Raw genomic sequence first — 50,844 nt, 5'->3', positions numbered from 1 at the left:
ACCTTTGTCACCTTTTTCGCCTTTAGCGCCGGTAGCACCGTCTTTACCATTTTTACCGTCTTTAACGATGGTAGTAGTCACTGAGCCATCATCTAAATTAGTAATAGTAATAGTGTGAGTACCGTTTTCGTTATTATCTTCAACTCCAACAGCTAAGCCGCGAGCGCTATCACCTTTTTCGCCGGTATCGCCTTTAGGGCCAGCAGGACCAGTATCGCCTTTTTCGCCTTTAGGGCCAGCAGGACCAGCATCACCTTTTTCGCCTTTAGCACCACCACCTACTACGCTCAGGGTGTATTCGTTAGTGCCGTTTGAAGTCATTTTCAGACCTTCACCAGCGATCAGTTTCAGGGTGTTACTGGCATTTGATTTAGGATCGTATGTGTATGTACCTGCAGCTGGTGAGCTACCGCTCTCATTGTGGCCTGAGAATACAAACGGATTCAGATTTTCGATGCGGTTTGCTACGGCAAACAATTGAGAGCCGTTGATTGCATCGGTAGAAGTTGCAGAGATACGGCCTGCGGCAACGTTTTGAATTTGACGTTCTTTACCTGCAGAACCTACAGACAATACTGCGCCATTGCCCAAACCGCTGGTTGCACCTGCGAAGCCGCTGTAAGTGTAGCTGCCAACAGTAGCAGTGTTAGTAGGTACGAAGTTGCTGGTTGTAGAACCGTTACCCAGAGCTACGCTGTTTTCGATAGTAGATTTAGCTTCAGTACCCAAAGCCAGAGTGTTTTTAGCTGTTGCTTGAGCACCGTTACCCAGAGCAGTTGCATATTCACCGCCATTAGCTTGAGCACCACGGCCCAATGCAATTGCTTGTTTAGAAGCAGCGTTACTTTGTACGCCCAAAGCTACTGAGTATTTACCAGTTGCTGTAGCAGCAGGACCGAATGCTGCAGCAGAAGTACCATCAGCTACGGAACCACGACCGATTGCTACGTCAGAACCTTGTTTGGCTTGAGCGTCGCCACCCAATGCTACCGCGCCGTTTGCCAGAGCTTTAGAGCGCTCACCGATGGCTGTTGCTACGATACCGGTTGCTTGAGCTTCTGTACCGATTGCCATTGCCGAACCGGCATTATTTACTACGCCGTCGCCATCAGCGCCAGTAGAAGTACCGTCAGCTGTAGCAGCATGACCTACGGCAACGTCAGCAGCTTGCTTAGCAGTTGCACCGTTACCTTGAGCGATAGAGTTATTGCCAGCAGCTTTAGATTGAGTACCCAAAGCGATAGAGTTGTTACCGATTGCTTTAGCAGCAGAACCTGCTTTATTACCCAGAGTACCATCTTTCGCACCGCCAATAGCTACAGAATTTTCACCTGTTGCTTGAGCAGATGCACCACCGGCAAATGAGCCTTCACCATTCGCTTGAGACAATACGCCGATAGCGGTACCACGTGCAGCAGTTGATTCAGCATAAGCACCGATACCAATTGCGTTATCACCTCTAGAAACTGTTTTAGTACCGACAGCAATGGAGTTATTATTAGCCGCAGTAGCAGTTTGACCCACAGCAATAGCATTAGACTCAGCAGCAGTAGCGTTAGAACCTACGGCAATTGCAGCTTCTTTATTGGCTTGTGCATATGGACCAACCGCAACTGTCAGATTACCTTCTGCTTTTGTATACGAACCAACGCCGACAGCTTGAATACCTGACGCATTTGCGCTAGTACCTGCTGCAATCGCGTGGTCTTGTTTTGCTACGCTATCTTTACCGACAGCAATCGCATTTGTCCAAGCACCCGAAGCATTATTACCAATCGCGATAGAATCTTGATGTGAAGCATTTGCGTGAGTACCCACTGCAACAGCCGCAGCACTTGCATGAGAATTATCACCGACAGCGGTTGCAAATTGCGCTGATGCATTTGCACGGTTACCGTATGCACTTGCGGAGTCTTGAGTAGCAGTCGCACGGTTACCTACTGCAGTCGCACGAATTTGCGTTGCTTGGGCTACGTTACCGATTGCAACAGAAGCTTCACCACTTGCAACAGAGCTTACACCCATTGCAGTCGATGCACCGCCGGTTGCGATATTGTTATTACCCACAGCCAATGCTGCGTTTGCGGTCGCAGTATTGTTAGCACCGTAAGCGATAGTGCCATCTTGACTGCTGGCAGTATTTTGATAACCCACTACAACAGAGTTCACACCAACGTTTCTGTTAGAACCGTTGTAAGTACCATTTGGAGTAATGTTTACTGCACTACCACCCAAATCCACACCTGCTTGAGCAGCACTAGAAGCCATCAAAGCACCTGCCGCCGCAACTGCAGCAGCTACGGCTTTACGCTTGTCAGAAGCGGATTTTTTGCCGTGTGCATGGCTGATTTCGGAAACCGCGGTCCATGTCTGGGTCGCGTGGTTCCAAATGACTTTAAAGACTTTATTCATATCGATTTTCCTGTAAGGGGTTTGATTTCTTTTGGGACGTGTTGCTCGGCTGTAAACCGCCTGTCCACACATTTGCCGCATTTCAGAGTCTCCCCTTTATGCGGTTTCATGCCGTAATCTCCTGTATGCAATTCCCGTGCCAAAAGTCTCCACTCGGCCGAATAGCAGCTAAAAGCCTGTTTTATGGGATTTTATGCTGATACATTTTGGGAAGCTTGTGAAGTTTGGGAAACGATGTGCCGTTTTTTGTCAGCTTGTTTCTTAACAAGTCACTTTTTGTCAGCTTCTATCAATGCATTCGGAATCCTTGTCCAAATTTTATATGCGTTTGGTTTCGTAAATCAACTCTTCCGATAAAGTGTTACTTTTTCGGCCTCAACGGTCATGCCCGTTAAATTTACTTGTTGCTTTTTTTAAACGGTTTTTCTAGCTATTTGATTTTACTTTTTTATTCTCAAACAATAATGATTGCTAAATAATATATGATTTGAATAGTTTCTTTAGTGATAGATTTAAATATGGGCTTTTATTTAGAGAATTAATGAAATTTGTATTGAAGATCGGCTTGAAACGTGTAACGGGTTTGTATCGCCTGTTTCAGACGGCCTTTGACGTTTCCTAACATATAAATAGTGAACAAATGATACGAATTTATGCGCTATTAAGCCGATGGACAGCGTTAAAAAGGCAAGTGTAAAACTTGCCTTTACGTTTGGGATTTGTTTGTTTTCTATTGTAGAAAACTGTGTTGTTTTTCAGACGGCCTTACCAACGGAATGTCTGGGTCACGCCTGCGGAAGCGCCGTTATTGCCGGCATAGCCGTAGCCGCCGGTATGGCTGGAGGCGCAGGCGGTGAGTGTGGCGAGGGTAAGGATGAGGAGGATGTGTTTCATGGTTCTTTCTCTGAGTGGGTTGGTTTGAGACTTGGGCGGCGTTGTGTTGCTGCATGAATCGGACGGGCTAGGGCTTGGTTGCTTTGTCTTGATTTACAGTTAGACCACTAAATTGTTTGATGATTGAAAAAGGCCGTCTGAAAACGGGTTTCATGATATTGAAACTTTGTTTTCAGACGGCCTTTATTTTATATCAGCTTATTAGTGGCGGAAATGGCGGATGCCGGTTACGACCATGGCGATACCGTGTTCGTCCGCTGCGTCAAAGACTTCTTGGTCGCGCATGGAGCCTGCCGGATGAATGATGGCTTTGATGCCCTGCTCGGCAATGACATCTACGCCGTCGCGGAATGGGAAGAAGGCATCGGAAGCGGCACATGCGCCGTTGAGGTCGAGATTGGCATCTTGCGCTTTGCGGGCGGCGATGCGGGTGCTGTCCACGCGGCTCATTTGGCCTGCGCCGATGCCGTAGGTTTGACCGCCTTTGCCGAAGACAATGGCGTTGGATTTGACGTATTTTGCGACGTTCCATACAAACATCAGGTCGTTCCATTCTTGCTCGGTCGGTTGGCGCTTGGAGACAACTTTCAAATCGGCACGGCTGAGGCGGTGGATGTCGGGGGTTTGTACCAATAGTCCGCCGCCGACGCGTTTGAGTTCAAAGCGGTTGGCACCTGCCTCAAGCGGTACTTCCAATACGCGCACGTTTTTCTTGGCGGCGGCGATTTCGAGGGCTTCGGCGGTAAACTTCGGCGCCATGAGGACTTCCATAAATTGGTTGTCGGTAATTTGTTTGACGGTTTTGCCGTCCACTTCGCGGTTGAAGGCGATGATGCCGCCGAATGCGCTGGTGGTGTCGGTAGCGTAGGCGAGTTTGTAGGCATCCAAGGTATTGGAGGCGATGGCTACGCCGCACGGATTGGCGTGTTTCACGATCACACAGGCCGGCGCGTCAAAGGATTTGACGGCTTCCCATGCGGCATCGGCATCGGCGATGTTGTTGTAGGACAATTCTTTGCCTTGCAGCTGTTTGTAGGCGGAAAGGCTGCCTGCGGCGGGATAAATATCGCGGTAGAATGCGGCGCGTTGGTGCGGATTTTCGCCGTAGCGCATGTCTTGCACTTTAATCCAGCTTTGGTTGAACTGGCTTGGGAATTCGCCGATTTGGGGCTGTCCGCTCAAGACGTCGTCTGAAAGCGAGGTCAGGTAGTTGGAAATCATGCCGTCGTATTGGGCGGTATGGCTGAATGCTTTGCGTGAGAGGTTGAAACGGGTTTTGTCGCTCAATGCGCCGTTGTTGGCTTCGAGTTCGGCGGCGATGGCCGGGAAATCGGCGGTATCGGTAACGATGGCGACGTGTTTCCAGTTTTTCGCGGCAGAGCGCACCATGGTCGGGCCGCCGATGTCGATGTTTTCAATCGCGTCTTCCAGTGTGCAGTTTGGCTTGGCGATGGTGGCGGCGAAGGGATAAAGATTGACGCACACTAAATCGATATTGCCGATGCCGTGCTCTTCCATCTTAGCGACGTGTTCGTCCAAATCGCGACGGCCGAGGATGCCGCCGTGGATTTTTGGATGCAGGGTTTTCACGCGGCCGTCAAGCATTTCGGGAAAACCGGTATAGTCGGCAACTTCGATAACGGGAACGCCTGCATCAGCCAAGAGCTTTGCTGTACCGCCGGTAGAGAGGATTTCAACACCGAGCTTAGTCAGGGTTTGGGCAAATTCGACTGCGCCTGTCTTTTCGGATAGGCTGATCAGGGCGCGTTTGATGGAAGACATGGGATTTCCTTTGTTGAAGGTTTAATCGATATGGGATGAATTTTCAGGGCGGTATTATCCGCTATTTTCGCCTTTTTGGCAGTAGGTTTTTGCAAATATTGTTAACAATTTTATTGTAAAAGGCCGTCTGAAACTTGGTTTCAGACGGCCTGATGTTTTTGCCTATTTAAATCCCATTTTCTTCGCTACGCATACTGCGCCTGCCATGCCTGCGCATAAGGGCATGAGTAAGGCAACGGGGGCGTAGGTTAGCTCCAAAATAAAGGCTATGGCTGTCAGGGGCATTTTGAGGGAAACGCCGAGGAAAACGGCGGCGCCGACAACGGCTGCGCTTTCGGACGACATTTCTGGGGAAACGCTGTTCCACGCGGCGGCAGCTGCAAAGGCAATAGTACTGCCGAGCATCATGGACGGGGTAATCAGGCCGCCGTATGCGCCTGCCGCCAGCGCCATCAAGACGACCAGCCATTTGACGGCGGTCAGCTCAAGGCTGTGTTGCCAGTCGGTCAATCCGCCAAAGGTCAGTTGGTTGCCTGCTTTGCCATTGCCCAAAATTTCGGGAAACCAAACGGAAATCGCGCCAATGAGTGCAAACATACAGACGGCCAAGGGAATGATTTTGATGTTGTCGCGCTTGATGAAGGGGAACTTTTGGGCTGTACGCTGGAAAAAGACGGCGGTTGCGCCCAGTATCGGGCCGATGATGGCAGAAAACCAAAGTAATGAGGTGTTGATGGAAAGGTTGGTCGGATGATATTGCTGCACGTCTCCCAAGCCGATGCGCGCGACGGCAGTGGCGATGACGGAAGTCAGCAATGCGGCGGCGACGGCTTGCTGCGTCCATAAGCCAAGCATGGCTTCGAGGATGAAAAGTGTGGAGGCGAGCGGCACGTTATACACGGCCGCCAAACCTGCACCCGAGGCGCAAGCAATGACCAGCCTTGCGTCGTCTTCGCTCAACCCGAAACGGTTGACGCCTACTGAAGCAAAGGCGGCGGTCATTTCGCGTGGTGCAACTTCGCGGCCGAGCGGCGAGCCAAGCCCGACGGTAATGATTTGCAACAGAGCATGGCTGACGGTTTCAAAAAACGGAAAACCGGCGAGCGGATTTTTAACCACGGCTTTAATACTCGGTTGCGGCCTGCCGTAGCGTTTGAGCAACCACCACCCCAAACCAACCACCACGCCGCAAAAGGCCATTACGCCGATACGCCGCGCAGGACTTGCCTGCGATACGCCCTCGCGGAAAGAAACGTATAGGCCGTCTGAACCGTAACCATAGGCAAGATGTTGAATTGTGTGCATGATTTCGGTTAATACAATGCCGACCATGCCGCCGATAATGCCGGTAATGATGAGGGCGGCCCAGATTTTATGAGTGTCTTTCACGGGATTTGACTTGAGGTAGTAATGGTTTGATCAAAGCGTTTTTTAAGGGAACTATTGTCCGCCCAAGGGGTAGTTTTTGGGGGCGACGTGGGTTTGGCCGTTATAAGGGAAAATATATTTCTGATTTTTATAATTTTTCTTTCTTGATACGCCGCTGAGTTTTGCAGTCAGCGCCCATACGCCGGATACGGCAGGACGGCTTTTGTCAAAAGCAATTTTGGCTTCTAGGCTGACAAACGTGTCTTCGCAGAGGCGTTTTTCGCGCCCTTTATATTCATCGCAATTGCCGTAATATGCGCCGTTATCGTTACCGCTGATCATGACGCTGTTGCGGATTCGGTTGCTATCATCGGTAAACAGGAAGTTTTGCGAAGTCGTCGTGTCGCCTTGGCCTGTATAACTTGACTCGACAGTGTAGCCCCAGTTTTGCGCGCCTACCTGAACAAACTTCCACGCCTTATTCTCCGGCGGCTCGCCCCATGCGCCGATTTTATCTTTTCCGTGCTGTTTGATTGCCCACTTGCCGTCTGCTTTCTCCAAAACAAACAATTCTGCCAGACCCGAAGAAGCATGGGCGTCCTGTTTTACTTTTTGTTCCATATCGTAGGCAAAACCTGTGTACAACACATAGCGCGCGGCTTTGCCGTTGCGCGTTACGGTATGGTCGGCAACGGGTTTCATGCAATACATAATATTGTCAGATGCTGTCTCACTGTCTTTCGGCGGCTCGGTAAGCTGGCATTTGTGCGCGGCAAGCGGTCGGTTGTAATACTTGGCAATGACGGCCTGTACGGCGGCTTTGTCGTTATCGGGTGCTGCCGACGCCAAAACGGGGCAGGCAAGCAAAAGCAGGGAGATAATACGTTTCATAGAAATTTTCCCAAAATGTTTATTGAAAAAAGATACTGCTTACTTCAGGCCGTCTGAAACCGTTTTCAGACGGCCTTTTTGTGTTTGTTGCTGACACGCGCCAACATACCGGCGACAAAAGTGGACGCAATAACAACGGTAATGCCCATCGCAGACATAGCACTTAAATGTTCGCCCAAAATTAGCACCGCCATGATAACGCCAATGACAGGCTCAAGCGAAATCAGCAGGCCGGAGACGTTGGCTGGGACTTTGTTCATGCCTTTGTTCCACAACAGATAGGCAAGCCAACTGCAACCGATCCCCATATACAAAATCGACAGCGTACCGCCCCATGACCAGTTGATTTGATAACTGTCTGCCAACACCAGCGAAAACGGCAGACACAACACCGCCGCCACAGCCATGGAAGCCGCGGTAAATGCAGGCGCACCGATGCGGGCAATCATCTGCTGGCTCGGTCGTATCACGCCTGCAAAACCCAATCCCGCAAGCAAAATCAGCAAACAGCCGAACCAATCAATCGTACCGCCTTCTTCTGCACCGCCCATTACCATCATGCCCACGCCGGCAAACGCCGCCGCCCCGCAAATCCAGTGGTAAATTTTCGCTTTGTCGTTGAAAAAGAAATGACCGACAAAAACCACCAGCAAAGGCTCCAACCCTACCATGGTAACCGCGCTGGCGGCAGACGTGTATTTCAAACCGATAAACTGGAGCATTAAAACGACAACGTAGTTGACAAAGGAAATCCACAACAACGGCTTCCACTCGCTCCGCGGAATCCTTCCCAAATGACGGCGGCACGACGGCAGTACCATCAACGCGGCAATCAACAACCGTGCCTCAACCATCAGCGCAGGGTCGATCATCTCGTAAGAATACTTGGCAGCGATAAACGAGCTGCCCCAAATCAGCAGGGCAAGTATTTGATAGAACATGGTCCGACCTTTTAAAAAGGGTTAATCGTTTCTTCTCTATATTTATTATTCAGACGGCCTGTAGGGTTAGCCTTTTTTATTTTGTCTGCGTCAGCGAATCCAAAAAGTCGAAGAGTTTGGCATTCATTTCACTGAAATCCGCCGCTTCGATTTTATCCGGATGCTGGACATAAGTTTGGGCTTGGCTTTGTTCGGCCACATTGTCGCGTCCGTCCGCTGCAATCAGCAGCCCAACGGCTTCACGGTCAAACTCCAAATGGGCCTGGAAGGCATAATGTTTGGGCGCAAAACGGATAATCTGGCGCGGACAACCTTTACTGGTTGCCAACACAACCGCCTCATCCGTCAAACCGGGCATATCGCCGTGCCAATGGCCGGTATTCAGGGTTTTGCCCAACAGGGAAACATGGGCATCCGCCAAACCTTCCGCCGTCAGCTCAATCGGATAAATGCCGATTTCACGCTCAGGGCTGCGTGTGTGGCGCGCGCCGTAGGCAACGGATAAAAGCTGCGCACCCAAACACACGCCGACAATATATTTATCCGCCGCCATCGCCTGACGCATCAGGCGCAGCTCGGATTCGGGGTCGTAATACGGGAATGCCTGCCTGTCTTCATCAGGCGATTGCGGCCCACCCATCACAATCAAAAAATCTATATCGTCCACATTGTCAGGCAGGGCTTCACATTCGTACACTTTGGTTGCACTGATGTTATGTCCGCGCCATTGCGCCCATTTCAAATATGCTCCCGGCACTTCAAATGCCTCGTGCAAGATGAAATGGATATTTAATTTATTCGGATTTTGCATTGTTATTTCTCCTTCGACCGTCAGGACGGATTGCCCTGCCGTATTACAGCATACCGTGCTGTTGTAATTTTTTACGCAGGGTATTGCGGTTCAAACCCAAAATAACGGCCGCTTTAGATTGGTTGCCGCCGCATTGTTCCATCACGCAAATCAGCATTGGTTTTTCAACTTGGTGCAACACCATATCGTACACGCCGCAAGGTTCCGTACCATCCAAGTCTTTGAAGTATTGTCGTAAGTTTTGTTCAATACATTGCGCAATGTCAGTCGTCGTTTGATTCATCGTCATGTCTTTCTTTGGATTTGTTTTTAAATGGATTTATTTTTAAATGATGAGGCCGTCTGAAACCCTTTAGCCTTCCCGATAGTGGCATACCCAACGGTCGATTTTTTCTAAAAGCGTCTCAAGATAGGCGGCAAGGGTGTCGTATTGTGCTGAGGCGCTGTCCAAGCGGTTGATTTCTCGGCGTATCTGTTCGCCGTCGGGCATTTCGTCGATGTACCAGCCGATGTGTTTGCGGGCGATGCGTACGCCGGCCACTTCGCCATAAAATTCATGCATAGCGCGGATGTGGTTCAAAATGGTGGCGTTGCATTCTGCCAAGCTTAAGGCCGGCGGCAAAACGCCGTGTTCGGCGTAATGTTTCAAATCGCGGAAGAGCCACGGCCTGCCTTGTGCGCCGCGCCCTATCATGATGCCGTCGGCAGCAGTTTGCTTGAGGACGGCGGCGGCTTTTTGCGGCGAAGTAATATCGCCGTTGACCCAAACGGGAATGTTCAGACGGCCTTTGGTTTCGGCAATCAGTTCGTAACGCGCTTCGCCTTTGTACATCTGCGTACGGGTGCGGCCGTGGATGGCAAGGGCTGCGATGCCTGATTCTTCGGCGATTTTGGCAATGGTCGGCAAATTTTGATGTTCGTCATGCCAGCCCAAACGGGTTTTGAGGGTAACGGGTACGTCTACCGCGTTGACAACGGCTGCCAAGATTTCGGCAACCAAAGGCTCGTTTTGCATCAATGCGCTGCCTGCCTGCACATTACAGACTTTTTTGGCCGGACAGCCCATGTTTATATCAATCACCTGAGCGCCCAAGCCGACGTTATACCGCGCGGCTTCCGCCATCTGCTGCGGATCGCTGCCGGCAATCTGCACGGCCACCACTCCGCCCTCGCCTTCAAAATCGCTGCGGCGCAAGGTTTTTTTGGTATGGCGCAAGCTCGGATCGCTGGTCAGCATTTCGCATACCGCCCACCCTGCGCCAAACTCGCGGCAAATCCGGCGGAACGGTTTGTCCGTAATGCCTGCCATGGGGGCAAGTGCGATGGGGTTGTCAATGAAATAGCCGCCGATGTGCATGATGTTTGCGCCAAATTGAAAGGGCTGAGATTGTACAATTTTTAAGCAACTTTTCCAATTGTATTTACATGTTGCACAATGAAAAAGGCCGTCTGAAACTGAGTTTCAGACGGCCTTTTCAGCCACAACATTTAAATAAACAGCATGACAACCATCTGTACTGCGGCCTGAATCATGGCAATAATCGGCCAAATCAGTTTGGCCAGCAGGCCGGTAAACAACAGGATCAGGATAATCCATGTGCCGTATGGCTCGATTTTACGGAACTGCATGGACTGCTTGGCGTTAAGGAAGGTATCGATAAAAATACCGCCGTCCCAAGGCAAAATCGGAATCAGGCTGAATGCGACCCAAATCGAGTTCACCATCACGCCGTAACCGGCCATCTGCGCCAAGGGCGCTTGATAAGACTCAGGCACATACGCAGCAAGTACGACGACAAAACCCCAAAAGAACGCCAAAATCAGATTGGCAATCGGGCCTGAAATCGACACCCAACGCCACGCGCGGCGTGGATCACGGAAATTACGCGAATCGATGGGCATAGGACGCGCCCAACCAAACAGAAAACTGCCTATCATCAGACACACCAACGGCACGACAATCGTACCGACAGGGTCGATGTGCGGCAGCGGATTGAGCGTCAAACGTCCAAGCTGCTCGCCGGTATGGTCGCCCCAATACCGCGCCGTATAACCGCGTGCTACTTCGCGCACGGTAATGGCCAACAACACGGGTAATACTGCCAGCAGAAATACGCCTAAATCAAAATTTGCAAACATGTTTTTCCTTATCAAACACGCCGTCTGAAAACAGAAAATATCCTTTCAGACGGCCTGAGGTTTTAATCTTCTTCTGTCTTATCCGAATCGAAAGACTCTTTCAGCTCTCGCCAAGTAATGCCTTTACCTTGCGGATTAAATTTGAAGACTGGTTCACTATAAAATAATGGCGAATATCTTTAATAAAAGGCCTGTCATGCTGAAATTTAACACGCAGTACCGATTCCATAAAGGTTTTCAAACAGCATGATTCATTGCTTCTCGCTATCATACCCAATTCGAGCACCCCCATTTATTTCAAGCCTAAAGGCCGTCTGAAACTTCAAATCCAGTTTCAGACGGCCTTTGATTTCCTATTTAAAATGTTTCAGCTGTTTTACAGGCTGTAATACATTTCAAATTCCAGCGGATGCGGCGCCATGCGGATACGGCGTACGTCTTCCTCTTTGAAGGCGATGTAGCTGTCGATCCAGTCTTTGCTGAACACGCCGCCGCGCAGAAGGAATTCGTGGTCGGCTTTGAGGGCGGCCAGTGCTTCTTCCAAAGAAGCGCAAACGGTTGGCACCAATGCATCTTCTTCCGGAGGCAGGTCGTACAGGTTTTTATCGGCAGGGTCGCCCGGGTGGGTTTTGTTTTGAATACCGTCTAAACCGGCCATCAACAAAGCGGCGAACGCCAAGTATGGGTTGGCAGTCGGGTCAGGGAAACGCGCTTCGATGCGGCGTGCTTTGCTACTGTTCACGGACGGAATGCGGATGGAAGCGGAACGGTTTTTGGCAGAATATGCCAGTTTGGTCGGTGCTTCAAAGTGCGGCACGAGGCGTTTGTAGGAGTTGGTGGACGGATTGGTAATCGCGTTCAGGGCTTTGGCGTGTTTGATGATGCCGCCAATGTAATAAAGGGCGGTATCGGACAAACCGGCATAGCCGTCGCCTGAGAACAGGTTTTGACCGTCTTTCCAGATGGATTGGTGAACGTGCATACCGCTGCCGTTGTCGCCCATAATCGGTTTAGGCATGAATGTAGCGGTTTTGCCGAAGTTGTGGGCAACGTTTTGAATCACGTATTTCATGTCTTGGGTTTGGTCGGCGCGTTTAACCAAAGTGGCAAAGCGGGTGCCGATTTCCATTTGGCTGCCGGTACCGACTTCGGCGTGATGCACTTCTACTTCGATGCCGAGTTCTTCCAAAACATTGACCATGGCAGAACGAAGGTCTTGACCGCAGTCAATCGGCGCAACAGGTGCGTAACCGCCTTTAACGGTCGGGCGGTGGCCAGTGTTTTGGCCGTCCAAATGCAGGCCGCTTGACCATGCGCCGCTTTCGGAAGTGATTTCGTAACGGGTTTTGTGCATGTCGGTTTCAAATTCTACGCCGTCGAAGACGAAGAATTCAGGCTCTGGGCCGAAATAGGCGGTGTCGCCGATACCGGAAGATTTCAAGTAAGCTTCGGCGCGGCGTGCGATAGAACGGGGATCGCGGTCATAGCCTTGGCCGTCGGCCGGATCGATAACGTCGCAGGTAAAGACAACGGTGGTATCGTCATAGAAAGGATCGACGAAGGCTGTAGACGCATCGGGACGCAACTGCATATCGGAAGCCTGAATACCTTTCCAACCGCCGATGGACGAGCCGTCAAACGCTTGACCGTTTTCGAACCATTCTTCGGGATCGTCGAGGACGATGCGGGCGGGGATGGTAAAGTGGTGCTGCTTGCCTTTGGTATCGGTAAAGCGCAAATCTACGAAGCGGGCTTCGCTTTCTTCAATCAGTTTTACAGCGTCTTTGATGGACATCTTCAGCTCCTGAGGGATTGGGTTTAAGTTGTTATTCTACCACGGTAAGGCCGTCTGAAACCGCTTACCCGCCAAAATTTTGACCTGTTGAATATAGTTTCAGACAACTTGATTGTCAACAATCCTTCTCTTGCTGTATTCTTGAAAACCGAAATCTAATCTGTATTACCGTCTTTTGTCCGAGTTTATAGTGGCTTAAAATAGAAAAGCCAATCATTCATCCTGTGCCGATAAAACAGTTATCGCGGCTCATGGTTGCAGACGAAGTTGTACATATACTCCCCAGATGTTTCAGGAAAAACATATTCCCATTTGCTTCCATAAGGAGGAGTATAAGAGTCAACCAACTTTGCTGATTTTGAATACACTGCAAAAGTTAATATCCGATATCTCCTATTACTGCAATCCATTTCTCTTAGTGATTTCATTTGAATAATAAACTTATTATTAAGATATTTTTGGGGTTTCTTATACCTATCCTCAAACCAAGCCCGATTATGGGTGCGGCTATCCACATCGCCATAGGTAACACCATCATCATTAAAGCTTAATCCTACCCAATCTGTCGCTACAGCCTGAGTTGCTAATCCCACCGTTAATAATGCTAAAAGTAACATCTTTTTCATGCCAAACCTCTGTAATTTTTATCAAAAAATAAAGTTGTATTATAAAAAATGGATTTTTCAGGTAGCAAAAAATTATATCATGCCGTTGTAAAGCGCATTTACCCTCCAGCGTTCCCATCTTCCCTCCGTCGTTATAAAATAGCTGTCCTATTTTTGGAATACAACCATGACAACTATCTCCCGTTACGCCGTTTTCGGCAATCCTGTTGCACACAGTAAATCGCCGCAAATCCATCAGCAATTCGCACTTCAAGAAGGCGCGGCCATCGAATATGGGCGCATTTGTGCCGAAATTGGCGGTTTTGCTGAGGCTGTTGCGGCGTTTCGTGCCGAGGGCGGGCAAGGTGCGAATGTAACTGTCCCGTTCAAGCAGGAAGCTTTTGCGCTGGCGGACGAGCATTCCGACCGCGCTTTGGCTGCCGGCGCGGTCAATACGCTGGTGTGGTTGGAAGACGGCAAAATACGTGGCGACAATACCGACGGTATCGGTTTGGCCAACGACATCACGCAGGTTAAAAATATTGCCATCAAGGGCAAAACCATTTTGCTTTTGGGCGCAGGCGGCGCTGTGCGCGGCGTGATTCCGGTATTGAAAGAACACCGCCCTGCCCGTATCGTCATTGCCAACCGTACCCACGCCAAAGCCGAGGAATTAGCGCAGCTTTTCGGCATTGAAGCCGTCCCGATGGCGGATTTGAACGGCGGTTTTGATATCATCATCAACGGCACGTCCGGCGGCTTGAGCGGCCAGCTTCCTGCCGTCAGCCCTGAAATTTTCCGCGGCTGCCGCCTTGCCTACGATATGGTTTACGGCAAAGCGGCGCAGGCGTTTTTGAACTTTGCCCAAAGCAGCGGCGCGGCCGAAGTTTCAGACGGCCTGGGCATGCTGGTCGGTCAGGCTGCCGCCTCTTACCATATTTGGCGCGGATTTACGCCCGATATCCGCCCTGTTATCGAATACATGAAAGCCCTGTAACCATGTTCCGCATCATCAAATGGCTGATTGCCCTGCCCATCGGCATCTTCATTTTCTTCAACGCTTATGTGTACGGCAACATCATTACCTACCGCGCCGTCGCACCTAGCAAAACCGCTTTCATGTCCATGCGCATGAGCCAGTTTGCAAAAGAAGGCCGCGATGTCGAGCTGGATTACCGCTGGGTGCCTTACGACCAAATCTCCGTCAACCTCAAAAAAGCCCTGATTGCTTCCGAAGACGCCAACTTTGCCGAACACAGCGGCTTTGACTGGAACGGCATCAAATACGCCATGAAACGCAATAAGCAAAGCGGCGAAGTCAAAGCCGGCGGTTCGACCATCAGCCAGCAACTGGCAAAAAACCTGTTTCTTAACGAAAGCCGCAGCTACATCCGCAAAGGCGAAGAAGCGGCGATTACGGCGATGATGGAAGCCGTTACCGACAAAGACCGCATTTTTGAGCTGTATTTAAACTCAATCGAATGGCACTACGGCGTATTCGGCGCGGAAGCTGCATCCCAGTATTTCTACAAGAAACCTGCCTCCGCCCTCACCCGCCAACAAGCCGCCAAACTCACGGCGCGCGTTCCGGCTCCGCTGTTTTACGCAGACCATCCTAAGAGCAAACGGATGCACAACAAAACCAATATCATCCTGCGCCGCATGGGTTCGGCAGAATTGCCCGAAAGCGATATGGATTAATTAAAAAGGCCGTCTGAACATTTCAGACGGCCTTTGTTTTTAGGCTTTCTCTTCCGGCTCAGGTACGTCAAACACTTGGCGCAGGTAAGCGAGGAAGGTGTTGTTAGTGGTCATGGTTTTGCCCGGGGAGTCGGAGAGCTTGGCGACGGATTGGCCGTTACACTCGACGAGCTTCAAGACAATGTTCAAAGGCGTGTGTCCCAAGTCGTTGGTCAGATTGGTACCGATACCGAAACTGGTTTTGAAACGGTCTTTGAAGTATTGGTGCAACGCCCATGAACGCTCAATATCGAGGCCGTCTGAAAAGGTCAGCATTTTAGTGCGGCTGTCGATTTTGAGTTTTTTGTAATGCTCGTAGGCTTTGTCGCCCCAAACATAAGGATCGCCGCTGTCGTGGCGCAGGCCGTCGAAGAGTTTGGCGAAGTACAGGTCGAAATCACGCAAGAAGGCATCCATGCCGACCACGTCGGTCAGAGCGATGCCGAGGTCGCCGCGGTATTCATGCACCCAGCGTTCCAGCGCGGCTTTTTGGAAATTGCGCAAACGTACGTCCAAGGCCTGGAAGGCTTGGAGGAACTCGTGCGCCATGGTGCCGATGGGTGTGATACCGAGTTTTTTGGCCAGATAAACGTTGCTGGTACCGCGCACGATGTCGGGAGCAGCTTCCAGCAAGGTGCGGATAACGTGTTCCTGCCATGCAAGGGTGTAGCGGCGGCGTGTGCCGAAATCGGAAATAAGGAACGGCGGATCATTCGGATTTTGAGTGGCCGCGATTTCCTTCAGCTGTTGCGCTTTGGCCTGCAAACGGCGCTCGCCTTCTTCGATGACGGCAGGCGTTTCCAAGCGGCGGAAATAGAGTTCGTTGACGATGGCAAGAATGAAAATCTCGAAGAACATCGCCTGTATCATCGGGCCTTCGATGCGGATGTTCAGACGGCCTTGATCGTCAGGGCTGACTTGGACGAAGCGGCGTTGGAGTTGGAAAAGTTCGAGATAATCGACAAAGTCACTTTTGATAAAGCGCAGGCTGCGCAGATAGTCGAGTTCGTCATGGGTAAAGCGCAGCTGACACAGGGCATCGAGTTCGCGTTCCAAGTCTTCTTGAATATCGGCCAGCGGATACACCATCTCTTTGTTGCGGCAGCGGAATTCGTAGAGGCTGTGGGTTTGCGGGAATTGGTGCAACACGACTTGCAGCATGGTGAATTTGTACAGGTCGGTATCAAGCAGGGATTGGATAATGGGCTGATGAGCAGACATAAGCTTTCTCTGAGTAAACGTGGGCGTTGAGGTATCGATTTTAATGGAAAAGGCCGTCTGAAAGAAACCTTATTCAGACGGCCTTTATCTTATTAATCCAGCTGCGCTACGGAAACCGGCAAAGAGCGGATGGTAGACAACATCGTGCTGGCATCTTTTTGCTGTTTGCGGAACGCGGCCATATTGGTCGGAGTCAATTTCGGCGTCGGCAGGGCAACGGTAGTCGGGTTAACCGGCTGGCCGTTGACGCGTGCTTCGTAGTGCAGGTGCGGACCGGTAGAACGGCCGGTTGTACCGACAAAACCAATCACTTCGCCGGCGCGGACTCTGCCATCGGCAGGGCTGAACGCGCTCATGTGGCCGTACAGGGTTTCCACACCGTTGGCATGGCGAATCATCACGGTATTACCGTAGCCGCCTTTCCAACCTTTAAAAATCACTTCACCGTCGGCAGCGGCCTTAATCGGCGTACCGGTCGGCGCGGCATAGTCGATACCGGTGTGCATACGGACGGTATGCAGAACCGGGTGGACACGGTAGCCGAACGGGGAGGAAATGCGCGTATATGCAACAGGCTCGGTATTAAAGCCTTCTTTTTGTTGCAGGGACTTACCGTTTTGGTCGTAGTAGCTACCGCTTTCTTCGTCGCCTTTGCCTTGGCTGTAATAATAGGCTTGGTAGGTTTTGCCGTCTTTAACCACTTCAGCCGCCAAAATATCGCCGACCGCCATTTGCTGGCCGCGGAAATACATGCTGTTGTACAAAAGACGCACGGTATCGCCTTCGCCCAAATCGCTCATATTGAACGAGTCGGCAAAGATTTCTTTGAGCTGGATATACACTTCGGAAGGAATTTCGGCACGGAGCATATCGCCGATAGCGGAAGTGCGAATTTGTACGGAGCGCAGGGTCGGCATGGTTTTCATGTCGATTTCGGCATTGGAGATGCGCCATTTGCCTTTGACTTTTTCCAAAGCCACCAAGTTGCGTTCCAATTCTTCATCGGTAAAGAATTGAACGTCGGTCACTTGGCCTGAAGAATCGATGCGGATGTTGACGGATTGGTTGGTCCGTAGGTTTTTCATGTCGAGGTTGGCATTGTTTTTCGCCATGATTTGCTTGATGTCTTCTTGGTTGACACCCATGCGCGTCAAAACGTCTGCCAAAGAGTCGCCGGCTTGGACGGCTTCTTGCGCCCAATAGCTGGATTGATAGGTATTGGTTTCCACATAAACGGCAGGCAGCTCTTCGGAAATACGCTCGACTTTGAAATCGGTTTGTGCAGGTTGAGGGTCGGTAATGGCGTATGCGGTCATGATGCCTGAAGCCGGCAGCAGAAACGCTAAGAGGGTTGCTTTGAATCGAGTGGAATATTTGTTTTTAATCACGCGTTATCCTTAATGGGGCGGTCTGTTTTTGAAGTTTGCAGAATGCCGGCACATCCGGCCTGCCGCGACCGCCTGCTGGTTTAAACAGTTTTGGGGATAAAGGACTTTGAGTCTTTTTTCCGATCTGAAAATCAGGTTTTCACTCGGAATGAATGAGGTCGTGTTTGAGATTGACGTTATTATCAGGGCTATTGTGTTGATTTACACCCTGTTTTTCTGAAATTTACGCCACGCATTTTAGCATGACAGCCCGTTTTTTCCAAACCGGCCGTCTGAACGGCTCTTTTTGAGTACGTGAATGCAAGGTTCCGAAACGCATCATTTGTCGCGTAAAATAACGGTTTTCCTATCTATTTGCGCTTATGAAGCTGACCCTCGCCCTCCCCTCGCTCAATCGTTTTGCCGACGAATCCGTGCCTGCGCTTGCCTTACCTGCTTTTAACCGTCTTTTGCGTTACGGCATATTACGCAAAGAAACACTCAGGCCGTCTGAATTTTACGGCCGCCATTTGTGGAGCGGCAGCCTCATTACCCAAGTGCAACGTTTACGCCACACAAGCCAAAAACGCACAGCCGCTTTTGCCTCTCCGGTTTGGCAACAGATGGGCATGCACCATGTCAACATTATCAGCGGCGAATTTATCGGCATCCAAAAAGAAGAGGCGCAGCAGTTATGTGCGGATTTGTCGGCGTTTTATCAAGATAAAGATTGGCAATTCGAGCCGCTTTGCGAAAGTATGTGGCTGCTCAGTATGCCGAAGACTGAAGATTGGGGCGCGGAATGTGTTTTGGATGTGTGCGGACAGCCGGAAATGGACGGTCAGGCACACGGCAAAGATGCGGTGTCTTGGTTGGCCATGCAGACGGAAATCCAAATGTTTCTCCACACGCATCTGATTAACCAAGCGCGTGAACAACAAGGATTGCCGGAAATCAACGGTTTGTGGCTGTGGAATGATGCAGACGGTACACAGTCTGCGGATATTGTCGCTTCAGACAGCGCATGGGCGCGTTTTTCGGATACGCCCAAACTCGATGCGCCATATGATTTGAAGGCTTGGTTTGAGATGGTTCAAGAAACAGGCAACACGGTTTCAGACGGCCTTATCTTTTTGGACGACTTAGTTTCCACCTTACAAACAGGCGATGTTTGGGCATACAAAGATATTTTGGAAAGCTGGGAAACTCGTTGGTTTGCACCTTTATGGGACGCACTCGCTTCAGGCCGTCTGAAAACCGTATGCATTGCCACAGACGGCGAAAACGGCGGCACGCTGGAAATCGGCCGCCGTTCCAAATGGGCATTTTGGCGCAAAGCTAAAACGTTTAACGGATCGTGGTAAACGGTTTTAAGCCTCCAACGCTTCCAATTTGGCAGAAATTCTATCCCACACATCCTGCAACGGAATCGCTTTCAACAGACGTGTCGGATCGTTGGTGTCGATACTGTCGGGGTTGGGTAATTCGGCATAATCGCCGGCATAAATGACTTCCGCCTGCTCGGAATACGGACGCCATTTATCCACCCATGACGCGCCAAACAAGGCGATTTGCGGTTTATCCAAAGCAGCGGCGATGTGCATCGGTGCGGAATCGACACCGACAAACAGCTTGGCGCCCTCAATAGCCGCCGCCAATTCACGCAGGCTCAAGCATCCGGACAACACATATACTTTTCTGCCCTCCGGAATATTCAGACGACCTATAATTTCCTGAAGCATGTATTGTTCGACAGTGTCGGGAGAAGCAGTCAACACGACATTCTGCCCGCTGTTGAGCAGAAGCTGTACGATGGCGGCATTCTTGCCGTCTTCCCAACATTTGAAATGCCAACGCGCACCCGGGTGCAACAACACATAATCTTCGCCGCTCCAACCCTGCTCACGCAATTTCTGCCGCATGCTTTCCCTTGCATCTTGCGCCACCCAAAGGCGTACTTTCGCATCGGCCACGTCTTCCGGCTGGATAAGCGGCGCAAGGATATTCAATTGGTTCTCAACGATATGATGGCTAGTATCAAGCTCATGGTTGATAAAATCATGACAGAAACGCCACCAGAAACCGTCGCGCTTGATGCAGTCCAAACCCACGCTGCAACGGGCGCACAGTTTGGCAATGACAGCCGCGCGCCATTGGTCGGACAGATTGAAAGCCCAGTCGTAATCGCGTGCCTTCAGCTTTGAAAAAAGATTTTTCTCACACGCCAACTGCTTGAATACGCCCAGCTTCTTCCAATTTCGATCAATGGTAAAAATCTGCGCAATCTGCGGATTATCGGCAATCAGCTGCTCCGTACCGGCGTATACCAGCATATCGATTTCGCAATCGGGGAAACGGGTTTTCAGCGCATCGACCACCGGCGTGCTCAAAAGCACATCGCCATGATGACGCAATTTGATGATCAGAATACGTTTGGGTTGGGCTAAAGACATACAAATACTTTCAGACGGCCTGTTGATTGGCTGCTATTGTAAAGCGGAAAACAGGTTTCATAAAATACAAAACACGCTGCCTGAAACCTATCCTGCTGATTCATCGCTATAAAATCCGCACAAGCCATGTAATTTATATTACAATCCGCACCCCGTGGTTCGAAAACCTCCCACATTAAAAAACTAAGGAAACCTCATGTCCCGCAACAACGAAGAGCTGCAAGGCATCTCCCTTTTGGGCAACCAAAAAACCCAATACCCGAGCGAATACGCGCCTGAAATTTTGGAAGCGTTCGACAACAAACATCCCGACAACGACTATTTCGTCAAATTCGTCTGCCCCGAGTTCACCAGCCTCTGCCCGATGACCGGCCAGCCCGACTTTGCCACCATCTACATCCGCTACATCCCCCATATCAAAATGGTGGAAAGCAAATCACTGAAACTCTATCTCTTCAGCTTCCGCAACCACGGCGACTTCCATGAAGACTGCGTCAACATCATCATGAAAGACCTCATCGCCCTGATGGATCCGAAATACATCGAAGTATTCGGCGAATTCACACCGCGCGGCGGCATCGCCATTCATCCGTTTGCCAACTACGGCAAAGCAGGCACAGAGTTTGAAGCTTTGGCACGTAAACGCCTGTTTGAGCACGATGCACAATAATCCCGTTCAGACGGCCTAACGCCCTTTTTATTGCGAGACTTTATTTATTGCACAGTCTCGCAAGGCTTCATGCCGTCTGAAAAACTTCCGAAAGATTTCCATGTACGAATTTACCGCCGCACAGCAGAAGAAAGCGCTCTTCTGGCTGGTGCTTTTCCATATTTTTATTATTGCCGCCAGCAACTATCTGGTGCAGTTCCCCTTTCAAATTTTCGGTATCTTTACCACTTGGGGCGCATTTTCCTTCCCCTTTATCTTCCTCGCTACCGACCTGACCGTGCGCATTTTCGGCGCACCATTGGCGAGACGGATTATTTTTTGGGTTATGCTCCCGGCCCTGCTGCTCTCTTACGTCTTCTCCGTCCTCTTTCATGACGGCAACTGGACAGGCTGGGCATCTTTGGCCGAATTTAACACCTTCGTCGGCCGTATCGCATTGGCCAGCTTTTCCGCCTATGCGCTCGGGCAAATCCTCGATATTTTTGTGTTCAACAGATTACGCCGTCTGAAATCATGGTGGATTGCCCCCACAGCTTCCACCGTTGTCGGCAATGCTTTGGACACGCTGGTGTTTTTCGCCGTTGCCTTTTATGCGAGCAACGATGAATTTATGGCGGCAAACTGGCAGGGCATCGCATTTGTCGATTATCTATTCAAACTCGCCATCTGCACACTCTTCTTTCTGCCCGCCTACGGCATCGTATTGAGCATCTTGACCAAAAAACTGACTTCCTTAAATGTCCGTCAAGAAATGCCCGAATCGGTTTTAGCCAAATAAGCTGCAGATAAAAAATAAGGCCGTCTGAAACTTTAATCGTTCAGACGGCCTTTTATGTTTTAAACAATTAACCGGTCAATTGTTTGGTAATCAGTTTTTTCAGCGGCGGGAAGTTATTGCTTGCACGCAATACCAAACCGCGCAGCAGTTTTGCCGGAGCAGTTTCATTGGTAAAGAGTTTCAGCAACATATTGGTGCCGTGGTAAATCGGATGGGCGTGGAACATATGCTTGGTGCTGTATTTTTCCAGCAGGCTCTTCGCACCAATATCCTGACCACGTTGCTCGGCTTCGAGAACCAATTTAGCCAAAAGATCGGCACTTGCCAGACCCAAGTTGAAACCGTGCGCAGTCACCGGATGCATACCGACTGCGGCATCGCCGATCAACGCGCTGCGTTTGCCGTAGAAACGTTGGGCAATCATGCCGACCAAAGGATAATTGTGAATGGTGCTGACCAATTCCATATCGCCCAAACGGCCTTTGAGTTGCTCTTTCACGCTGGCCGCCAATTCTTCCGGCGACATGTTTTTAATCGTTTCGGCCTTATCGCTGTCCACCGTAATCACTGTATTGGTCAAATGCTCTTCCAAAGGCAGCAACGCAATGGTGCGACCGTAGTGGAAGCATTCATATGCGGTATGCAGGTTGGACAGAGTATGCTTCATGCGGCACACAAACATGGTGCGGCTGTAATCGTGCATATCGGAAGAAATGCCCAATTGGCGGCGCGTTTGCGAGAAGCGGCTATCGGCGGCCAACAACAGACGGCCGGTCAATACTTCGCCGCTTTCCAAAATGACTTGCGCCTCATCGTCAGAAGTTTTGACTTCTTTAACATTGGTGCCGGTCAGAATTTTGACGTTGTCCAATTTGGACACGACTTCATAAGCGGCTTTACGGATATTGTGATTGGAAATCAAATAGCCCAAGCAGTCCGCAGGCTCGCCGCGCGCCTGAGTCGGTTGCGGGAAGTGGAGCTGGTAATCGGAATGGCCATTCAACACTTTGGCATCGCGCAAAGGATAAATTTCGTCTTTTGGAATCAAATCCCACATACCCAATCGCTGCATGATTTCACGCGACAAGTGCGTCAATGCGATTTCACGGCCGTCATACGGCGGATTTTGCAACACTTCTAAAGGACTTCTTTCAATCAGGGTTATGTTCAAACCACTTCCGGCCAACTCTGCGGCAAAACTTAATCCGGCAGGGCCTGCGCCGACGACGAGAATATCACTGTGTAAGCTCATGGGAGGAATTCCTTGTATTCAACTGATACGGATTTTTTCAGACGGCCTTAAGTTTACTGTGTTTAGCTACATGAGGGTAAATCAAAGGCATTTGATAGATTATATAGAAAGAGTCAATAGAATAAAACAAAGGCCATCGATTGTAAGCACGTTTTTACTTTGGCCTTAATATAAATCAAGCTTCACGACATACGGATTTTATCAAACAGACAAAACAGTCTGACAAACAAAAACCGCATTCCGAAAAGGAATGCGGTTTCAATCGTAAAACGATTATTCTTCAGAACCGGTGTAAGGACGGATGCTGACAGTTTTACGGTTCAGCGCGCCTTTGGTTTTGAATTCAACGTAACCGTCGACTTTAGCAAACAAAGTGTGGTCTTTGCCCATGCCTACGTTGTCACCTGCGTGGAATTTAGTACCACGTTGACGAACGATGATAGAGCCTGCCGGAATCAGCTCGTTGCCGTAGGCTTTAACGCCCAAGCGTTTGGCTTCTGAATCGCGACCGTTGCGGGTGCTACCGCCTGCTTTTTTACTTGCCATTTGTAATACTCCTGAACTTACTTGAAATTAGGCGATTGCCACGATTTCGATTTGGGTGAAATTTTGGCGATGGCCTTGGCGTTTTTGGTAGTGTTTGCGACGACGCATTTTGAAAATGCGTACTTTCTCGCCACGACCATGAGCAACGACTTTAGCTGTTACTTTTGCGCCTTCGATAAAAGGTGCGCCTACTTTTACAGATTCGCCGTCAGCAATCATCAAAACTTCAGTCAGTTCGATTTGGCTGTCGAGTTCGGCTGGTATCTGTTCTACTTTCAATTTTTCGCCAACGGAAACTTTGTATTGTTTACCGCCGGTTTTTACGACCGCGTACATACTCAACTCCATGAGAATTAGGTTAACATTCCGCACACCATGTGCGAAACGAGCTATTCTATTTCTATTTACCTGTTTTGTCAAAATTTATTTTATTTACAAGTGAAAAGGCCGTCTGAAAGATATGTTGCATGCTTTTTAACTGATATAATCACGCGCTGGATTGCTGATATCTTTATGCAACGTTATTCCCCGACCGAATGTACGGGTTTAAACAGATTCATTGGAGCCCCCGCTCCGTTTTATCAACAGAGAATGTTTTATGCTCGAAAACCTGCCTTACTTCCAACGCCACCTGCCCGATGACCTTGCCAAAGTTAATGCGGTCATCAATCAAGCTGTTCAATCCGATGTCGCGCTGATTTCGCAAATCGGCACATACATCATCAGCGCGGGCGGCAAGCGCCTGCGTCCGATTATTACCATTTTGGCAGGCAAAGCAGTCGGGCATGACGATGAAAAACTGTACTCGCTGGCAGCGATGGTGGAATTCATCCACACCTCCACCCTCCTGCACGACGATGTCGTCGATGAAAGCGATTTGCGCCGTGGCCGTAAAACGGCAAACAACCTCTTCGGCAACGCGGCGGCTGTTTTGGTCGGCGACTTCCTATATACACGCGCCTTCCAACTGATGGTTGGCTCAGGCAGTATGCGTATCTTGGAAGTGATGGCAGACGCGACCAACATCATCGCCGAAGGCGAAGTCATGCAGCTGATGAACATCGGCAATACGGATATTACCGAGGAGCAATACGTCCAAGTTATTCAATACAAAACAGCAAAACTGTTTGAAGCTGCCGCGCAAGTCGGCGCAATTTTGGGCAAGGCTTCCCCCGAACACGAGCAAGCTTTAAAAGACTACGGCATGTACGTCGGTACGGCTTTCCAAATCATTGACGATGTATTGGACTATTCAGGCGAAACCGAAGAAATCGGCAAAAACGTCGGCGACGATTTGGCAGAAGGCAAACCTACCCTGCCATTGATTTACCTGATGCGAAACGGCTCCGAGCAGGCTGCAAACGATGTGCGCCACGCTTTGGAAAATGCCGACCGCAGCTATTTTGAAAAAATCCACGACTATGTCGTCAACTCCGACGCTTTGCCGTATTCGATTTCCGAGGCGAACAAAGCCGTCGACAAAGCCATCGCTTCATTGGACGTGTTGCCTGACAGCGAAGTCAAAGAAGCCATGATCCAACTGGCAAAAGAATCTTTGGCCCGAGTATCTTAATCCGATGAATTTCAGCTTTGTCCCTTTGTTTCTGGTTACGCTGATTTTTTTGGGCGTCGTCAGCAATAACAACTCGATTACGATTTCGGCAGCGGTATTGCTGCTCATGCAGCAGACGGCCTTGTCGCAATATCTTCCCTTGGTGGAAAAACACGGTTTGTATCTGGGCATCATCCTGCTGACCATCGGTGTATTGAGCCCGCTGGTTTCCGGTAAAATCCAGATTCCGCTGCTGTCCGAGTTTATCAATTTCAAAATGATTGCCGCCGTCCTTATCGGCATTTTGGTTGCCTGGCTTGCCGGACGCGGCGTTCCATTGATGAGCGAACAGCCTGTTTTGGTAACCGGATTATTAATCGGCACGGTCATCGGTGTTGCTTTTGTCGGCGGCATTCCGGTCGGCCCTTTGATTGCCGCCGGCTTATTGTCTTTTTTTGCCGGAAAGGTTTAAAATCCCCTCCTTTACCGCCTCGCCATAGTTCAACGGATAGAACGTATGCCTCCTAAGCGTAAAATACAGGTTCGATTCCTGTTGGCGAGGCCACAGTTTCAATAAAAGCCTTTCATACTCTGAAAGGCTTTTTTGTTATCAATAAATAAAGGCCGTCTGAAACTTTTCAGACGGCCTTCTCATTTCGCCAAACCGTTAACCCGGACGACCATCCGAACGCGGACGGATCAACCAAGGAATATATTTCCATGCGTACAACAGCAAAGAGGCGGCAAACAAAGCGGCGGAGCAACGGATACTGTGCGTATATGCTGTACCGCTCACAAAGGTTGCCAAAACACGGACAACCGTTGCGGCTATCATCAACCAAAAGGCGACAGGAACCACTTTAGGCGGCGGATAAATGGAGTTGCCGGTATGGCCAAGCGCGGTTCGTGCCATCATGCCCAAAGTCAGCACGCCGATACCGCCAACGCCGATAAGGTGCACGCCCAAATTCAGGAAGTTTGAAATCCAATAGGAAAGACCGACCGCAATCAAACCCAAGCCGGTAAACAGATAGCCGGCAAACAAAATCCAAAGCATAGGCTCTTTCAGCACGGCTTTATACCACCAGCGGTACACCTGCACGGTAAAAATCACACCGGCAGCCAGAGCAAACAACGCAGCCAGTCCCGGCAAAATGTTATGCGCCATCAGCATGGCAGTCAGCATAGGCAGCCAAAGTGAAGCGTGCGCTACCCATTGAGGGCTGGGAATTTGCGGCACATTCAGGCGCTTGGACGTAAAGAACGAGATAATCCGCATACCGATCAAACCGATAAATCCGGCCACCATAATTAAACCGGATTGCAAACCGGTCATCAGCGCAATGGCATCAAACGGCTGCACTTTCAGATGGAAGGCGAAATGGGTGCCGCCCAAAACAAAAATAGCGAACACGGCAACATAGTTGCGCTTGTTTTGAGAACGAATTACCGGCAAAGCCATGCATACCGCGCCATACCAGAAAAAGATCGTACCGAATATGCCGCTTGCCGTTACCCCCCAACCAGGAATAAACATACAAATGCGGGCCAACAGCCAAAATGCGGTCAAACCGGCCAACGCCTTACCGCGTGTCGGCGGCTGGCCTGTCCAAGTCGCCACGGCCGTCAATAAGAATGCAATGACAACCAATCCGGCGTAGCCCCAAATCATTTCATGGGCATGCCAATATAAACCCGGCAACTCAGGCGTACCCTGATAGCCGAAGCCCCAAAGCAATATAGACAATGCGCCATACAAAGCCGCCAACGAATAAAACGGGCGGAAGGCCATTGCCCAAACCGGGTGTTTGAACAAATCGGTCATGGTGGTTCCTTCAATTTTTATATCATCATAAAACAGCAACAGAGGCCGTCTGAAACTTTTCAGACGGCCATCGACTCCTTTCCCTGTTACACATTTTCAGGCAAAGGCAAAAAAGGTTCAATCGCAGGGAAAAGCTCGCGCTCCTCAAAGCGCGCATGATCGCGCAAAGTAACAGCAAACTCCTCATTCCATGATTCATTCATATATTCAGGATGCGCCATCATCGCGCGCAATTTGGCATGATCGCCTTCAAAACGCTGCCGCAACGCAGGGGCAATTTTATCCCAATACGGCGCAAACATGGTTTCCTCTTCCAAAAAATGTGGCTCAAGCTCAATAAAATGAGGCTCCAGCTCCGCCTGATGGCTTTGCTCTGGCGTACGCAGGAGACGGACGCACAACGACAGCGAGCCATGATGTTCGCGGGAAAGTTCTATTAAGGCAGGATGGCGTTTCAAGGGCTTCATAAGTTCGTTATAATGGTAACAGTTTGTCAAACTGGATTAATTCAAATGTTTCAGATATTATGAAACCCAATCCCACATAAAGTCAAACAGCCCCTCACCAAACACTACGCTTTTGACATATAATAAAAATATCTAAAGAGCCAGCCATGTATCTGACCCAACATACCGATTACGGATTGCGCGTATTGGTTTATACCGCCATCAACGACGATACCCTCGTCAATATCGGCACCATTGCCGAGACTTACAATATTTCCAAAAGCCATTTGATGAAAGTAGTTACCTCATTAGTCAAAGGCGGTTTTCTGGTCAGTGTGCGCGGCAAAGGCGGCGGTTTACGCTTGGCAGACAATCCTGAAAACATCAATATCGGTGCAGTTGTACGCCATCTTGAGCCGATGCAGGTTGTCGAATGCATGGGCGATAACAACGAATGCCTCATCACCCCATCCTGCCGACTGACCGGTATCATTACCGGCGCCATCAAAGCCTTCTTCAATCATTTAGATCAATACTCCCTGCAAGATCTTTTGGACAAACCAACCTACGACATACTCTATACCCCGCGTATCCCGATCAACGAAATACGCAGAATGGTTGATTAAATCTTCAGGCCGTCTGAAAAACAGTCCAGCTATATCGAAATAATCATCAGCCTCTCAATATAGAGGTATGTGGTATCACTCGGAAAAATAAAAAATGCCGTCTGAAATTAAGATTTTCAGACGGCATTGGTTTATAAAAAAACCCTGCAGTTTAAATAAACGACTTTCTTTTAATAGGTTAATTTTTTATACTAAATATGTTGAATATAAGACAATATAGAAAAACCCAAAATAAGAATAATCATAGCAACCGTAAAATTTATTCTTAATATTTTCAAATAAAATTTATTGGATATTTTTTGTATTCCAAACAGCACTCTGAAAAATTTAAATTGCATACTCCCAATAAATAGATATTCAAAAAAACCTATATCCACCCCTTCTGATTTTAATATTTTATATACCATTACTGAATTAATTATAATTGCAATAAAATACAAAAATATTAAACAAAACAGAAAATAAGGCAATAACTCCACCAAACTACTCCTTCTTTTTTAAAAAGAATTTTCCCTAAAAAATATATTGGACGACATAACCGAATTGCTATACTCGACATTATATTCCAACCCTTCACAAACCAATGAATACAAAAATGCCCGAAGCGAAAAGCCTCGGGCATTTTTAATATTTGGTGGGTCCGGTGGGTTTCGAACCCACGACCAAGGGATTATGAGTCCCCTGCTCTAACCCCTGAGCTACAGACCCGTCAAGAGTAAAAGCGGATTATAGCATAACTTGTTGCTTGTTCAAGATGTCGGGCAAATGTTTCAGACGGCCTGTTGGTTTTCTATTCAGGCATTATGCCGATACGCCCAATGCTTCCCAAACTTTCAAGGCATCTGCCGTTGCTTTGACATCGTGAACACGGATGATTTGCGCGCCTCGGGCGACTGTGGCCAATGCGGCTGCGACGCTGCCGTGTACGCGTTTGGCGGCATCTTGTTCGCCTGTCAGTTCGCCAATCATACGTTTGCGCGATACGCCGATCAGAAGGGGGAATCCGGTTGCGTCCATCAACTCAGGCAAATGTTGTATCAGGGTGATGTTGTGTTGCAGGTTTTTGCCGAAACCGAATCCGGGGTCCAGCGTGATGCGTTCAGGGGCAATGCCTGCTTGAACGCATTCTGCCGCGCGTGCTTTTAAATAGCGCGCAACTTCTTCGACGACATCTTGATATTGCGGATTAAGCTGCATGGTTTTGGGCAAACCCTGCATGTGCATGAGACACACACCCGTCTTCGGCTGTTGCGCCAGCAATGCGACTGCGCCTTCATCACTCAATGCGGCAACGTCGTTGATAATATCGACGCCACCTTGAGCCAAGGCTTTTTCCATAATCGCCGTACGGCGCGTGTCCAAGCTGACGGGAACATTCCACTTGGCGACTTCTGTCAAAACCGGCTGCACCCTGGCCCATTCTTCTTCGAGAGAAACATCATCCGAACCCGGACGGGTAGATTCGCCGCCGATATCGAGAATATCCGCACCGTCTTTCAGCAGCTGCTCGGCATGTGCCAATGCTATTTGGACATTTTGCGAATAGGTGCCGCCATCGGAAAATGAATCGGGGGTCAGATTGACGATGCCCATGATTTTCGGTTTGTCTAAGGAGATTTCAAATCGGCCTGCCTGCCAAATGTGCGTGTTCATAATGCTTCCATTGATGAAATAATAGGATAGAGGCCGTCTGAAACTTTTCAGACGGCCTTTAGGTTTTGACTTCAAAACAGTAAATTACATTCCGCCGTAATTCGGTCCGCTTGCGCCTTCGGGGCAAATCCAAGTGATGTTTTGCGTCGGGTCTTTGATGTCGCACGTTTTGCAGTGAACGCAGTTGGCGGCGTTGATTTGCATACGCGGACTGCCGTTTTCTTCGACGATTTCATATACGCCGGCCGGACAATAGCGGGTTTCGGGCGAGGCGTATTCTTTGTAGTTTACGTCTATCATGACCTGCGGATTTTTCAGCACCAAATGGTCGGGCTGGTTTTCTTCGTGCGCAAGGTTGGCAAGGAAAACGCTGCTCAAACGGTCGAAGGTCAAAATGCCGTCGGGCTTCGGATAATCAATCGGCTTGCATTCGGCGGCTTTTTTGAGCTGCTCGTTGTCTTTGCCGTGATGTTTCAAAGTCCAAGGGGCTTTGCCTCTGAAAATCATCTGGTCGATACCGGTATAGACGGAGCCGAGGTAAACGCCCCATTTGAATGACGGACGGACATTGCGCGCGGCGTAAAGCTCTTGATACAGCCAACTTTGTTCAAAGCGTTGCTGATAATCGGTAGCCTCTTTGCCGCTGTCGAAGCTTTCCACTTCTTCGAGGTTTTCTAACAAAGGAAATACGGCTTCTGCGGCAAGCATGGCGGATTTCATGGCCGTATGGATGCCTTTGATGCGCGGCATATTCAGGAAGCCAGCCGCATCGCCGACCAAAACGCCTCCTTTAAACGAGAGTTTCGGCAGGCTTTGCAAACCGCCTTCAATCAGCGAACGCGCGCCATAAGCAATGCGGCGGCCGCCTTCGAAGGTTTTGCGAATTTCGGGATGGGTTTTGAAACGTTGGAACTCTTCAAACGGCGACAGATAAGGGTTTTGATAATCCAAACCGACCACAAAGCCGACAGCGACTTTATTTTCGTCAAAGTGATAAATAAACGAGCCGCCATAGGTTTTGCTGTCCAACGGCCAGCCTGCGCTGTGCATAACCAAACCGGGCTGATGTTTTTCAGACGGCACTTCCCAAATTTCTTTAATGCCCAAGCCGTAAGTTTGCGGCTCGCTGTTTTGGTCGAGCTTAAATTGTTCAATGACTTGCTTGGAAAGCGAGCCGCGACAGCCTTCGGCAAACAGGGTTTGCTGCGCCCAAAGCTCCATGCCGGGCTGGAATGAATCGGTCGGTTCGCCGTCTTTGCCCACGCCCATATTGCCGGTCGCAATACCTTTGACCGAACCGTCTTCGTGATACAGCACTTCGGCAGCGGCAAAGCCCGGATAGATTTCCACGCCCATATTTTCCGCCTGCTCTGCCAACCAGCGGACAACTTCGCCCAAGCTGGCGATATAATTTGCATGGTTGTCGAAATTAGGGGTAACCGGCAAGTTGAAGGCTTTTTTCTCGGTCAGGAACAAAACCCTGTCCTTCGTCACTGTACGCGTCAGCGGCGCGCCTTTTTCTTTCCAATCAGGAATCAGCTCATTCAAAGAAATCGGATCGATGATGGCACCGGCAAGCGAGTGCGCACCGGCCTCCGAACCTTTCTCCACCACACAAACGCTGATTTCGCGTCCATTCTTTTCGGCAAGCTGCTTGAGTTTGATGGCGGCAGACAAACCCGACGGGCCTGCGCCGACAATCACGACATCGTATTGCATACTGTCGCGTTCGATGGTTTCTGTCATAGTGGTTCCTGTATTGTCATTATTCAATTTAATCCGCTAATTATACAGCCTGGACATATAGTTACCAAATACAACAAAAGGCCGTCTGAAACTTTACTCAAATTTCAGACGGCCTTTACTTATTCAAAGAGATTATTGCGCTTTAGTTTCCGTTACAAAACCGATTTTGCTGATACCTGCTTCGCGCGCCGCTTGCAGGGCTTGGTTGACGTAATCGTATTCAACCGCTTTATCCGCCGCAATCGCCACAATCACATCTTCGTTTTTCGCTTTGGCTTCTTTCAGCTTGGCAGTTACCGTTGCCAAATCCACTTTGGTATCGGAATCGCCCCCAACGATATAAGCACCACTGGCATCAATGCTCAAACGCAAAGGATCTTTAGGCTGCTTATCCTCTTTCGCCGCTTTTTCCGAAGCAGTCGGCAACTCCAAAGGAATCGAGTGGGTCAGCACCGGCATGGTAATCATAAATACAATCAGCAACACCAGCATCACGTCCACCAAAGGCGTAACGTTGATATCCGACATCGGCGCATCATCGCCGGAATTCATTGATCCGAAAGCCATGGTTTAATCCTTTTGGTTCAGAAGGCGGACATGCAGGTCATGTGCAAATGCGTCCATATCTTGCGCGATGGTTTTTGTACCACGATTGAGGAAATTGTATGCCAATACAGCCGGAATCGCTACAAACAGACCGACGGCAGTCGATACCAAAGCCTCACCAATCGGACCGGCTACCGCAGCAATGCTCATTTGACCGCTTTCGCTGATGCCGATCAGGGCATGGTAAATACCCCAAACAGTACCCAACAGACCAATAAACGGAGCGGTTGCGCCGATAGAGGCCAAAGCGGTCATGCCGTAGTCGAACTGACGCATGGTTTGGGACATACTGTTGCGGATGTGAACAACCAAGTATTCGTTCAAAGGCAATTCGTCAATCAGCGATTTGCTTGTCGTTTGACGGTAGTTTTGGTATGCGCGCAGAGACTCATCGGCAACATTGCTCATCGGTGCTTCTACCGCTTTGGCTTTTTGTACGGCATCAGCCAGCGTAAACGCATTCAGCATCAACTCTTTTACCTGAGCATTGCCTTTTTTCGCTTTGCGGTATTTGATGCAACGGATCACGATGACGCTCCATGTTACCACGCTCATCAACAACATCAGGACAAATACACCAATCAGTACCACATCACCTGATTTGAAAACTAAACTTAAATCCATAATTTTTCCAAGTTAAAAATAAAATTAAAATTTCTATCGGGTCATTTAAAATCATTTCCCAACAGCATATATTTTCTAATCAATCAGCTTAGGCCTAGATACTTATTCGAGCGTGAATTTGACAGGTACTTTAAATTCAGTCCAAACGCTTGCATGACAGCTACCATCCTTAACGGCTTTACGCGCTGCGTTATCCAGACGACTATAACCACTTGATTTATTCACACTAATTGAATCCACTTTACCGCCGGGACCAACCAAGACTTTCAAAACAACCAAGCCCTCTTCACCATTTTCAGTGGACAGTGAAGGATACGGAGGTCTTGGAATATGGCAGGTTCCTTTTGCCGGATTGCCTTTACTGCTGCCGGCACCTGTACCGCTGCCACCACCTCCGCCACCGGTACCGGAGCCATGTTCGCCTTTCGCACCACCGCTGCCGGATCCGCTGCCTTCGCCACGGCCGCTGCCTGTACCTTTCGTACCGCCGCCGTTGCCTTTTCCTTCTCCGCCCAAGGCTTTGCCTTCTCCGTTGCCTTTACCGTTTTCAGCAGTGTTCGGCCCGGTTTTGCTGCCTGAGTATTCCGATGCTTTTGGAGATGGTTTAGGTTCTGCCTTCGGCTCTGGTTTTGGTTCAGGTTTTGGCTCGGGCTTCGGCTCAGGTTTGGGTTCCGGCTTAGGCTCGGGCTTAGGTTTCTCGATAGGTTTCGGTTTTTCCTTTTGCTGTACGATATCCGCTTTTTCTTTTTTCGTTACCACAGGTTTGATAACAGGTTTGGGCGGCTCGACAGGCTTAGGTTTGGGTTTCGGCTTGGGTTTCGGTTGTTCGGGGGTAGGCTCGGGGGCAGCAGGTACGCCTTCGCCCTCAGGACTGCCGTCGCCACCGCCGAAATCACCCAAATCGACAAATTCAATATTTGCCATTTCGACAGGAGGCGGTTTGTGCGCGTGCCATAAAAGTGCAACCAAGCCGACGTGAATCAACGCAACGGAAGTCACGACGGCTGGAGTTAAAATTCGTTTTTTATCCATAATTCCGTTATGTTAATAGCAACAATTCCCGTTTGCAAGTCGTTTTACAGTCAAAATAAGCATTAATGCTTATATAGAAAGTTTATAGACCTGCTGTTTTAAAGGCTGCATATCATAATATGATATTAGCTCTCATTACTAATATTATCAAACAAGCGGCCGTCTGAAAAGATAAACGGTATTGTAAAAGCCATCGTCTCTTACAATCTTTATGCCATCCGCACATCAGGCCAATATTGAAACCTCATCAGACCGATAAAAATTCAAATGGTTTCAAATCATCTGTATTTTTTATCCATAAAACATCAGGCCGTCTGAAAACATTCTTTCAGACGGCCTGATTCAAACAAAATCATTTTTTCCGTTTTGCCCTTGGGTGCGCCTCATCATAAACACGCGCCAAATGGTCGAAATCTAGCTTTGTATAAACTTGCGTAGCGGAAAGGTTGCTGTGCCCCAACAATTCCTGTACGGCGCGGATATCGCCCGATGCCTGCAAAAGATGGGTTGCATAGCTGTGGCGCATCATGTGTGGCGAGATATGGCTGGCGCTGCCCACGCGCACTGCCCACGCCTGCAGGCGTTTTTGGATTTGACGTTGCCCCAGCCTGCCGCCGTTCTTATTGGTGAACAAGGCCTGCTCACCCTCTTTGGCAATACGTACTGCCAAATAATCGCGCAATGCCGCAATGCTTTTAGCCACCAAAGGCACTTGCCGCTGCTTGCCACCTTTACCATTTACGCTGACCCAACCTTCGTCCAAAACGATACCGTCCAGATTCAACCCTTGTATTTCGCTCAGGCGCAAACCGCTGCCATACATCAATTCAAACATGGCCTTATCGCGCACGTCCAACTCGTCATCAACCGGCGCATGGTCAAGGATATGATTTAAAGGTTCCTGCGGCAGCGCTTTGGGCAGGCGTTCTGGCAGGCGCGGCGCTTTCATGTTAAATGTCGGGTCGCTTTCCATAACTTCTATCTGCACCAGCCAACTGCAATACTGCCGCCATACCGACAATTTCCGTGCCAAGCTGCTTTCGCTTAAGCCCTTTTGCGACAGTTTTTTCAATACCGCCACAAAATCACGGCGCGTCGGCAGGCCGTTTTCAAGATTATCAGGCAACAGGCGCATCAACTCGCTCAAATCGCGCCGATAAGCGGAAACGGTATGCTCCGACTTGCCTTGTTGCAGCAAGGTTTTCAGATAGCGTTCAAAATGGAGTGCAAAATTGTTTGATTCCTCCATTTCAGACGGCCTCCAATGCCGTTTTCAATGCCAAAGGCAGACGACAGACACGCTGCTTGCCATAGTCGAAACACACCATACCTGTCTGCACTTTCGCCAACACAAGGCCGTCTGAAATCCTGCGGATACGGTATAGCAAAGAAAAGCCCACACCGACCACGCCTGCCGCCCCCATTTCTACCGACAGCTCATCGCCATGATGACCTTGCGCCAAATACTGCACCGCCGCATCCGCCATAATCAGACCCGACCCTCCAGCATCCATTTCACTCCAACCCAGCGTCACCAGCCAACGCATCCGCACTTCATGGCACAAACGCAACACCGCATCATTTGCCAGATGGCCGCCATAGTTCACATCGCCCACCTGCACCGTCAAGGCCGTCTGAAACAAAGGCTTACCACATTCGGCCACCGAAATCCTATCCATTTTGCACACCCGTTTTCAATACCACGCCATTATAAACCGAGACCCTGTTCGTTAATATATAAAAACAATGTAACAGCTTGTAGTCTTTCATTTCAAAAAACATTATAATTTATCGGATAAATTTACCCTTCACTACTTCAGGAGCTCCTCATGGCACTCGTATCCATGCGCCAATTATTGGACCATGCAGCCGAAAACAGCTACGGTCTGCCCGCATTCAACGTTAACAACCTCGAACAGATGCGTGCCATCATGGAGGCGGCCGACCAAGTCAACGCCCCCGTTATCGTTCAAGCATCCGCAGGCGCACGCAAATACGCAGGTGCCCCATTCCTGCGCCATCTGATTTTAGCCGCAGTCGAAGAATTCCCGCACATCCCTGTCGTGATGCACCAAGACCACGGCGCATCTCCTGATGTGTGCCAACGCTCCATTCAACTGGGCTTCTCCTCCGTAATGATGGACGGCTCGCTGATGGAAGACGGCAAAACCCCTTCTTCTTACGAATACAACGTTAACGCCACCCGTACCGTCGTTAACTTCTCCCACGCTTGCGGCGTGTCTGTTGAAGGCGAAATCGGCGTATTGGGCAACCTCGAAACCGGTGAAGCTGGCGAAGAAGACGGCGTCGGCGCAGTGGGCAAACTTTCCCACGACCAAATGCTGACCAGCGTTGAAGATGCCGTACGTTTCGTTAAAGATACCGGCGTTGACGCATTGGCTATTGCCGTCGGCACCAGCCACGGCGCATACAAATTCACTCGTCCGCCCACAGGCGACGTATTGCGTATCGACCGCATCAAAGAAATCCACCAAGCCCTGCCGAATACCCACATCGTGATGCACGGCTCCAGCTCCGTTCCGCAAGAATGGCTGAAAGTCATCAACGAACACGGCGGCAAAATTGGTGAAACCTACGGCGTACCGGTTGAAGAAATCGTCGAAGGCATCAAACACGGCGTGCGCAAAGTCAACATCGATACCGACTTGCGCCTCGCCTCTACCGGCGCCATCCGCCGCTTCATGGCAGAAAACCCAGCCGAATTCGACCCGCGCAAATACTTGAGCAAAACCGTCGAAGCCATGAAACAAATCTGTCTTGACCGCTACCTCGCATTCGGTTGCGAAGGCCAAGCCGACAAAATCAAACCGATTTCTTTGGAAAAAATGGCAACCAAATACGCCAAAGGCGAATTGAACCAAATCGTTAAATAATCCGTATATCGGATTCACACTAAGGCCGTCTGAAAACTTGGCAATAAGGTTTCAGACGGCCTTAGCTTTTGGGAAATTTATAGTAAAATCTTCCAACAACCACACATCAAAACACATCGAAAGCAAACATGAAACTCGCCGTTATTTTGCCGGCCTATTGCGCCGAAGCTTATTTGCCCGAATGCTTGGACTCGGTATTGAATCAAACATTCCGCGACTTTTTCGTCATCGCCATCAACGATGCTTCAACAGACAAAACCGGCGAAATCCTCGAGGCTTACGCAGCCAAAGATTCACGTTTGCAGGTTTTCCACCTTCCGGAAAACAGGGGTGAGCCGTTTGCCTGCCAATTTGCCATGGATCTGCTCAAAGACGTAGAGGTCGAATATGTGGCACGAATGGACGCGGACGATATTTGCGCCTTGGATCGTTTTGAAAAACAAATTCAATTCTTAGACAGCCATCCCGAAATCGATATTGTCGGCAGCCAAGCCACCATCTTTTTCGACGACCAAACCGGAAGAGAACCCGTTTTAAGTGACCTCCCCCTGCTCGACAAAGACATTAAAGCCTTTCTCTCCTTTGCCGCCCAAAACATGTTCAACCCCACCACCATGTGGCGGCACGACAGCATTAAAAACCTCAGGATAAACTACACCGCGACAGAAACCGCTCCCGATTTCCATATGTGGGTGCAATGCGCCCTACATGGCAAAACCTTTGCCAACCTGCCCGAGCCTTTGTTGTCATACAGGATACATCAAACTCAAGAAAGCAAAAAAAGAGACAAAATCAGCAGATCCGTCCAATACACCATGGAGTTGTGGATCAGTCATCTCTTCCCTGATTTGAACGCGACGGAAGTAACGCTCTTAAGCCGCATCTTGTACGAAAAGCAACTGCGCTTGACCACTGAAGAGCTGAAAACCATTTTTGCCGCTTATGACAGAATCAGCAAAGACCGCAGCATTTCATTGTTTGGCGAAGACCGCAATACCATGTTCGACATGATAGACAATTTCTTCAATTTCTTAAAAAGCCGGTTGAAATTCACTTAAATTATAAAAGGCCGTCTGAAACCTCGGTTTCAGACGGCCTTTATCTATTTCGAAATCAATCTAAATCAGAACAAGCCGTGAATCACGCCTTCTGCGTCCACATCAATTTTCTCGGCAGCCGGAACTTTCGGCAGACCCGGCATTTTCATCATATTGCCGCACAGCGCAACGATGAAGCCTGCACCGGAAGAAACGGTAATGCCGCGCACGGTAATGCGGAAGCCTTCGGGGCAGCCCAACAGTTTGGCGTTGTCGCTCAAAGAGTATTGGGTTTTCGCCATGCAGATCGGCATTTTGTCCAAGCCCAGTTTTTCCAGTGAAGCGATTTCGGCAGACGCTTCCGCGCTGAAATCAACATCTTCCGCGCCGTACACTTTTTGGGCAATCGCACGGATTTTGTCTTTAATGCTCAGCTCAACATCGTAGGAGAAATTGAAGTTGTTCGGTTGGTTTTCGATGGCATTGACAACTTTGTGAGCCAAGTCTGCACCACCCGCGCCGCCTTTGCCCCATACTTCAGTCAGGGAAACTTCAACGCCGTGTTCCGCGCAGGCTTTTTCAATCATGGCCAACTCGGCATCTGAGTCGGACACAAAGCGATTGATGGCAACCACCACAGGCAGGCCGAATACGTTTTTCAGGTTGGAAATGTGTTTCAGCAGATTAGGCAGACCTTTTGCCAAGGCTTCGAGGTTTTCTTCGCCGAGGTTGGCACGCTCCACGCCGCCGTTGTATTTCAAAGCGCGGACAGTGGCCACGACAACAGCCGCATCAGGTTTCAAATCTGCCAGACGGCATTTGATGTCGCAGAATTTTTCCGCACCCAAATCCGCGCCGAAGCCTGCTTCGGTTACGGCATAATCGGCAAGGTGTTTCGCCAAACGGGTGGCCGTTACAGAGTTACAGCCGTGGGCGATGTTGGCAAACGGGCCGCCGTGTACAAAGGCCGGAGTACCTTCGATGGTTTGCACCAAGTTAGGCTTAATCGCATCTTTGAGCAATGCCGCCATCGCGCCATTCGCTTTCAAATCTTTGGCATAAACAGGGCTGCCGTCTTTGGCGTAGGCAACAAGGATGTTACCCAAACGCTCTTTCAAATCGCTGATGTCTTTGGCAAGACAGAATACCGCCATCACTTCAGAGGCAACGGTAATGTCAAAACCATCGGGACGCATCACGCCGTCAACAGGTTTGCCCATACCATCGATGATGTTGCGTAACTGGCGGTCGTTCATATCGACCACGCGACGCCACAGCACGCGTTTCGGATCGATGTTCAACTCATTGCCTTGATAGATATGGTTATCGAGCATGGCGGCGAGCAGGTTATTCGCCGCACCGATGGCGTGGAAGTCGCCGGTAAAGTGCAGGTTGATGTCTTCCATCGGCAAAACTTGGGCATAGCCGCCGCCTGCCGCACCGCCTTTAACACCAAACACCGGACCCAAAGAAGGCTCGCGCAGAGCAATAACCGAGTCTTTGCCGATATGGCGCAATGCGTCCGCCAAACCGATAGTTACAGTGGTTTTACCCTCACCCGCAGGAGTCGGATTAATGGCGGTCACCAAAATCAGACGGCCTTGTTTTTGCGGCAGCTTGAATGCCTCGGCAGGATTGATTTTGGCTTTGTAATGACCATAGGGCTCGATGTTGTCAACGTTCAAACCCAGCTTGGCGGCAATTTCACCAATCGGGCGCATGGTGGAAGACTGGGCAATTTCAGCATCGGTTTTGAAGCTCATGATTTTCCTTTATTGAGAGAGGGAAAGGCCGTCTGAAACAATATAATAAAGACGGCTGGAAGAAAAAGAATATTAGTTCTATTATAGCGTTTTCCAAAGACAAACCGCAGTGAAAATTTCGATATTTCATCAACAAGCGGATTCATATTGTCAACAATTTGAAACAAAGGAATAAAACATGAGCAGCAACGCATGGCTGTTTTGGGCATTAGCATCGGCAGGCTTCGCCTCATTGACCGCCATTTTCGCCAAAATGGGTTTACAGGGTATAGATTCAGATTTCGCCACCTTTATCCGCACCTTGGTCATTCTCGCCGCTTTAGTACTGTTTTTAACCTACACCGGCAAATGGCAGGGCGTGAACGGCTTTACTGGCCGCAACTGGACATTCCTCATCCTATCCGGCCTTGCTACCGGCGCATCTTGGCTTGCCTACTTCAAAGCCCTGCAACTGGGCAACGCCTCGCAAGTTGCACCCGTCGACAAATTCAGCCTGGTCTTGGTCGCCCTGATGGCCGTTGTTTTCTTAGACGAACGCCCAAGCACGCAGGAGTGGATAGGCTTAGGCTTGGTAACCGCAGGCGTATTGACTTTGGCTTTGAAACGATAAAGATTGGGACATCAAAAAGGCCGTCTGAAAAATTTCAGACGGCCTTTGCTTTGCTTCAAACAATCAGCTCACAATTAATTTGAACCGACTTTGATTTTTTGCCACAAGTTGACAGACAGTTTTTTCGCATCTGCGCTCATTTGAGGCATGACGAAACCGTCTTTCATGTCTTGCTCGTTCGGGAAAATAGAGCGAGTATTCACCAGCTCTGCAGGCATTTTTTCGCGTGCAGGTTTGCTGGCAGGTGCGAAGGTTACGGCGATACCGTTTTTCGCAGCCACTTCGGGATCAAGTGTGTAGTTGATGTATTTGTGGGCATTGACGATGTTTTTCGCATCGGCCGGAATCAGCCAAGATTCAATCCAGAAGCCCATGCCTTTCGGCGTCAACACTTCAATGCCGACGTTGTTTTTCACTTCTTCGGAACGCGCTTTGGCCAAGTTCAAATCGCCGCCGTTACCTGCCGCCAAGCAGATATCGCCGCGCGCCAATTCATCAATGATGGAAGGGCTGAAACGTTTCACATCAGGACGGATAGACTTCAACACTTCCGCCGCCGCTTTCAAATCTTCAGGATTCGAGCCTTTAGGATCTTTACCCAAGTAATTTAACAAGATTGGGAACATTTCGCTCGGGGTATCCCACAAAGCGATGCCGCAAGATTTCAGCTTGTTGGTGTATTCAGGTTTGAACAGCAAATCCCAGCCGTTTTCAGGCAATTTTCCGCCTAAAAGCTCCTTGCCCTTCGCCGTAATCGCAATCGTATTCACACCTGAGAAGTATGGAACGGCGTATTGATTGCCCGGGTCGGCGGTTTCCAACATCTTCAGCAATTCAGGGTCGATGTTTTTATAGTTCGGAATCAGATCCTTATTGATTTTTTGGTATGCACCCGCCTCAATTTGGCGCGGCAGGAAGGCAATACCGGGCACAACCAAGTCATAGCCGGATTTGCCGGTCAGCATTTTGGCTTCCAGCGTTTCGTTGTTTTCATACAAATCGTAAGTCAGCTTCAAATTGTTGGCTTTTTTGAAGTCTTCGACTGTACTTTCGTCAACGTAGTTTGACCAGTTGTAGATATTCAAAGTATCGGTAGCGGCTGCCTCGGCATTGGCAGCAGGCGCGCTGCCTGCTTGAGGTTGCTCGGCTTTTTTCTCGCCACCGCCGCACGCGGCCAAAGACAATGCGGCCAATACGGCTAATACAGATTTTTTCATACGGGCAGATTCCTGATGAAAGAGTGGTTAATGTCAATAAATAAGAAACCCTGCACCCCATAAACACCCCGGCGCAGAGTTAGGCTATTGTAATGGAAACGTAAGCAAACGAAAAGCAATATCCATCTGATTTTTATTGAAATAAGGCAAAGCAACATCATCTTTTTCCCAAAAGCGTTGCACCGGCTGTCGTTTTTGGGCAAAATACGGCTGATTTGCGCGCGTTTATAGAGAAAAAGCTTGCATATAAGGAAATCTGTCTTTAAAATTGCGCGTTTACAGAATTTATTTTTCAGGAGATATTCAATATGGCAAACAGCGCACAAGCCCGCAAACGTGCCCGCCAGTCGGTTAAACAACGCGCCCACAACGCCAGCCTGCGTACTGCATTCCGTACCGCTGTGAAAAAAGTGTTGAAAGCAGTTGAAGCCGGCGACAAAGCTGCTGCTCAAGCAGTTTACCAAGAATCCGTTAAAGTCATCGACCGTATCGCTGACAAAGGCGTATTCCACAAAAACAAAGCAGCCCGTCATAAAAGCCGTCTGTCTGCTAAAGTAAAAGCTTTGGCTTAATACTGACGCAGATGCCGGAAATCCTGACAACCAAAGCAGGATAATCGAGCTGATACGATGCCCCTGAGGTCTTGCCTTTCAGGGGCATTGCCGTATTCTATAGCCCAAACCGACTGAATAAACCTATTTACCCTTTCATCAGGCCGTCTGAAAAACAACGGAAACTCTCATGAACAAGATGTTGAAACATTCCCTAAGTATCGGATTCATTGCCGCAGCCCCGCTGGCCGCCGCCGATACCGCCCTACACTGCACCACCATTCAAGACAACGCCACCCGTTTGGCGTGTTACGACAACATCTACTCGGCGCAACTCCCCCCTCAATCCCCACTGCCGCAAGCGCAAACCGAAACCGTCAAAACACCGGTTGACCTCGAAAAAAGCGTGCGCAAGAGCATTGAGAAAAAAGAAGCGGCCATCGTATTCGACAACCCTACCCATCCGAATATTTCAGACGACGTATTAAGCGAAACTGCCGACAGCTACACGCCTTTAAGCCTGATGTACGATTTGGATAAAAACGACACTCGCGGCCTGTTGAGCGTACGCGAGCACAACCCTATGTACCTCATGCCCGTTTGGTACAACAGCAGCCCCAACTACCACCCGGAATCCCCCAGTCGCGGCGTAACCACACAGGAAAAATTCAGCGAGCAAAAACGCCTCGAAACCAAAATGCAGGTTTCCTTCAAAAGCAAGATTGCCGAAGATTTATTCAAGACCCGTGCCGACGTATGGTTTGGCTACACCCAAAAATCCGACTGGCAAATCTTTAACCAAGGCCGCAAATCCGCTCCGTTCCGCAATACCGACTACGAGCCTGAAATCTTCATTACCCAACCCGTTAAAGCAGACCTGCCTTTCGGCGGCAAACTGCGCATGGTTGGCGCAGGTTTTGTTCACCAATCCAACGGTCAAAGCCGCCCCGAATCACGCTCATGGAACCGCGTTTACGCCATGGCCGGTATGGAATGGGGCAAGCTGACCGTTATTCCTAGAGTTTGGATGCGTGCCTTCGACCAAAAAGGGGATGACGATGACAATCCGGACATCAACAAATACATGGGCTACGGCGACTTAAAAGTCCAATACCGTTTCAACGATAAGCAAAATGTTTATTCCGTCCTGCGTTACAACCCGAAAAGCGGACGCGGTGCCGTTGAAGCGGCCTATACTTTCCCCATCAAAGGCAAACTCAAAGGCGTTGTCCGCGGCTTCCACGGCTACGGCGAAAGCTTGATTGACTACAACCACAAACAAAACGGCATCGGCTTCGGCCTGATGTTCAACGACTGGGACGGTATCTGATTCCCTCATATTGTTTCAGACGGCCTGTGCAATCAAAGCGGCCGTCTGAAACAATAAAACAAAACAAGCCATTCGTTTAAAATACTCGTTTCCTAGCGTCCAAACGCGTATAATGCAAAGTTTGGGCAAAACTTGCCGGAATGAAACAAAGATGACAGAAGCCGCAGCCGAAAGCGGAAAAATCGCCAAGGCTTTAAAGAAATACCTTATTACAGGCGTGCTGGTTTGGTTGCCGATTGCCGTAACCATCTGGGCGATGAGCTATATCATCTCCGCCGCCGACAAACTGATCAACCTATTACCGGAAAGCTGGCAGCCCCAGCATTTCTGGGGATTCAACATACCTGGCTTGGGCATTGTTGCCGCCACCGTCGTCTTGTTCGTTACCGGCGTATTCGCCGCCAATGTATTGGGCAGACGGATTCTCGGCGCATGGGACAGCCTTTTGGGTCGGATCCCCGTCGTCAAATCCATCTACTCCAGCGTTAAAAAAGTTTCCGAATCCCTGCTCTCCGACAGCAGCCGCTCGTTCAAAACCCCCGTACTGGTTCCCTTTCCGCAACCGGGCATTTGGACGATAGCCTTTGTTTCTGGCCATATTCCCGACAAACTCAAAGGCAGCCTGCCGCAAGATGACGACTATATTTCCGTTTACGTCCCAACCACGCCCAACCCGACCGGCGGCTATTACATCATGGTTAAAAAAAGCGACGTTCGCGAGCTGGACATGAGTGTGGATCAGGCATTGAAATATGTGATTTCACTGGGCATGGTGATGCCGGATGAAATACAAATTAAAACCATCCAAGATAAAAAAACTGATAGTTTATAGCACTTATTAATCAAATTCTTAACAACAGAATAATGCATAAATATCTATTAATCATAATATTTAGCCTATCCCAAAAAATATAACCACTAAGGAATTACCACAAAGCTCGCACTTACTAATTCATAATGACTGGCAACCTACACAGACTGCGAACTTACTAGAAGTATCTAAATATGATTGAATGTAATAGCAATTTTGCGATTTTTTGGAAACGTAGTTATTATAAAGCGGAGAACTGCGCGGTAACTGGAATAGCTCCCTACATATTTAATTTCAAAGATATTTAGGAAATACTTTAAGCATGGTTACACAAGGCAAAGAGAATGACTCACACAACCATGCCAATATCATTGCCACAGCACTAATCCGTAAATAAATCTCCTCACATTTTACTCACAGGAATAATCATGAAACGGGAAATACTATCTATTATTTTTCTAGCTACATATAGCTCACTAGCATTTTCATCAGGGGAGCTTTCATGCAAAAAAATCATACCCATTAATGTAACAGAGGGTTGGAAAAGGAATTGTACTTATCATGGCTCATCTATAAATGAAGCTTATCAAGAATATCGCAATCTAACTCAAAATCTAGGCGAGGCCCCAAACGTTCTTCCAAATAAAAATCGTCGATATAAAACTTCTAGAAATGAAGTAGAAATTAATATTAATTGGAAAAATAAGAATCATGTGTTTGTAGCACAGACTTATCCCGAAGCCGAAAACTCAGGAATGGAAGTAGGCTTTAAAAAAATTAAAAATGTGATTCAAATTACAGAAATTGGTTGGACACCATAATTACCAATTTCTTAGTTATAAATTAAACACTTCAATATATAAACAAGGAAATAATATGCGTACCAACTATTGCGGCCTTATCAGCGAGCAATACTTAGACCAAACCGTTACCGTCAAAGGCTGGGTACACCGCCGACGCGACCACGGCGGTGTGATTTTTATCGACCTGCGCGACCGAGAAGGCATCGTTCAAGTCGTTATCGACCCTGATACTCCGGAAGCATTTGCCGCTGCCGACTCTTCCCGCAACGAATACGTTTTGAGCATTACCGGCCGCGTGCGCAACCGTCCCGAAGGCACGACCAACGACAAAATGATTTCCGGCAAAATCGAAATCCTTGCCAAAGAAATCGAAGTCTTGAACGCTGCCGCTACACCTCCGTTCCAAATCGACGATGAAAACATCAGCGAAAACGTTCGCCTGACCAACCGCGTTATCGACTTGCGCCGTCCTGCCATGCAACGCAACCTGCGCCTGCGTTACCAAGTGGCCATGGGCGTTCGCCGCTACTTGGACGCGCAAGGCTTCATCGACATCGAAACGCCGATGCTGACCCGCTCCACTCCGGAAGGCGCACGCGACTACCTCGTGCCAAGCCGCGTTCATCCGGGCGAATTCTTCGCTCTGCCTCAATCTCCACAATTGTTCAAACAATTGCTGATGGTGGCCGGTTTCGACCGTTACTACCAAATCACCAAATGTTTCCGTGACGAAGACTTGCGTGCCGACCGTCAACCTGAATTCACTCAAATCGACTTGGAAACCTCGTTCTTGAACGAGGATGAAATTATGGACATCACCGAAGGCATGGCCAAACAAGTCTTCAAAGATGCTTTGAATGTAGATTTGGGCGACTTCCCACGCATGCCTTACTCTGAAGCCATGTTCTACTACGGCTCTGACAAACCGGACATGCGCATCAACTTGAAATTTACCGAGTTGACCGACCTGATGAAAACGGAAGAATTCAAAGTCTTCCGTGGCGCAGCCGACATGAAAGGCGGCCGCGTGGTCGCTTTGCGTGTACCGAACGGCGCAAAATTCAGCCGCAAAGAAATCGACGAATACACCAAATTTGTCGGGATCTACGGCGCGAAAGGTCTGGCATACATCAAAGTAAACGATGTGAGCAACCTCTCCAACGGCGAAGACAGCGGCCTGCAATCTCCAATCGTCAAATTCCTGTCTGAAAACGCCCTGAAAGAAATCATCGAGCGTACCAGCGCGCAAAACGGCGACATCATCTTCTTTGGCGCAGACAAAACCAAAGTTGTGAACGAAGCCATCGGCGCATTGCGTATTAAAGTCGGCTTGGAACACGGTAAAGACAACGGCTACTTCGTAGACGAATGGAAACCTTTGTGGGTTATCGATTTCCCAATGTTCGAATACGACGAAGAAGCCGACCGCTACGTAGCCGTACATCATCCGTTTACCGCGCCTAAAGAAGGTCATGAAGACCTGATGGTTTCCGACCCTGCAAACTGCCTGGCTCGTGCCTACGACATGGTATTGAACGGCTGGGAAATCGGCGGCGGCTCTATCCGTATCCACCGTGCAGACGTACAAGAGAAAGTGTTTGCCGCGCTGAAAATCAGCCCTGAAGAGCAACAAGAGAAATTCGGTTTCCTCTTGGACAACCTGAAATTCGGTGCGCCTCCTCACGGCGGCCTTGCATTCGGCCTCGACCGTCTGGTTACCCTGATGACCGGTGCCGAATCTATCCGCGACGTGATTGCCTTCCCAAAAACACAACGTGCACAATGTCTACTGACCAATGCACCTAATGTGGTCGACGACAAACAACTTCGCGAATTGAGCCTGCGTCTGCGTCAGAAAGCAGTTGAAACAAAAGAAGCGTAATTTATCGGCTTAACCTTTAAAATATCAAGGCCGTCTGAAATTTTTGAAATTTCTTTCAAATTTTACAGACGGCCTTTCTGTATTTTAGTCGTTTATATATAATCAACTCATAAACTGTTTTATTTTAAACGTTCACTTTAATGACGTTAGAGTATAAAAAACAACCGTTTGTAAGAAAAACAAACAAATAAGCTCCACAAGCACTATCATGACTGTTACAACAATAAAGGAACCAAACAATGTTTCTGATACTGACGGGGCTGATACTGACTTTTTTTATTTTGTTGTTTATTATTACTTCAATTATTCACAAAAAACAGTTTGCCTATAACACACACCAAGACTATAACTATCCCTCCCTTCCCTCTACCACGCATGCTACCCTCAAGGGTGGCAGCCTGACTTTACCTGCCACTATCAGCGGGCAAGATACCGTTATTGCCAAAATCCGTATCAAATCCACTTGGGCAGGATTGCTGGTATTGCCTTTTGTGGAAACTATTTCATCCAAAGGCAAATGGAAGCAATATTTCGAATACGGCGCAAAAGGCGTGCGCTATATCAATCTGAGCGACACCTTCTCCGACAGCGACAAAACCGTCCGTTTAGAAGGCAAATACCTGACTTTGGCCGATCAAGAAATCGAACTCTCTGTTTATCCGCGTGAAAACCTCGACGGCAAAAAAATCCTTGTCCTCGCGCCTCATGCTGACGATGCCGAATTAAGCGCATACGGTTTGTATGAAAAACACGCCGCCAATTCAATGATCTGCACCTTAACCGCCAGCGAAGGCGGCAGCTTCCACTATGGCAATCTTTACAGCACATGCGACTGCGACACCCAGGCACAATATCTGCAAAAAGGCCGGATGCGCGTTTGGAACAGCCTGACCGTTCCCCTTTTGGCCGGTGTGCCGTCTGAAAACATCCTGCAACTAGGCTACTTCGACAGCACTTTGACCGCCATGCGCCAAAATCCGGAAAAAGAGATTAAATCGACCAAAATCGATACGGCCGATGTCGATATTTTCCGCCGTGCCAATACCTCCCCATTGGCGAAACACCTCAAGCCCGGCTCGACTTGGACCAGCTTGGTAGACAACCTTGGCTATCTGATAGAAACGTTCCAGCCGGATATTATTGTGACGCCGTCCCCCAATATTGATGCGCATCCCGACCATCAACATACTGCGCTGGCCACCATCGAAGCCCTGCGCAAAATCGATTACCGCCGCGGCAATCTGTTTTTGCACACCATACATTATCTGAGCGACGACTTCCCTATCGGCAAAGTAGGGTCTTCCCTCAGCCTGCCGCCATCCTCCGAGCAACCGTTTTACTTCCAAAGCATCTATTCCCATCCTTTGGATAAAGAAGAGCAAAACCGCAAACTTCTCGCCCTTGATGCCATGAACGACATCCGCCCCAATTCAGACGGCTATATGCGTTGGAGCACCATGATATTCAAAGGCTTCAACAAACTGCGGCACCACGTTCTCCATCTCGACAAAGACTTGGTCAACCGTTTTGTCCGCAGCAACGAATTCTTCTATACCGTCCCCATCAGTGACTTGTACCAAGAAGAGACGCTGAAACAAATCACCTATCAGGGTAAAACCCAATAAATCACAAAGGCCGTCTGAAAAAATATTTCAGACGGCCTTTATCACACCAAATCAAAACAATAAAATCACCGCATTACAACGAAAAACACCAAGCCCAAATCCAAACGCGACAACCCAAGTTATAATAAAACCCTTCCCACACGTCCCACATCATCATGCCGATTTACTTCATCGCCGATTTGCACCTGAGCGAATCCCATCCTCAACTGACCGCACTCTTCCAAAAATTTATCCAAGAAAAAGCCGTTCATGCCCAAGCCGTATACATTCTTGGCGACCTTTTCGATTTTTGGATCGGCGATGACGAAAACAGCCCTTTGGTTCAAACCATCAAACAAACCATCCGCAGCCTGACCGAGCGCGGCATTGCCTGCTATTTTATCCATGGCAACCGCGACTTCCTCATCGGCAAAGCCTTCGCCCGCAATACCGGCATGACCTTACTGCCCGAGTACGCCGTTATCGACCTATTCGGCACACCCACCCTGCTCTGTCACGGCGACACTCTCTGCACCGACGACCATTCTTATCAAAAATTCCGCCGTACCGTCCATCAAAAATGGCTGCAACGCCTGTTTCTGCTCCTGCCGCTCACACTCCGACTGAACATCGCCACCAAAATCCGCAAGCAGAGCAAACAGGACAAACAACACAAAACCGCCGACATCATGGACGTCAATCCAACCTTTACCCACGAAACCGTCCAACGCTTCCACACGCCCCTACTCATCCACGGCCATACCCACCGCGAAAACATCCATCGCAACGCCGATTACACCCGCATCGTACTTGGCGACTGGCGCGACAATTACGCCTCCATTCTCGAAGTCGATGCCGAAGGCTACCGTTTTATCGCCTTATAAAACATCAGGCCGTCTGAAACCGGTTTCCCGATTGTTCAGACGGCCTGACTGACAAACATCCTCAAACCGTTTACGCAAACCAACCGCGTATCCGTTCCAAACCACCAAAGCGCACACACGCATCTGCATTCGCTTCAGTTTTCGGTTTCGCCCGATAAGCAATGCCGAATCCCGCCTCCCGTATCATCGGAATATCGTTCGCACCATCGCCCATCGCCACCACCTGCCACGGAGCCAAACCCAGACGTTCACGGTATTCACGCAACAAATCCGTCTTAGCCTGCGCATCGATAATCCGCCCTTTCAGACGGCCTGTCAGCTTGCCGTTTTCCACTTCCAACACATTCGCAAAATGGAAATCCAAGCCCAAACACCGTTGCAGACGTTCTGTAAAGAACGTAAATCCGCCCGACACCAGCATAAACTTCACATCATTCCGTTTGCACTCTTCCAATAAAAATTCCGCGCCCGGCGACAGCTGCAACACATTCTCGTACACCTCTTCCAACACGCGCTCGTCCAAACCGGCCAGCAAAGCCACACGCTTACGCAAAGACTGCTCAAAGTCCAGCTCGCCGCGCATCGACTGCTCCGTAATTGCAGCCACCTCATCCTTCAGCCCGACACCGGCCGCAATCTCATCCACACACTCAATCGTAATCAGCGTCGAATCCATATCACTGACAATCAGTCCCAAATCAGCAAAAGCCACATCCGGCAACACCGCACCATCTATCTGCTGCGCAATCAACGCCGCACGCATCTCGCCCGTCAATTCAAAATCATCATCAACCGGCACACGCAACATCGACTTTCCTAATGGCGCAGACACCAAACCGCCAAACGCCGACCAGTCGCAAGCGCCCAAATCCCCATGTTGCAACACCAAAACTTTCTTCATCTCATTCTCCTCATACCCCAAAACCTTTGCAAACATATCGGGTACACATTCAGCCTAAAACCCCGAAACCGTATTTTTGCGAAGGCCTTAAAAATCCAAAACAGCATTATAGCCGAACAACCCCGGCAATTTTCAGACGGCCTAGAAACAAATTCAGCTAGAGCTACCAATACTAATATCTACATCAACAAGCCAAGCAATTACTCAAAAAGTTGATTTTAGGCAAACCGACTAAAAATTTTTGCCAGTAACAGGCAACTTCTGTTGATTTTTCTTACAGTTTCGATATAGTCACTTATAGCTAGTTTGGTACTACTCCTTATATCTAGCTTTCATTGCATTACCACCTCCATTCGTTGCCAACGGCTCCCCTTCCGATGGCAACCTTTTTTTGGCCCAATGGTTTAACAATATCAAAATTGAATGAAATAAATGATTTGTAAATTTATATTTAAAAACAAACCCTTCCTCATCTGCGTACGCATTTCATGCCTTTCAGCTATTTTATCAATCAGTTTGAAGAAGGCCTCACTTTAGTTCAACTCGGTTAGTCAGAAGGTTTCAGCTTCCCCCCGACTCAATCAATATGGCCATGTACACACACATCAGAGTAATGCTCAGAGTATGGCTGCTCCCAATCACTGATACCTGCCGTTTTAATTGTTCTTAGCCTATCCTCTATTACCATCATCTCAGAATTCGATCCCTATCTGTTAGCTCACTGAATTTGAATGAAAAAATTATTTAAATGTTAAAATGTGCAAAGCACTTGCTTTCAACTC

General features: G+C 49.1%; 48 protein-coding genes, 2 tRNA genes and 1 riboswitch. Of the genes, 19 read left to right on the top strand and 31 right to left on the bottom strand.

Annotation, left to right across the window (positions count from 1 at the left end):
• The 12 genes from HMPREF2560_RS04120 to HMPREF2560_RS10835 all read right to left on the bottom strand — a co-directional run.
• A partial coding sequence (locus tag HMPREF2560_RS04120) for an ESPR-type extended signal peptide-containing protein (protein WP_283132702.1) occupies window positions 1-2,412 on the bottom strand: 2,412 nt, incomplete at its 3' end.
• 765 nt (window positions 2,413-3,177) lie between these two features.
• Window positions 3,178-3,306, bottom strand: coding sequence for a hypothetical protein (locus tag HMPREF2560_RS11400; protein ID WP_256388401.1), 129 nt, complete (start codon window positions 3,304-3,306; stop codon window positions 3,178-3,180).
• Window positions 3,307-3,507: 201 nt separating this feature from the next.
• Window positions 3,508-5,088, bottom strand: coding sequence for a bifunctional phosphoribosylaminoimidazolecarboxamide formyltransferase/IMP cyclohydrolase (gene purH, locus HMPREF2560_RS04115; protein ID WP_070873734.1), 1,581 nt, complete (start codon window positions 5,086-5,088; stop codon window positions 3,508-3,510).
• A gap of 162 nt (window positions 5,089-5,250) precedes the next feature.
• Entirely contained in the window at window positions 5,251-6,420 is a 1,170-nt protein-coding gene (locus HMPREF2560_RS04110; protein ID WP_070873738.1) for a chloride channel protein, read from the bottom strand.
• Between the two features lie 108 nt (window positions 6,421-6,528).
• Window positions 6,529-7,347 (bottom strand): hypothetical protein, encoded by an 819-nt coding sequence (locus HMPREF2560_RS04105; RefSeq protein WP_070608570.1) that lies wholly within the window; start codon window positions 7,345-7,347, stop codon window positions 6,529-6,531.
• A gap of 65 nt (window positions 7,348-7,412) precedes the next feature.
• Window positions 7,413-8,288, bottom strand: a complete 876-nt coding sequence (locus tag HMPREF2560_RS04100) for a DMT family transporter (RefSeq protein ID WP_049344471.1) — start codon at window positions 8,286-8,288, stop codon at window positions 7,413-7,415.
• 76 nt (window positions 8,289-8,364) lie between these two features.
• A complete protein-coding gene (locus HMPREF2560_RS04095) occupies window positions 8,365-9,099 on the bottom strand; it encodes a glutamine amidotransferase-related protein (RefSeq protein ID WP_070608568.1) in 735 nt (244 codons plus the stop codon).
• Window positions 9,100-9,142: 43 nt separating this feature from the next.
• Window positions 9,143-9,382 (bottom strand): Fis family transcriptional regulator, encoded by a 240-nt coding sequence (locus HMPREF2560_RS04090; RefSeq protein WP_063069359.1) that lies wholly within the window; start codon window positions 9,380-9,382, stop codon window positions 9,143-9,145.
• A 69-nt stretch (window positions 9,383-9,451) separates the two neighbouring features.
• A complete protein-coding gene (dusB, locus tag HMPREF2560_RS04085) occupies window positions 9,452-10,456 on the bottom strand; it encodes a tRNA dihydrouridine synthase DusB (protein ID WP_070608566.1) in 1,005 nt (334 codons plus the stop codon).
• A 131-nt stretch (window positions 10,457-10,587) separates the two neighbouring features.
• Window positions 10,588-11,238, bottom strand: coding sequence for a site-2 protease family protein (locus HMPREF2560_RS04080; RefSeq protein WP_070608564.1), 651 nt, complete (start codon window positions 11,236-11,238; stop codon window positions 10,588-10,590).
• A gap of 376 nt (window positions 11,239-11,614) precedes the next feature.
• Entirely contained in the window at window positions 11,615-13,033 is a 1,419-nt protein-coding gene (glnA, locus tag HMPREF2560_RS04075) for a type I glutamate--ammonia ligase (RefSeq protein WP_070873733.1), read from the bottom strand.
• A gap of 239 nt (window positions 13,034-13,272) precedes the next feature.
• Window positions 13,273-13,659: a surface-adhesin E family protein gene (locus tag HMPREF2560_RS10835; RefSeq protein WP_070541000.1), complete on the bottom strand. Its 387-nt coding sequence runs from the start codon at window positions 13,657-13,659 to the stop codon at window positions 13,273-13,275.
• Window positions 13,660-13,825: 166 nt separating this feature from the next.
• Between HMPREF2560_RS10835 and aroE the strand changes: the two genes are divergently transcribed.
• Entirely contained in the window at window positions 13,826-14,635 is an 810-nt protein-coding gene (aroE, locus tag HMPREF2560_RS04065) for a shikimate dehydrogenase (protein ID WP_070608561.1), read from the top strand.
• Window positions 14,636-14,637: 2 nt separating this feature from the next.
• Window positions 14,638-15,339: a monofunctional biosynthetic peptidoglycan transglycosylase gene (gene mtgA / locus HMPREF2560_RS04060; RefSeq protein ID WP_003684244.1), complete on the top strand. Its 702-nt coding sequence runs from the start codon at window positions 14,638-14,640 to the stop codon at window positions 15,337-15,339.
• Between the two features lie 39 nt (window positions 15,340-15,378).
• Here mtgA and pncB read toward each other — a convergent pair whose 3' ends face one another.
• Both pncB and HMPREF2560_RS04050 read right to left on the bottom strand, forming a co-directional pair.
• Window positions 15,379-16,599 (bottom strand): nicotinate phosphoribosyltransferase, encoded by a 1,221-nt coding sequence (gene pncB, locus HMPREF2560_RS04055; protein ID WP_070734838.1) that lies wholly within the window; start codon window positions 16,597-16,599, stop codon window positions 15,379-15,381.
• A 92-nt stretch (window positions 16,600-16,691) separates the two neighbouring features.
• Window positions 16,692-17,987, bottom strand: a complete 1,296-nt coding sequence (locus HMPREF2560_RS04050; RefSeq protein ID WP_070734840.1) for a M23 family metallopeptidase — start codon at window positions 17,985-17,987, stop codon at window positions 16,692-16,694.
• 362 nt (window positions 17,988-18,349) lie between these two features.
• Between HMPREF2560_RS04050 and HMPREF2560_RS04045 the strand changes: the two genes are divergently transcribed.
• Window positions 18,350-19,330, top strand: coding sequence for a hypothetical protein (locus tag HMPREF2560_RS04045; protein ID WP_070734842.1), 981 nt, complete (start codon window positions 18,350-18,352; stop codon window positions 19,328-19,330).
• A 6-nt stretch (window positions 19,331-19,336) separates the two neighbouring features.
• Here HMPREF2560_RS04045 and rfaQ read toward each other — a convergent pair whose 3' ends face one another.
• Window positions 19,337-20,419 (bottom strand): putative lipopolysaccharide heptosyltransferase III, encoded by a 1,083-nt coding sequence (gene rfaQ / locus HMPREF2560_RS04040; RefSeq protein WP_070734844.1) that lies wholly within the window; start codon window positions 20,417-20,419, stop codon window positions 19,337-19,339.
• Between the two features lie 148 nt (window positions 20,420-20,567).
• Window positions 20,568-20,612: riboswitch (PreQ1 riboswitch) on the top strand.
• Between the two features lie 3 nt (window positions 20,613-20,615).
• On the opposite strand from rfaQ, the gene queF reads away from it, so the two are divergent.
• Window positions 20,616-21,089 (top strand): preQ(1) synthase, encoded by a 474-nt coding sequence (gene queF, locus HMPREF2560_RS04035; protein WP_003748427.1) that lies wholly within the window; start codon window positions 20,616-20,618, stop codon window positions 21,087-21,089.
• Between the two features lie 100 nt (window positions 21,090-21,189).
• Window positions 21,190-21,867, top strand: a complete 678-nt coding sequence (locus HMPREF2560_RS04030; protein ID WP_070608556.1) for a 7-cyano-7-deazaguanine/7-aminomethyl-7-deazaguanine transporter — start codon at window positions 21,190-21,192, stop codon at window positions 21,865-21,867.
• Window positions 21,868-21,934: 67 nt separating this feature from the next.
• Here HMPREF2560_RS04030 and ubiM read toward each other — a convergent pair whose 3' ends face one another.
• From ubiM to rplU, 3 genes are all read right to left on the bottom strand, one after another.
• Window positions 21,935-23,119, bottom strand: a complete 1,185-nt coding sequence (gene ubiM / locus HMPREF2560_RS04025; protein WP_063069348.1) for a 5-demethoxyubiquinol-8 5-hydroxylase UbiM — start codon at window positions 23,117-23,119, stop codon at window positions 21,935-21,937.
• A gap of 273 nt (window positions 23,120-23,392) precedes the next feature.
• Window positions 23,393-23,665 carry a 50S ribosomal protein L27 gene (gene rpmA, locus HMPREF2560_RS04020; protein ID WP_002212328.1) on the bottom strand — a complete coding sequence of 91 codons (273 nt, stop codon included), beginning with the start codon at window positions 23,663-23,665 and terminating at the stop codon, window positions 23,393-23,395.
• Between the two features lie 27 nt (window positions 23,666-23,692).
• Complete coding sequence (rplU, locus tag HMPREF2560_RS04015; protein WP_002216394.1) at window positions 23,693-24,001, bottom strand: 50S ribosomal protein L21; 309 nt, start codon at window positions 23,999-24,001, stop codon at window positions 23,693-23,695.
• A gap of 262 nt (window positions 24,002-24,263) precedes the next feature.
• Here rplU and ispB point away from each other — a divergent pair, with 262 nt between their 5' ends.
• The 3 genes from ispB to HMPREF2560_RS04000 all read left to right on the top strand — a co-directional run bounded on the left by ispB (window position 24,264) and on the right by HMPREF2560_RS04000 (window position 25,782).
• The gene (gene ispB, locus HMPREF2560_RS04010) at window positions 24,264-25,238 is read left to right on the top strand and encodes an octaprenyl diphosphate synthase (RefSeq protein WP_070608554.1); all 975 of its coding nucleotides are present in this window, start codon (window positions 24,264-24,266) and stop codon (window positions 25,236-25,238) included.
• Between the two features lie 4 nt (window positions 25,239-25,242).
• Window positions 25,243-25,689: a DUF441 domain-containing protein gene (locus HMPREF2560_RS04005; protein WP_070608553.1), complete on the top strand. Its 447-nt coding sequence runs from the start codon at window positions 25,243-25,245 to the stop codon at window positions 25,687-25,689.
• An 18-nt stretch (window positions 25,690-25,707) separates the two neighbouring features.
• Window positions 25,708-25,782: transfer RNA gene (locus HMPREF2560_RS04000), tRNA-Arg, on the top strand.
• 102 nt (window positions 25,783-25,884) lie between these two features.
• On the opposite strand, the gene HMPREF2560_RS03995 is transcribed toward HMPREF2560_RS04000, so the two are convergent.
• A complete protein-coding gene (locus HMPREF2560_RS03995) occupies window positions 25,885-27,042 on the bottom strand; it encodes an NnrS family protein (protein WP_070608551.1) in 1,158 nt (385 codons plus the stop codon).
• A gap of 86 nt (window positions 27,043-27,128) precedes the next feature.
• Window positions 27,129-27,509 (bottom strand): hemerythrin domain-containing protein, encoded by a 381-nt coding sequence (locus HMPREF2560_RS03990; protein ID WP_070608548.1) that lies wholly within the window; start codon window positions 27,507-27,509, stop codon window positions 27,129-27,131.
• 146 nt (window positions 27,510-27,655) lie between these two features.
• Between HMPREF2560_RS03990 and HMPREF2560_RS03985 the strand changes: the two genes are divergently transcribed.
• On the top strand, window positions 27,656-28,114 hold the full coding sequence (locus HMPREF2560_RS03985) for an RrF2 family transcriptional regulator (protein WP_070608546.1): 459 nt from the start codon (window positions 27,656-27,658) through the stop codon (window positions 28,112-28,114).
• A gap of 632 nt (window positions 28,115-28,746) precedes the next feature.
• Here the strand turns inward: HMPREF2560_RS03985 and HMPREF2560_RS03975 are convergent.
• The 8 genes from HMPREF2560_RS03975 to HMPREF2560_RS03940 all read right to left on the bottom strand — a co-directional run bounded on the left by HMPREF2560_RS03975 (window position 28,747) and on the right by HMPREF2560_RS03940 (window position 35,454).
• A tRNA-Ile gene (locus HMPREF2560_RS03975) sits at window positions 28,747-28,822 on the bottom strand.
• Between the two features lie 93 nt (window positions 28,823-28,915).
• The gene (gene folP / locus HMPREF2560_RS03970) at window positions 28,916-29,767 is read right to left on the bottom strand and encodes a dihydropteroate synthase (protein WP_070608544.1); all 852 of its coding nucleotides are present in this window, start codon (window positions 29,765-29,767) and stop codon (window positions 28,916-28,918) included.
• Between the two features lie 84 nt (window positions 29,768-29,851).
• A complete protein-coding gene (locus HMPREF2560_RS03965) occupies window positions 29,852-31,513 on the bottom strand; it encodes an electron transfer flavoprotein-ubiquinone oxidoreductase (RefSeq protein ID WP_070608542.1) in 1,662 nt (553 codons plus the stop codon).
• A 132-nt stretch (window positions 31,514-31,645) separates the two neighbouring features.
• Entirely contained in the window at window positions 31,646-32,080 is a 435-nt protein-coding gene (locus HMPREF2560_RS03960; protein WP_049328855.1) for an ExbD/TolR family protein, read from the bottom strand.
• Between the two features lie 3 nt (window positions 32,081-32,083).
• The gene (locus tag HMPREF2560_RS03955) at window positions 32,084-32,743 is read right to left on the bottom strand and encodes a MotA/TolQ/ExbB proton channel family protein (RefSeq protein WP_049332314.1); all 660 of its coding nucleotides are present in this window, start codon (window positions 32,741-32,743) and stop codon (window positions 32,084-32,086) included.
• Window positions 32,744-32,845: 102 nt separating this feature from the next.
• Window positions 32,846-33,775 carry an energy transducer TonB gene (locus tag HMPREF2560_RS03950; protein ID WP_070608540.1) on the bottom strand — a complete coding sequence of 310 codons (930 nt, stop codon included), beginning with the start codon at window positions 33,773-33,775 and terminating at the stop codon, window positions 32,846-32,848.
• A gap of 352 nt (window positions 33,776-34,127) precedes the next feature.
• Entirely contained in the window at window positions 34,128-35,024 is an 897-nt protein-coding gene (locus HMPREF2560_RS03945) for a tyrosine recombinase XerC (protein ID WP_070608538.1), read from the bottom strand.
• A gap of 1 nt (window position 35,025) precedes the next feature.
• Window positions 35,026-35,454 (bottom strand): acyl-CoA thioesterase, encoded by a 429-nt coding sequence (locus tag HMPREF2560_RS03940; protein WP_070608535.1) that lies wholly within the window; start codon window positions 35,452-35,454, stop codon window positions 35,026-35,028.
• Window positions 35,455-35,604: 150 nt separating this feature from the next.
• Between HMPREF2560_RS03940 and fba the strand changes: the two genes are divergently transcribed.
• Entirely contained in the window at window positions 35,605-36,669 is a 1,065-nt protein-coding gene (fba, locus tag HMPREF2560_RS03935; RefSeq protein WP_070608533.1) for a class II fructose-bisphosphate aldolase, read from the top strand.
• Window positions 36,670-36,797: 128 nt separating this feature from the next.
• Entirely contained in the window at window positions 36,798-37,727 is a 930-nt protein-coding gene (locus tag HMPREF2560_RS03930; protein WP_070608531.1) for a glycosyltransferase family 2 protein, read from the top strand.
• Between the two features lie 65 nt (window positions 37,728-37,792).
• On the opposite strand, the gene HMPREF2560_RS03925 is transcribed toward HMPREF2560_RS03930, so the two are convergent.
• Complete coding sequence (locus HMPREF2560_RS03925; RefSeq protein ID WP_070608530.1) at window positions 37,793-39,469, bottom strand: formate--tetrahydrofolate ligase; 1,677 nt, start codon at window positions 39,467-39,469, stop codon at window positions 37,793-37,795.
• Between the two features lie 178 nt (window positions 39,470-39,647).
• Here HMPREF2560_RS03925 and HMPREF2560_RS03920 point away from each other — a divergent pair, with 178 nt between their 5' ends.
• Window positions 39,648-40,079, top strand: coding sequence for an EamA family transporter (locus tag HMPREF2560_RS03920; RefSeq protein WP_003680126.1), 432 nt, complete (start codon window positions 39,648-39,650; stop codon window positions 40,077-40,079).
• Between the two features lie 74 nt (window positions 40,080-40,153).
• Here HMPREF2560_RS03920 and HMPREF2560_RS03915 read toward each other — a convergent pair whose 3' ends face one another.
• Window positions 40,154-41,296: an extracellular solute-binding protein gene (locus HMPREF2560_RS03915; protein ID WP_049321971.1), complete on the bottom strand. Its 1,143-nt coding sequence runs from the start codon at window positions 41,294-41,296 to the stop codon at window positions 40,154-40,156.
• Between the two features lie 308 nt (window positions 41,297-41,604).
• On the opposite strand from HMPREF2560_RS03915, the gene rpsT reads away from it, so the two are divergent.
• The 7 genes from rpsT to lpxH all read left to right on the top strand — a co-directional run bounded on the left by rpsT (window position 41,605) and on the right by lpxH (window position 49,161).
• Window positions 41,605-41,868, top strand: a complete 264-nt coding sequence (gene rpsT, locus HMPREF2560_RS03910; RefSeq protein WP_002212556.1) for a 30S ribosomal protein S20 — start codon at window positions 41,605-41,607, stop codon at window positions 41,866-41,868.
• Window positions 41,869-42,037: 169 nt separating this feature from the next.
• Window positions 42,038-43,177: a phospholipase A gene (locus HMPREF2560_RS03905; RefSeq protein WP_070608528.1), complete on the top strand. Its 1,140-nt coding sequence runs from the start codon at window positions 42,038-42,040 to the stop codon at window positions 43,175-43,177.
• A gap of 151 nt (window positions 43,178-43,328) precedes the next feature.
• Window positions 43,329-44,009: a DUF502 domain-containing protein gene (locus tag HMPREF2560_RS03900; protein ID WP_070608526.1), complete on the top strand. Its 681-nt coding sequence runs from the start codon at window positions 43,329-43,331 to the stop codon at window positions 44,007-44,009.
• A gap of 407 nt (window positions 44,010-44,416) precedes the next feature.
• The gene (locus HMPREF2560_RS03895; protein WP_049332338.1) at window positions 44,417-44,809 is read left to right on the top strand and encodes a hypothetical protein; all 393 of its coding nucleotides are present in this window, start codon (window positions 44,417-44,419) and stop codon (window positions 44,807-44,809) included.
• A 55-nt stretch (window positions 44,810-44,864) separates the two neighbouring features.
• Window positions 44,865-46,673 carry an aspartate--tRNA ligase gene (gene aspS / locus HMPREF2560_RS03890; RefSeq protein ID WP_070608524.1) on the top strand — a complete coding sequence of 603 codons (1,809 nt, stop codon included), beginning with the start codon at window positions 44,865-44,867 and terminating at the stop codon, window positions 46,671-46,673.
• Between the two features lie 239 nt (window positions 46,674-46,912).
• Window positions 46,913-48,298, top strand: coding sequence for a PIG-L deacetylase family protein (locus HMPREF2560_RS03885; RefSeq protein ID WP_070608522.1), 1,386 nt, complete (start codon window positions 46,913-46,915; stop codon window positions 48,296-48,298).
• A 155-nt stretch (window positions 48,299-48,453) separates the two neighbouring features.
• Window positions 48,454-49,161: a UDP-2,3-diacylglucosamine diphosphatase gene (gene lpxH / locus HMPREF2560_RS03880; protein WP_070734854.1), complete on the top strand. Its 708-nt coding sequence runs from the start codon at window positions 48,454-48,456 to the stop codon at window positions 49,159-49,161.
• 70 nt (window positions 49,162-49,231) lie between these two features.
• Here the strand turns inward: lpxH and serB are convergent, their stop codons facing one another.
• On the bottom strand, window positions 49,232-50,062 hold the full coding sequence (gene serB / locus HMPREF2560_RS03875; RefSeq protein WP_070608581.1) for a phosphoserine phosphatase SerB: 831 nt from the start codon (window positions 50,060-50,062) through the stop codon (window positions 49,232-49,234).
• Window positions 50,063-50,844 lie beyond the last annotated feature (782 nt).

This window comes from Neisseria sp. HMSC078H04 (assembly GCF_001838135.1).
Classification (GTDB): domain Bacteria; phylum Pseudomonadota; class Gammaproteobacteria; order Burkholderiales; family Neisseriaceae; genus Neisseria.
The sequence above is the reverse complement of the archived record's forward strand: the minus strand, read 5'-3'. Positions and strand labels throughout refer to the sequence as shown.

Excerpts from the sequence above, each read along its gene's own strand:
- HMPREF2560_RS11400 (WP_256388401.1), bottom strand. The coding sequence starts at position 3,306 with ATGAAACACATCCTCCTCATCCTTACCCTCGCCACACTCACCGCCTGC.
- purH (WP_070873734.1), bottom strand. The coding sequence starts at position 5,088 with ATGTCTTCCATCAAACGCGCCCTGATCAGCCTATCCGAAAAGACAGGC.
- HMPREF2560_RS04110 (WP_070873738.1), bottom strand. The coding sequence starts at position 6,420 with ATGGTCGGCATTGTATTAACCGAAATCATGCACACAATTCAACATCTT.
- HMPREF2560_RS04105 (WP_070608570.1), bottom strand. The coding sequence starts at position 7,347 with ATGAAACGTATTATCTCCCTGCTTTTGCTTGCCTGCCCCGTTTTGGCG.
- HMPREF2560_RS04100 (WP_049344471.1), bottom strand. The coding sequence starts at position 8,288 with ATGTTCTATCAAATACTTGCCCTGCTGATTTGGGGCAGCTCGTTTATC.
- HMPREF2560_RS04095 (WP_070608568.1), bottom strand. The coding sequence starts at position 9,099 with ATGCAAAATCCGAATAAATTAAATATCCATTTCATCTTGCACGAGGCA.
- HMPREF2560_RS04090 (WP_063069359.1), bottom strand. The coding sequence starts at position 9,382 with ATGAATCAAACGACGACTGACATTGCGCAATGTATTGAACAAAACTTA.
- dusB (WP_070608566.1), bottom strand. The coding sequence starts at position 10,456 with ATGCACATCGGCGGCTATTTCATTGACAACCCCATCGCACTTGCCCCC.
- HMPREF2560_RS04080 (WP_070608564.1), bottom strand. The coding sequence starts at position 11,238 with ATGTTTGCAAATTTTGATTTAGGCGTATTTCTGCTGGCAGTATTACCC.
- glnA (WP_070873733.1), bottom strand. The coding sequence starts at position 13,033 with ATGTCCATCAAAGACGCTGTAAAACTGATTGAAGAAAGCGAAGCCCGC.
- HMPREF2560_RS10835 (WP_070541000.1), bottom strand. The coding sequence starts at position 13,659 with ATGAAAAAGATGTTACTTTTAGCATTATTAACGGTGGGATTAGCAACT.
- aroE (WP_070608561.1), top strand. The coding sequence starts at position 13,826 with ATGACAACTATCTCCCGTTACGCCGTTTTCGGCAATCCTGTTGCACAC.
- mtgA (WP_003684244.1), top strand. The coding sequence starts at position 14,638 with ATGTTCCGCATCATCAAATGGCTGATTGCCCTGCCCATCGGCATCTTC.
- pncB (WP_070734838.1), bottom strand. The coding sequence starts at position 16,599 with ATGTCTGCTCATCAGCCCATTATCCAATCCCTGCTTGATACCGACCTG.
- HMPREF2560_RS04045 (WP_070734842.1), top strand. The coding sequence starts at position 18,350 with ATGAAGCTGACCCTCGCCCTCCCCTCGCTCAATCGTTTTGCCGACGAA.
- rfaQ (WP_070734844.1), bottom strand. The coding sequence starts at position 20,419 with ATGTCTTTAGCCCAACCCAAACGTATTCTGATCATCAAATTGCGTCAT.
- queF (WP_003748427.1), top strand. The coding sequence starts at position 20,616 with ATGTCCCGCAACAACGAAGAGCTGCAAGGCATCTCCCTTTTGGGCAAC.
- HMPREF2560_RS04030 (WP_070608556.1), top strand. The coding sequence starts at position 21,190 with ATGTACGAATTTACCGCCGCACAGCAGAAGAAAGCGCTCTTCTGGCTG.
- ubiM (WP_063069348.1), bottom strand. The coding sequence starts at position 23,119 with ATGAGCTTACACAGTGATATTCTCGTCGTCGGCGCAGGCCCTGCCGGA.
- rpmA (WP_002212328.1), bottom strand. The coding sequence starts at position 23,665 with ATGGCAAGTAAAAAAGCAGGCGGTAGCACCCGCAACGGTCGCGATTCA.
- rplU (WP_002216394.1), bottom strand. The coding sequence starts at position 24,001 with ATGTACGCGGTCGTAAAAACCGGCGGTAAACAATACAAAGTTTCCGTT.
- ispB (WP_070608554.1), top strand. The coding sequence starts at position 24,264 with ATGCTCGAAAACCTGCCTTACTTCCAACGCCACCTGCCCGATGACCTT.
- HMPREF2560_RS04005 (WP_070608553.1), top strand. The coding sequence starts at position 25,243 with ATGAATTTCAGCTTTGTCCCTTTGTTTCTGGTTACGCTGATTTTTTTG.
- HMPREF2560_RS03995 (WP_070608551.1), bottom strand. The coding sequence starts at position 27,042 with ATGACCGATTTGTTCAAACACCCGGTTTGGGCAATGGCCTTCCGCCCG.
- HMPREF2560_RS03990 (WP_070608548.1), bottom strand. The coding sequence starts at position 27,509 with ATGAAGCCCTTGAAACGCCATCCTGCCTTAATAGAACTTTCCCGCGAA.
- HMPREF2560_RS03985 (WP_070608546.1), top strand. The coding sequence starts at position 27,656 with ATGTATCTGACCCAACATACCGATTACGGATTGCGCGTATTGGTTTAT.
- folP (WP_070608544.1), bottom strand. The coding sequence starts at position 29,767 with ATGAACACGCACATTTGGCAGGCAGGCCGATTTGAAATCTCCTTAGAC.
- HMPREF2560_RS03965 (WP_070608542.1), bottom strand. The coding sequence starts at position 31,513 with ATGACAGAAACCATCGAACGCGACAGTATGCAATACGATGTCGTGATT.
- HMPREF2560_RS03960 (WP_049328855.1), bottom strand. The coding sequence starts at position 32,080 with ATGGCTTTCGGATCAATGAATTCCGGCGATGATGCGCCGATGTCGGAT.
- HMPREF2560_RS03955 (WP_049332314.1), bottom strand. The coding sequence starts at position 32,743 with ATGGATTTAAGTTTAGTTTTCAAATCAGGTGATGTGGTACTGATTGGT.
- HMPREF2560_RS03950 (WP_070608540.1), bottom strand. The coding sequence starts at position 33,775 with ATGGATAAAAAACGAATTTTAACTCCAGCCGTCGTGACTTCCGTTGCG.
- HMPREF2560_RS03945 (WP_070608538.1), bottom strand. The coding sequence starts at position 35,024 with ATGGAGGAATCAAACAATTTTGCACTCCATTTTGAACGCTATCTGAAA.
- HMPREF2560_RS03940 (WP_070608535.1), bottom strand. The coding sequence starts at position 35,454 with ATGGATAGGATTTCGGTGGCCGAATGTGGTAAGCCTTTGTTTCAGACG.
- fba (WP_070608533.1), top strand. The coding sequence starts at position 35,605 with ATGGCACTCGTATCCATGCGCCAATTATTGGACCATGCAGCCGAAAAC.
- HMPREF2560_RS03930 (WP_070608531.1), top strand. The coding sequence starts at position 36,798 with ATGAAACTCGCCGTTATTTTGCCGGCCTATTGCGCCGAAGCTTATTTG.
- HMPREF2560_RS03925 (WP_070608530.1), bottom strand. The coding sequence starts at position 39,469 with ATGAGCTTCAAAACCGATGCTGAAATTGCCCAGTCTTCCACCATGCGC.
- HMPREF2560_RS03920 (WP_003680126.1), top strand. The coding sequence starts at position 39,648 with ATGAGCAGCAACGCATGGCTGTTTTGGGCATTAGCATCGGCAGGCTTC.
- HMPREF2560_RS03915 (WP_049321971.1), bottom strand. The coding sequence starts at position 41,296 with ATGAAAAAATCTGTATTAGCCGTATTGGCCGCATTGTCTTTGGCCGCG.
- rpsT (WP_002212556.1), top strand. The coding sequence starts at position 41,605 with ATGGCAAACAGCGCACAAGCCCGCAAACGTGCCCGCCAGTCGGTTAAA.
- HMPREF2560_RS03905 (WP_070608528.1), top strand. The coding sequence starts at position 42,038 with ATGAACAAGATGTTGAAACATTCCCTAAGTATCGGATTCATTGCCGCA.
- HMPREF2560_RS03900 (WP_070608526.1), top strand. The coding sequence starts at position 43,329 with ATGACAGAAGCCGCAGCCGAAAGCGGAAAAATCGCCAAGGCTTTAAAG.
- HMPREF2560_RS03895 (WP_049332338.1), top strand. The coding sequence starts at position 44,417 with ATGAAACGGGAAATACTATCTATTATTTTTCTAGCTACATATAGCTCA.
- aspS (WP_070608524.1), top strand. The coding sequence starts at position 44,865 with ATGCGTACCAACTATTGCGGCCTTATCAGCGAGCAATACTTAGACCAA.
- HMPREF2560_RS03885 (WP_070608522.1), top strand. The coding sequence starts at position 46,913 with ATGTTTCTGATACTGACGGGGCTGATACTGACTTTTTTTATTTTGTTG.
- lpxH (WP_070734854.1), top strand. The coding sequence starts at position 48,454 with ATGCCGATTTACTTCATCGCCGATTTGCACCTGAGCGAATCCCATCCT.
- serB (WP_070608581.1), bottom strand. The coding sequence starts at position 50,062 with ATGAAGAAAGTTTTGGTGTTGCAACATGGGGATTTGGGCGCTTGCGAC.